Genomic DNA, 55,500 nt, shown 5'->3' with positions numbered 1-55,500 from the left:
CAAATCCATCATCGCCTGGTTAAACCGTTCCACGCCAACCGCGGGCGTCACCTGCTCGCTCAAACTCCATAGTTTATTCTCGACCTCTTTTTTCCCGGGCCAGCCGCTTACAGCATAGCAGCGCGCCAGCACGCGTTTGACGTTACCGTCGAGAATCGGAAAGTGCTTACCCAGAGAAAGCGAGAGAATCGCGCCTGCGGTGGAACGCCCGACGCCCGGCAGTACTGCAACTTCCTCAAAGGTTTCCGGGAATTTACCGCCGTGTAAGGCCGCCACTTGTTGTGCCGCTTTATGCAGATTGCGCGCTCGGGCGTAATAGCCAAGCCCGGTCCACAAGTGGAGAACTTCGTCGAGCGGCGCATTGGCGAGATCGGTCACCGTTGGGAAGCGCACCATAAAGCGTTCAAAATAGGGGATAACGGTCGCAACCTGAGTTTGTTGCAACATCACTTCTGAGAGCCATACTTTGTAGGGCGTCTTGTCAATTTGCCAGGGCAGCGTTTTCCGCCCGTATTTATCGTACCAGTCCAGAACCTGGGCTGAAAATTGCGACGCTTGCATGGTCACCGAATTCACTGTTGTTGGGGGCAAGATTGCAGCACAGCGACGGCAGGGTGTAAACCGGAACTTTCCGCAGCCACGGCCTTATCATGCTTGCATCCGGCAACTAACTTTGGATAATGCCCGTTTTCAGAACACTTTCACAAGCGACTAAATCTTTATGAAAAACGACGTCATCTCACCGGAATTTGATGAAAACGGCCGCCCGCTGCGCCGTATCCGTAGTTTTGTGCGCCGCCAGGGGCGACTGACCAAAGGCCAGGAACATGCGCTGGAAAACTACTGGCCGGTGATGGGCGTTGAGTTCAGCGAAGATATGCTGGATTTCCCTGCGCTTTTTGGCCGTGAAGCGCCGGTGACGCTTGAGATTGGTTTTGGCATGGGCGCGTCGTTGGTGGCAATGGCTAAAGATCGCCCCGAGCAGGACTTCCTCGGCATTGAAGTGCATTCACCGGGCGTTGGTGCGTGCCTGTCTTCTGCGCATGAAGAGGGCTTAAGCAACCTGCGCGTGATGTGTCACGATGCGGTTGAAGTGCTGCATAAAATGATTCCTGACAATTCATTGCGCATGGTGCAGCTCTTTTTCCCTGACCCGTGGCACAAAGCGCGCCATAATAAACGCCGTATCGTTCAGGTGCCGTTTGCCGAGCTGGTAAAAAGCAAACTGCAGCTGGGGGGCATATTCCATATGGCGACCGACTGGGAACCTTATGCGGAACATATGCTTGAAGTGATGTCTTCTATTGACGGTTATAAAAACCTGTCAGAGAGCAATGATTACGTACCGCGTCCGGCATCACGTCCGGTGACGAAATTTGAACAACGTGGTCATCGTCTTGGTCACGGAGTATGGGACTTAATGTTCGAGAGGGTGAAATAATGGCAAAGAACCGTAGCCGTCGTCTGCGTAAAAAAATGCACATCGACGAATTCCAGGAATTAGGATTTTCGGTGGCATGGCGATTCCCGGAAGGTACATCGGAAGAACAGATTGATAAAACCGTTGATGACTTTATTAACGAGGTTATCGAACCGAACAAACTGGCCTTTGACGGCAGCGGTTATCTGGCCTGGGAAGGTCTGATCTGCATGCAGGAAATCGGCAAATGCACCGAAGAACATCAGGCGATTGTGCGTAAGTGGCTGGAAGAACGCAAAATGGAAGAGGTACGCACCAGCGAACTTTTCGACGTTTGGTGGGACTAAGAAAGCATACGGGCGATGACAAATGCAAAACTGCCTGATGTGCTACGCTTATCAGGCCTACAAAGATGCACGATCGAGTAGGCCGGATAAGGCGTTTACGCCGCATCCGGCATGGAAAACGCGCACTTTGTTATCAATCTGGGGCCAGCAAATGCTGGCCTGATTTGTTCTTGAGGGAAGACTATGATGCGCAAAATGCTGCTGGCGGCAGCACTTTCAGTGACGGCAATGACCGCTCACGCCGACTACCAGTGCAGCGTCACGCCGCGTGACGATGTGATTGTCAGCCCGCAAACCGTGCAGGTGAAGGGCGAAAACGGCAATCTGGTGATCACGCCAGACGGCAACGTGATGTATAACGGTAAGCAATATTCCCTGAATGCCGCCCAGCGCGAGCAGGCGAAGGATTATCAGGCTGAACTCCGTAGCACCCTGCCGTGGATTGATGAAGGCGCGAAAAGCCGCGTCGAAAAAGCCCGTATTGCGCTGGATAAAATTATCGTTCAGGAGATGGGCGAAAGCAGCAAAATGCGCAGCCGTCTGACCAAACTTGATGCGCAGCTGAAAGAGCAGATGAACCGCATTATCGAAACGCGCAGCGATGGCCTGACGTTCCACTATAAAGCCATTGATCAGGTTCGCGCCGAAGGCCAGCAATTAGTGAATCAGGCAATGGGCGGAATTTTACAGGACAGCATTAATGAAATGGGCGCGAAAGCGGTGCTGAAAAGCGGCGGTAACCCATTACAGAACGTGCTGGGAAGCCTGGGCGGTCTGCAATCCTCAATCCAAACCGAGTGGAAAAAGCAGGAAAAAGATTTCCAGCAGTTTGGCAAAGATGTTTGTAGCCGCGTTGTGACTCTGGAAGATAGCCGCAAAGCCCTGGTCGGGAATTTAAAATAATCCTCTATTTTAAGACGGCATAATACTTTTTTATGCCGTTTAATTCTTCGTTTTGTTACCTGCCTCTAACTTTGTAGATCTCCAAAATATATTCACGTTGTAAATTGTTTAACGTCAAATTTCCCATGCAAAGCTAAGGGATAATGCGTAGCGTTCACGTAACTGGAGGAATGAAATGGAGTTTTTCAAAAAGACGGCACTTGCCGCACTGGTTATGGGTTTTAGTGGTGCAGCATTGGCATTACCCAATATCACCATTTTAGCAACCGGCGGGACCATTGCCGGTGGTGGTGACTCCGCAACCAAATCTAACTACACAGCGGGTAAAGTTGGCGTAGAAAATCTGGTTAATGCGGTGCCGCAACTGAAGGACATTGCGAACGTTAAAGGCGAGCAGGTAGTGAATATTGGCTCCCAGGACATGAACGATGATGTCTGGCTGACACTGGCGAAAAAAATTAACACCGACTGCGATAAAACTGACGGCTTCGTCATTACCCACGGTACCGACACGATGGAAGAAACCGCTTACTTCCTCGACCTGACGGTGAAATGCGACAAACCGGTGGTGATGGTCGGTGCAATGCGCCCGTCCACGTCTATGAGCGCAGACGGTCCATTCAACCTGTATAACGCGGTAGTGACCGCAGCTGATAAAGCCTCCGCTAATCGTGGCGTACTGGTAGTGATGAACGACACCGTACTTGATGGCCGTGATGTCACCAAAACCAACACCACCGACGTAGCGACCTTCAAGTCTGTTAACTACGGTCCTCTGGGTTACATTCACAACGGTAAGATTGACTACCAACGTACCCCGGCACGTAAGCACACCAGCGACACGCCGTTCGATGTCTCTAAGCTGAATGAACTGCCGAAAGTCGGCATTGTTTATAACTACGCTAACGCATCCGATCTTCCGGCTAAAGCACTGGTAGATGCGGGCTATGATGGCATCGTTAGCGCTGGCGTGGGTAACGGCAACCTGTATAAAACCGTATTTGACACCCTTGCAACCGCTGCGAAAAACGGCACTGCAGTAGTGCGTTCTTCCCGCGTACCGACGGGCGCTACCACTCAGGATGCCGAAGTGGATGATGCGAAATACGGCTTCGTCGCCTCTGGCACGTTGAACCCGCAAAAAGCGCGCGTTCTGCTGCAACTGGCTCTGACGCAAACTAAAGATCCGCAGCAGATCCAGCAGATCTTCAATCAGTACTAATCACTTCGCCCCGGTATCGTGCCGGGGCTTATTCACTTCAGACTCACGTCCATTGCCAATTTTTATTACTCTAATGATAATCACCGGAATAAATTATTCCGCGCGAGGGTTTTCGGGTGAAAAAGCAATGGATTGTTGGTACGGCGCTGCTTATGTTGATGACTGGTAATGTCCGGGCAGATGGTGAACCGCCAACTGAAAATATCTTAAAAGATCAATTCAAAAAGCAGTATCACGGCATTCTCAAGCTTGATGTCATCACCTTAAAAAATCTTGATGCTAAGGGTAATCAGGCCACCTGGTCAGCGGAAGGCGATGTCTCTTCCAGTGACGATCTCTATACCTGGGTCGGTCAGTTGGCAGATTACGAGCTGCTCGAACAGACCTGGACGAAAGATAAACCGGTGAAATTCTCGGCGATGTTAACCAGTAAAGGAACGCCCGCGTCTGGCTGGTCGGTGAACTTTTACTCTTTTCAGGCGGCAGCCAGCGATCGTGGGCGGGTGGTTGACGATATTAAAACGAATAATAAATATCTGATCGTGAATAGCGAAGATTTCAATTATCGCTTTAGTCAGCTTGAGTCTGCGTTGAATAACCAGAATAACTCGATTCCTGCACTGAAAAAGGATGTAAAAGCGCTTGATAAGCAAATGGTGGCGGCGCAGAAAGCAGCGGATGCATATTGGGGAAAAGATGCAAACGGTAAGCAAAGGACCCGCGAAGACGCCTTTAAAAAAATTCACCAACAGCGTGATGATTTTAATAAACAGAACGATAGCGAGGCGTTCGCGGTTAAATATGACAAAGAGGTTTATCAACCGGCGATTGCGGCATGTCATAAACAGAGTGAAGAGTGTTATGAAGTGCCAATTCAGCAGAAACGAGATTTTGATATCAACGAACAACGGCGACAGACTTTTCTACAATCACAAAAACTCAGCCGTAAATTGCAGGATGACTGGATAACGCTCGAGAAAGGGCAATATCCATTAACGATGAAGGTTTCAGAAATAAACAGTAAAAAAGTCGCGATTTTGATGAAAATTGACGATATCAACCAGGCTAATGAACGCTGGAAAAAAGATACCGAACAACTGCGGCGCAATGGGGTGATTAAGTAATTTTTGCGATGACGCAAGAGTTGTAGCCGGATGTTGCGTACACGCCGCATCCGGCAATACAAATTTACTCAGCCAGAAAAAGCTCCAGCAGCGAATTTAAAAACAACTTCCCATGTTCCGTTATCTGCCAGTAATCCGCACATTCTGTGAGATAACCCTGAGCGATAGCCTCGTCTAACTGAGAACGAATAACTGCTTCAGAAAGGCCTGTATACTGGCTAAACTCCACGCGCGGCGCAGGTTCCAGCAGACGGAAGCGATTCATAAAGAACTCAAATGGTTTATCTGCGGCTTCGACATCTCGCTGGCTTTCCAGATACCGCCCCTGCATAAAACCACGTGGATGACGCGTTTTGGTGGTACGCAGAATGCGCCCATCCGGGAAGGTCACTTTGCCATGCGCGCCGCAGCCAATACCGATGTAGTCACCAAAGCGCCAGTAGTTGAGATTGTGCTGGCACTGATAACCGGGTTTGGCGTAAGCGGAAGTTTCATATTGCTGATAACCCGCTGCGGTTAATAACTGATGCCCCTGTTCGAAAATATCCCACAGCGCGTCATCGTCCGGCAGTACAGGAGGGCGCGAGCCAAACAGCGTATTAGGTTCGATGGTCAGTTGATACCAGGAAAGATGCGGCGGATTCAGTTCAATGGCCTGGCGCAGATCGCCAAGCGCCTCTTCCAGTGATTGATCCGGCAGCCCATGCATCAAATCAAGGTTAAAACTACGCAGCCCCAGCCCGCTTGCCAGATTCGCAGCTCGTTTCGCTTCTTGCGGGCCATGAATGCGCCCAAGTCGTTTCAGCTTTTCTTCGCTAAAACTCTGTACGCCAATGGAGATGCGGTTCACACCAGCACGCTGATAATCAACAAAGCGATCGGCTTCAACCGTACCAGGATTCGCTTCCATCGTAATTTCTGCATCCGCTGCCAGCGGCAAACGCGCACGTACGCCGTCCAGCAGCGTTTGCATCGCCGGGCCGGAAAGCAGGCTCGGCGTACCACCGCCAATAAAGATTGTCTTTACTTCACGGCCCTGAGCGTAAGCCACATCGTTGTTCAGATCGTTAAGCAGATGCTGAACATAATCGTCGTGCGGCACTTCTCCTTTCAACGCGTGAGAGTTGAAATCGCAGTACGGGCATTTCTGCACGCACCACGGGATGTGAATGTAGAGACTCAGCGGCGGTAATTTAACCATTACGTAAAGCGTCCAGCAGCAGTTTCAACGCCTGACCACGGTGGGAAATGGCGCTCTTTTCTTCGCGGGTCAGTTCGGCAGCAGTTTTCCCTTCGGAAGGTACGAAGAAGATTGGATCATAACCAAAGCCACCAGTGCCCGCTGGTTCACGAGTAATCACGCCCGGCCAGCTACCGTGGCACACCAGCGGAGTGGGATCTTCCGCGTGACGCAGATATACCAGCACGCAGTGGAAACGCGCCTGACGTTGGTCGTCCGGTACGTCTTTCATTGTTTCCAGCAGTTTTTGCAGATTCTTTTGATCGGTCGCGTCTTCACCGGAATAACGCGCGGAGTAAATACCCGGCGCGCCACCCAGCGCATCTACCGCCAGACCGGAGTCGTCGGCAATTGCCGGTAAACCGGTCACTTTTGCCGCATGGCGCGCTTTCAGAATCGCGTTTTCGATAAAGGTCAGGCCGGTTTCTTCAGCGGAATCTACGCCGAGGTCTGTTTGGGCAACGATATCAAGACCGAAGTCGCTAAGCAGCGACGCCAGCTCACGCACTTTGCCGGCATTGCCGGTTGCGAGGACAACTTTTTGCATAGGATACCTAATTAATTAACGCCGCGATTTCTGGCGGGATTTGTTGCGGATTAATGATTTTAATTTGTTTGTGGCGGCCAAGTTCGCCTTTTTCAATCACCACCTGGCTTTTGGCAACCCGGAATTGCTTACCGAGAAACTTCACCAGATGGCTGTTGGCCTGGCCGTCAACCGGCGGCGCGGTAATGGCGACTTTTACCTCGTCGCCATGTAAACCGACAATAGAATCACGGCTGGCTTTCGGCTGAATATAGAGCCGTAAAACCAGACCGTCATCATTAACTGTTACGGCACTCATAACGCCATCCACAGCCCCGGCAGCAGCATATTTCCGGTCGCCTGCAAGACTTCTGCGACACCCATATTGATGACATACAGCAGCAGAACGAGGATCATCGGCGAGAAATCAATCCCACCCATTGCCGGTAGCAAGCGGCGAATCGGGCGCAGCAGCGGATCGGCCAGCTGAATCAGCACGTATTCAATCGGGCTACGACCCTGGCTTACCCAGCTCATAATCGCCATCACCAGCAGGACCCAGAATATCAGCAGGCCGATGGTTTTCAGCAGAATCAATAAACCGGCAATCCAAATGATTGGCAGGAAGGTCACCACTTTAAACAGCACGATGGCTTTAACGAAACTGAGAATATAGGCAACCAGCAGCGAGGCGCTATCAATGGGGCCCATTGCCGGAATAACGCGGCGCAGTGGCCCGATAATCGGCTGCGTTACCTTCACTACAAACTGTGAGAAGGGGTTGTAAAAATCACAATGAGCCCACTGCATCCAGATGCGTAATAACAGCACCATGGTATACAGCTCAATGACCGTTGAAAGCAGGAAAGTCAACGTATTCATGGCGTTCCTTTAATTCCTTATTTTTTAGAGTAATCACGCGCACCAAAAATTGCAGTGCCGATACGAACCATCGTGCTACCTGCCGCAATGGCGGCTTCCATATCGTCCGACATTCCCAGAGAGAGCGTGTCGATATGCGGGTAGCGCGTTTTCAGTCCGGCAAATGCTACAGCCATTTGGCGTGCAACTTCAAACTGCCTTACATATTCTGACTCAGGCGCAGGGATTGCCATCAGCCCGCGCAGACGTAAACGCGGTAGTTCAGCGACCGCAGCTGCCAGCTCGTCCAGTTCAGCCAGTTGAATCCCGGACTTACTGTTTTCATCACTAATGTTAATTTGAATCAGTACGTTAAGAGGGGGAAGTTCTGCCGGGCGCTGGTCGTTCAGACGGGTAGCGATGCGCAAACGGTCGATGGTATGACACCAGTCGAAATGCTCTGCCACCAGGCGGCTTTTATTAGACTGCAACGGGCCAATAAAATGCCATTCTAATCCTGTTACGCCCAGTTCCTGAAAGTAGCGAATTTTATCTACCCCTTCCTGAACGTAGTTTTCACCAAATTGACGCTGCCCGGCATCAATGGCTTCTGCGATGGCGCTCGCAGGTTTTGTTTTACTGACTGCAAGCAGCGTAATTTCTTCTGGAGAACGGCCGCAACGCGTTGCAGCCGCTGAGATTTTGTCCCGGACCTGTGCCAGGTTATGCGCAATATCGTTCATTTTCCGAGGATCTTAGTATGAATATGGAAGAAATTGTGGCCCTTAGTGTAAAGCATAACGTCTCGGATCTACACCTGTGCAGCGCCTGGCCCGCACGATGGCGTATTCGCGGGAGAATGGAAGCTGCGCCGTTTGACGCGCCGGACGTCGAAGAGCTACTGCGGGAGTGGCTGGATGACGATCAGCGGGCAATATTGCTGGAGAATGGTCAGCTGGATTTTGCTGTGTCGCTGGCGGAAAACCAGCGATTGCGCGGCAGTGCGTTCGCACAACGGCAAGGTATTTCTCTGGCGTTACGGCTGTTACCTTCGCACTGCCCGCAGCTCGAACAGCTTGGCGCACCACCGGTATTGCCGGAATTACTCAAGAGCGAGAATGGCCTGATTCTGGTGACGGGGGCGACGGGGAGCGGCAAATCTACCACGCTGGCGGCGATGGTTGGCTATCTCAATCAACATGCCGATGCGCATATTCTGACGCTGGAAGATCCTGTGGAATATCTCTATACCAGTCAGCGATGTTTGATCCAGCAGCGGGAGATTGGTTTGCACTGTATGACTTTCGCATCGGGATTGCGGGCTGCATTGCGGGAAGATCCTGATGTGATTTTGCTCGGAGAGCTGCGTGATAGCGAGACAATCCGTCTGGCGCTGACGGCGGCAGAAACCGGGCATCTGGTGCTGGCGACATTACACACGCGCGGCGCAGCGCAGGCAGTTGAGCGACTGGTGGATTCATTTCCTGCGCAGGAAAAAGATCCCGTGCGTAATCAACTGGCAGGTAGTTTACGGGCAGTGTTGTCACAAAAACTGGAAGTGGATAAACAGGAAGGACGCGTGGCGCTGTTTGAATTACTGATTAACACACCCGCGGTGGGGAATTTGATTCGTGAAGGGAAAACCCACCAGTTACCGCATGTTATTCAAACCGGGCAGCAGGTGGGGATGATAACGTTTCAGCAGAGTTATCAGCAGCGGGTGAAAGAAGGGCGCTTGTGACGTTGCTGTGTCTGATACGAATTGTAAATATGCCCGATGCGCAAGCTTATCGGGCCTACAAGGGAAGCGTAACTTTGAATTCGCACTCACTGTAGGTTGGATAAGGCGTTTACGCCGCATCCAACATGAAACAACGAGCACATTGTCAGAAATCTGTGCGCTAGTAAATCGCCTTAATATCCCTGCTCGAAATAGCTTTCGAGAATAATAACCGCAGAGGCAGAGTCGACTTTGCTTTTGTTGAGCGCCCGATAGCCGCCCTGTTCAAACAGACCGGAACGTGCCTCCACGGTGCTAAGACGCTCGTCATGGAGCTTTACTTCAACACCGAAACGACCATGAATACGGTTGGCAAATTTACGCGCTCTGGCGGTTAACGGCTGTTCGGTGCCGTCCATATTCAGCGGCAAACCGACGATGATTTCGTCCGGCTGCCACTCTTTCAGTAAACGCTCGATAATGTTCCAGTCCGGCGTACCGTCCTGCGCTTTAATTGCAGGCAAAGGGCGAGCGGTGCCGGTAATGCGTTGGCCGACCGCTACGCCAATGCTTTTGGTGCCGAAGTCGAAGGCGAGTAAGGTTCCACTCATCAGGCGTGTCCTGCCACACCAGGCATGGTGAGAATATCCACACCAATCAGTTTTGCCGCCTCGCGCCAGCGGTCCGCAATCGGCGTTTTGAACAGAATATTCAGATCTGCCGGGGCCGTTAGCCACGCGTTATCGAGAATTTCTTGTTCCAGTTGACCTTTCTCCCAGGAGGCATAACCCAGAGCCACCAATACGTCAGACGGTTGTTTATCGGTGCCGAGCGTTTCCAGCACATCGCGGGAAGTGGTCATCACTGTGTTGTCTGAAATGCGAATGCTGGAAGCAAAATTGGAGGGCGGAGTATGCAAAATAAACCCGCGATCTTCAGCCAGCGGACCGCCGAGCATAACCGGTTTATCCAGACGGATTGATTCATCACGCGGCTCCGGCGTGATCTTCAGTTTTTCCAGAATCCCTTCAATTTTGAGATTTTCCAGCGGCTTGTTGACGATGATCCCCATTGCACCATTGGTATTATGTTCGCAAATGTAGACCACGGAACGACGGAAAATCGGATCCTGGAGAGCAGGCATGGCAATAAGAAAGTGATGCTGTAAATTCATTGTCAGAGGTTCTGTTTCCTGGTTCAAAAAAGCAACAGCGCCCAGTATGCGTGGAAAGAAGGGCGCTGTCACTCAGAGTCTCAACGAGATCCTTCTCGCTAAGGTGGGTTACTGCTGCTGTAAACGTGCTTCGATGGCATCCATTAACATTCCGGTAATCGACACCGGAAATTCTGCTTCAATCTCACGAATACAGGTTGGGCTGGTGACGTTAATTTCAGTCAGACGGTCGCCGATGATATCCAGACCAACAAAAATCAGCCCTTTTTCTTTCAGCGTCGGCCCAATCTGACGGGCGATTTTCCAGTCACTTTCCGTCAGCGGACGAGGTTCACCGCGACCACCGGCAGCCAGATTGCCACGGGTTTCGCCCCCCTGCGGAATACGCGCCAGGCAATACGGCACCGGCTCGCCATCCACTACCAGCACGCGTTTGTCGCCATCTTTAATGGCTGGCAGGTAATTTTGCGCCATGCAGTAGCGAGTGCCATGCTCAGTCAGGGTTTCGGCAATCACGCCGAGGTTTGGATCACCTTCTTTCACGCGGAAAATCGACGCGCCGCCCATACCGTCCAGCGGCTTAAGAATGATGTCGCTGTGTTTTTCCCAGAAAGCTTTTAGCTGCGCTTTATTGCGTGTGACCAGCGTTTCTGGTGTTAAGTCAGAGAACCAGGCAGTGAACAGTTTTTCGTTACAATCGCGCAGGCTCTGCGGCTTGTTAACGATCAGCGTCCCTTTATCTTCGGCACGTTCCAGAATATAGGTCGCGTAGATAAACTCGGTATCAAACGGCGGGTCTTTACGCATCAGGATCACATCGAGATCGGCCAGCGGCAGATCCTGCTCACCCGTGAACTCGTACCATTTATCGTAGTTCTGTTCGACGCTCAAAGTATGGGTACGAGCGCGAGCCTCACCATTGATCAAATAGAGATCGGCCATCTCCATATAGTGAAGTTCGTAACCACGACGCTGTGCTTCCAGCAACATAGCGAAACTGGAATCTTTCTTGATGTTGATGTTTGCGATGGGGTCCATCACGATGCCGAGCTTGATCATTATTCTTCTCCGTTAGCCCAAATCGCCAAAACGCACTTGTAGCGCGGTAATGGCGGTGAGCGCAGTTGTCTCAGTACGCAAAACGCGAGGTCCCAACAGGATATCAGTAAATTGATAGCGGGCAGTCATGGCAATTTCATCTGCCGATAAACCGCCTTCCGGGCCAATCAGCAGGCGGACGCGTTCGACCGGTAACGGCAACGTATTGATGCTGTTACTGGCGCGCGGGTGAAGATTCAGTTTCAGTCCTTCATCCTGCTCTGCACACCAGGCTTCCAGATCCATCGCTGGACGGATTTCCGGCACCCGGTTACGGCCACACTGCTCACAGGCAGCAATTGCAATCTTCTGCCACTGCTGGAGCTTCTTGTTCAGACGTTCACTATCCAGTTTAACGCCGCAGCGCTCAGAAAAAAGTGGCGTAATGAGGCTTACACCGAGTTCGATCGATTTCTGGATAGTAAATTCCATTTTTTCACCACGCGACATCACCTGACCGAGGTGAATATGCAGCGGAGATTCGCGATCGTCGATCTGGCCTTCCAGCACCTTCACTTCCACGCTTTTTTTGCTGGCGCTGGTAATTTCGGCGTCAAAGACCTGGTTGCTGCCGTCAAACAATTGCAGCGCCTGTCCCGGCCCCATACGCAGTACGCGCCCGATATGGTTGGCGGCATCTTCGCAAAGCGCGATGTGAGAATGGCTGGTCAGTGGTTCAGGATGATAAATGCGGGGGATACGCATAGTTAAAAATCCGCGTCGTCTCCCCACGCGGTTGTACGCGTGGGGTAGGGGTTAACAAAAAGAATCCCGCTAGTGTAGGTTAGCTCTTTCGCGCCTGGCAAGCGCGTTGCACATACGGGTTATGATTGCCCTGCACCTTCGCGATGCGTTCATCACGCTCGCACTCCCAGTCGGTAACTGGATACATCTTGTCCCATGCGTTGAACAGCTGCGTTTGCTGACGAGAGAGTGTCAGGTTGTATTGGTCACGCATATAGAAGTAGGTGCGCGCAATGGCACCGCGTGCACGCGCTGGTGGCTCGGCAACTTTTTCTTTGAAATCGACCTTCATGGCGCATTGACCGTACTGGCCTTCACCGCCATTCCACTGGCTGTACATAAAGTTGCCGCGATCGCCATTCACCTCACCGACTGACGGCTGCAGGTTATGCATATCGCTTTCCATCTTGCGATAGACCGGATCTTTGGCGCAATTTTTACGTCCACCGTCCTGCCAGCACTGGCGCTGGTGACCGAATTGCCAGGCAGGAACGACGTGTTCCCACTCTACGCGGCTGGCACGGTTTTCATTTTTTCGCACCTGATAGCCGCACGATTGCAGATCAACAACGCCTTTTTTGCCCTGCCAGTTAATTTTACATCCGCAATAAAACGTACCGGGCGCGTCAGCGTGGACTTTTACCGCCGCGGCTTTCGCTTGAGAAAAACTATTGATACCTTCGGCCAATGCCGGGCCGGAAAATGCTGCGCTCAGTACCACCGCAGCAATAGACAAATAACGGTACATCACTTACTCCGTGTTAAAACGAGCCAGCAACGTAGCGAAAGTTGTTTTGGTATGCAATCAGCCAGATCAGGAAAGTTCCTGATAGTTCAGGTGGTTATTTCGCAACCAGCTGTTCGCCGCAGTGAACACAGCGATAGACGGCTTCGCCACGAACTACGCGATTATGACGGCGTACGGTAAGCTGATGCTCCTGGCACTTGCAGCGGTAGGGGAAGGTGTTGCGGCGCACGGATTGCAGTTCGAACTGATGCGTACGGCGGGCGGGAACGCCCAGCACGCTTTCCATCATCCACTTCCACTCTTTGCCATGTGGCGCTACGCGGCCGAAATGTTTCCATACCAGCAAATGTGCCAGTTCGTGCGGCACCACTTCTTCAATAAAGGCTTCACTGTTTTCCAACAGCAAAACGGGATTGAGACGAATTTCATAGCTTTCCAGCCAGGCTGTTCCGGCAGAGGTTCCGCGCTGGGTGTAAGAGAGTTTTGGCTCCGGGTAGTTACGCCCTAGCTTCAGGTTGGCCTGGGCGAGTTTTTCCCGCAGGCGACGCATAACGGCCTGTTGGATGGCGATAGGGAGACGGGATGTTTTCATAGCGGCAGAGGATAGAGCGAAGAAAAGATGACTGCAAGAGGTGGCTTCCTCCATGATGGGAGGAAGCCTGAGGAGATTAATCGTGAGCGCCGATTTCGCGCAGTTTACGACCTTTCATCAGATTACGTTCAATATGTTCCAGCGAAACGTGTTTGGTTTCCGGTACCAGCCACAATGTCAGCAGGATAAACAGTACGTTCAGAGCAGCATACACCCAGAAGGTGTTGGCGTTACCCAGCGTGTTGAGCATGGTCAGGAACGTTGCGCCAACGATCATGTTGGCAATCCAGTTGGTGGCAGTGGAGCTGGTGATGCCAAAATCGCGGCCTTTCAGCGGCTGAATTTCGGAGCACAGTACCCAAATCAGCGGACCGGCACTCATGGCAAAACCGACAATAAACATCAGCAGCATGGCGATGGCGAAATACTGCGCCGACGGAGAGTGGATACCGATATGCATCATTGTACCGAGTACGCCCATACCAGCAGCCATCACCAGGAAGCCCAGCGTTAGCGTTGGTTTACGTCCCCAGCGGTCAACAAGGCCGATTGCGATAAAGGTGGCAAGTACGTTGGTCAGGCCGACAATCACTGTCCCCCACATTTGCTCGGTGGTGTTGGTATAACCCGCCAGTTCGAAGATTTTCGGCGCGTAATACATGATGACGTTCATCCCGGTGAATTGCTGCATTACCTGCAATAGTACGCCAAGGAACACCGCGCGGCGGAAGTTGCTATTCTCTTTAAACAGCGCCCAGCCACTCTGTTTAACCTGCAAACTTTCACGGATTTCATCCAGTTCGCGTTTCGCTTCCGCGCTGGTGTCACGCAGGCGTAGCAGCACGCGTTCGGCATCAACAAAACGGCGTTTGGCGGCAAACCAACGTGGGCTGTCTGGCAGGAAGAAGACACCAATCAGCAGCAAAATTGCCGGGATGATAATCACACCCAGCATCCAGCGCCATGCACCGGTGTAGCTGAAGGCGGTATCAGAAAGATAAGCGCCGAGGATCCCGATAGTGATCATCAACTGATACATCGAGATCATACTGCCGCGAATTTTTTCCGGCGCAATTTCAGAGAGGTACAGCGGTGCGGTATAAGAGGCCACACCCACTGCCAGCCCCAGCAAAACGCGGGAAAGAATCAGTACTTCAACGTTTGGCGCAGCAGCAGAGAACAGTGAACCGGCAACAAACAAGATTGCGCCGATCATCAGGCTCTTTTTGCGCCCGAGTTTAAAGGAGAGCCAGCCGCTGCCCACCGCACCGACTGCCGCACCGAACATCATGGAGCTTACGACCCATTCTTGCGTGTGCGAAGTAATCTGGAATTCATCTGCAATAAACGGCAGTGCGCCAGCAATTACACCGATATCCAGGCCAAAGAGTAATCCCGCCAGAGCGGCAAGGAAGCAGACGAAAAACGTCATTGCCTTGTTTGACCGCCCCTGTTTTTTAGCGTCAGGCATGATGCCCTCCAATATGGTTATTTTTTATTGTGAATTAAGATAGGTGAGTACGACGTAAAAAGATGTGAAGCAAATCACATCAGTGTAATCGCTTACACTAACATTTATCTTAGTTATGATTTAAGTGCATGAAAATAATTGAGTTATATCATCATAGATTAAAGGTTGTTATCTGCAATTAAGACTTTACTGAAAAAAAATGTAACAACTGTGAAGGCTGAATAATAATATGAAAATATTACAAATATTTGGCTGGCGTGGTTGGTGTAATCGGTTTCAGTAGTGATGATAATTTGCGGTAAAACGTGTTGAGGAAGAATGATGTTATTGTGCGGGCGGTTTTTTTGCCGGATGCGGCGTGAATGCCTGTCCACCGCGGTGAGGTAAAAGAAAAAGGCCAGCGCGAGGCTGGCCTTTGAAAGCAGGTGAAGAAAGATTACTTCAGACCGGCAGCATCACGCAGCAGCTGCGCTTTGTCGGTTTTTTCCCACGGGAAATGTTCACGACCAAAGTGACCGTATGCTGCGGTTTCTTTGTAGATCGGGTGCAGCAGATCCAGCATCTGAATCAGACCGTATGGGCGCAGGTCGAAGAATTCACGTACCAGCAGAGTCAGTTGTTCAGAAGGCACTTTCTCAGTACCGAAAGTTTCTACCATGATGGAAGTCGGTTCAGCCACGCCGATTGCGTAGGAAACCTGAATTTCACAACGATCGGCCAGGCCAGCAGCAACAATGTTTTTCGCGACATAACGTGCTGCGTAGGCTGCGGAACGGTCCACTTTTGATGGATCTTTACCGGAGAATGCACCGCCACCATGACGCGCCATGCCGCCGTAGGTATCAACGATGATTTTACGACCAGTCAGACCGCAGTCACCCATCGGGCCACCGATAACGAAACGACCGGTCGGGTTGATGAAGAATTTGGTGGCAGAAGTCAGCCATTCAGCGGGCAGAATCGGCTTGATGATCTCTTCCATTACCGCTTCTTGCAGCGATTTCTGGTCGATCTCTTCAGAGTGCTGAGTGGAAAGCACGACAGCATCAATGCCAACGATTTTGCCGTCGTCATACTGGAAAGTCACCTGGCTTTTCGCGTCCGGGCGCAGCCACGGCAGAGTGCCGTTTTTACGCACTTCAGCCTGACGCTGTACCAGACGGTGTGCATAAGTGATAGGTGCTGGCATCAGCACGTCGGTTTCATTAGTTGCGTAGCCAAACATCAGACCCTGGTCGCCCGCGCCCTGTTCCAGCGGATCGGCACGGTCAACGCCCTGGTTGATGTCAGGAGACTGTTTACCGATGGCGCTCAGAACCGCACAGGAGTTAGCGTCAAAGCCCATGTCGGAATGCACATAGCCAATTTCGCGAACGGTATTACGGGTGATCTCTTCGATGTCTACCCAGGCGCTGGTGGTGATTTCGCCGCCAACTAAAACCATGCCGGTTTTTACGTAGGTTTCGCAAGCAACGCGTGCTTTCGGATCCTGTTCGAGGATCGCGTCTAAAACGGCATCAGAGATTTGGTCAGCAATTTTGTCAGGATGCCCTTCAGAGACGGACTCGGACGTAAAAAGGTGTTTTGCCATATTTAATATCACCTAAAGAGAATTTGGTTAGCTCAAACTGTTGTGTGGATTTTATGTGGTAGCGGATCCTACCACGACTCTGCAGGTTAAAAACACTGGCAGTCTGAGTGTTAATCGGTATGGATGGATTAACATCTGGATGGCTATTTTAGGTCAGTTCTTCACCCAATTTCCACTTTTTTTTGAATCGTGTCTCATTCTGTTAAAAACGTGGCTGGAAATTTTTCCTGACAATGCTGGCATTCTGCGTATTTATCTTTTGCAATTTTCTGCCATTGTGGGGTATAAAACGCGGCGCGCGGCTTAAATAAAAAGCACACGACGTTTCTTTCGTGTTGCCACTTCCAGCCGGGTTGAAAACAGAGTTTTGGCTTGTGGGTTCGTCTTAACAGGCGGCCGTGGAGGTGATACGAAATAATGAACCGTTGTCTGCTGCTTAACCTGTCTCACCGTTCTGGTGAAGATTCGTTCCCCGCACTCTGCATCTCTGCTTTGCATACCTGCCGATGTTATACCCATCTCGGCGCTTCTCAGGATTCAAGAGCTGGTTACAGCTACTGAGGACTGAACAAGGGCGCTCTTGTAAAAACAAGAGTTTTCTCGTGGTTTCGCCGAACTGTCACACTTACGTTCGGTTATGTGCTTAATAATGTTATGAAAAAGAAACCGGTTGCGCAGTTGGAGCGTCAGCATTCACTGCTGGAAAATCCATGTGCTTATGGGTTGTTATCGCAGTTCCAGGCTGCGATAGTCGTTAACTGTTTTACACTTAATAAAATAATTTGAGGTTCGCTATGTCTGACGACATGTCTATGGGTTTGCCTTCGTCAGCGGGCGAACACGGTGTACTACGCTCCATGCAGGAGGTTGCAATGAGCTCCCAGGAAGCCAGCAAGATGCTGCGTACTTACAATATTGCCTGGTGGGGCAATAACTACTATGACGTTAACGAGCTGGGCCACATCAGCGTGTGCCCGGACCCGGACGTCCCGGAAGCTCGCGTCGATCTCGCGCAGTTAGTGAAAACTCGCGAAGCACAGGGTCAGCGTCTGCCTGCACTGTTCTGTTTCCCACAGATCCTGCAGCACCGTTTGCGTTCCATTAACGCCGCGTTCAAACGAGCGCGGGAATCCTACGGCTATAACGGCGATTACTTCCTCGTTTATCCGATCAAAGTTAACCAGCACCGCCGCGTGATTGAGTCCCTGATTCATTCGGGCGAACCGCTGGGCCTGGAAGCCGGTTCCAAAGCTGAGTTGATGGCGGTGCTGGCACATGCTGGCATGACCCGTAGCGTCATCGTCTGCAACGGTTATAAGGACCGCGAATATATCCGCCTGGCATTAATTGGCGAGAAGATGGGCCACAAGGTCTATCTGGTCATTGAGAAGATGTCAGAAATTGCCATTGTGCTGGATGAAGCAGAACGTCTGAATGTCGTTCCTCGTCTGGGCGTGCGTGCACGTCTGGCGTCGCAAGGCTCGGGTAAATGGCAGTCCTCCGGCGGGGAAAAATCGAAGTTTGGCCTGGCGGCGACTCAAGTACTGCAACTGGTTGAAACGCTGCGTGAAGCCGGGCGTCTCGACAGCCTGCAACTGCTGCACTTCCACCTCGGTTCGCAGATGGCGAATATTCGCGATATCGCGACAGGCGTTCGTGAATCCGCGCGTTTCTATGTGGAACTGCACAAGCTGGGCGTCAATATTCAGTGCTTCGACGTCGGCGGCGGTCTGGGCGTGGACTATGAAGGCACCCGTTCTCAGTCTGACTGCTCCGTAAACTACGGCCTCAATGAATACGCCAACAACATCATCTGGGCGATTGGTGATGCGTGTGAAGAAAATGGTCTGCCACATCCGACGGTAATCACCGAATCGGGTCGTGCGGTGACTGCGCATCACACCGTGCTGGTGTCGAATATCATCGGCGTGGAACGTAACGAATACACGGTGCCGACCGCGCCTGCAGAAGACGCACCGCGCGCCCTGCAAAGCATGTGGGAAACCTGGCAGGAAATGCACGAACCGGGAACTCGCCGTTCTCTGCGTGAATGGTTACACGACAGCCAGATGGATCTGCACGACATTCATATCGGCTACTCTTCCGGTACCTTTAGCCTGCAAGAACGCGCATGGGCTGAGCAGCTTTATTTGAGCATGTGCCATGAAGTGCAAAAGCAGCTGGATCCGCAAAACCGTGCTCATCGTCCGATTATCGACGAGCTGCAGGAACGTATGGCGGACAAAATGTACGTCAACTTCTCGCTGTTCCAGTCGATGCCGGATGCGTGGGGGATCGACCAGTTGTTCCCGGTTCTGCCGCTGGAAGGGCTGGATCAAGTGCCGGAACGCCGCGCTGTGCTGCTGGATATTACCTGTGACTCAGACGGTGCTATCGACCACTATATTGATGGTGACGGTATTGCCACGACAATGCCTATGCCGGAGTACGATCCGGAGAATCCGCCGATGCTCGGTTTCTTCATGGTCGGCGCATATCAGGAGATCCTCGGCAACATGCACAACCTGTTCGGTGATACCGAAGCGGTTGACGTGTTCGTCTTCCCTGACGGCAGCGTAGAAGTAGAACTGTCTGACGAAGGCGATACCGTGGCGGATATGCTGCAATATGTACAGCTCGATCCTAAAACGTTGTTAACCCAGTTCCGTGATCAAGTGAAGAAAACCGATCTTGATGCTGAACTGCAACAACAGTTCCTTGAAGAGTTCGAGGCAGGTTTGTACGGTTATACCTATCTTGAAGATGAATAATTAAGATTATTCCGCTGGCGGGTCGATTTATTTACGTAAATCGGCCCGCTTTCTTTTTATATATTCTTAAAAATAATTTAGCTGCTTTTCTTATTAAATAATCCCCCTACAATCGCTGCATTAATTAAATGCAGAGGGAACGGTTATGAAAAAATGGAAAGTACGTAGCGCGTTGATAGCATTAGCCGTGCTGCTGGCCGGTTGTTCCAGTAATGCGCAGTATAATAGCAGTGCATCAGGCAATGTCGGCACCGCCTGGGGTGGGGATGTGCACTCAACGGTTCAGGGCGTATCTGCTGAACGAGCCTGGCGCGATCCGGCAGAGATGATCGTTATTAGTTATTCGACTAATGTTCCTTCCGGCTACGACCGCGTTTATAGCATTCGTATTAACGAACTGGAATATGCTATTCGCGATGGTAATTTTAATTCTCTACCTATTACGCGGGTTTATGATTCATCCAATAATGAACCACGCTATATTGTCCATGCCAGAGTCGGAATGAATTATCAATTATATGTCCGTAATTACAGTCGTAACACCAACTACGAGATCGTTGCTACGGTTGATGGCCTGGATGTGCTGAACGGCAAGCAAGGTTCGCTGAATAACAACGGTTATATTGTGAATGCCGGAGATTCGTTAGCGATTAAAGGATTCCGCAAAGATAAACATACCGAAGCGGCTTTTCAGTTCGCCAACGTTGCTGATTCCTACGCAGCCAATTCGGCGCAAGGCGATGTGCGTAATACCGGTGTAATCGGCTTTGCCGCCTTTGAATTACAAGGCCCGGCGCAAAACGCGCTGCCGCCGTGCTCTGGACAAGCGTTTCCGGCAGATAACAATGGCTATGCGCCGCCACCGTGTCGGAAATAGTAACCTTGCTTGATGCCTTGCCCATTTAGGGCGATAATTAGCACAAACTTGTGTTTCGCAAATCCAACCCTTCCTCGTCGGGCCTAACGACGCGGAGGGGTTTTTTTATATCGACTTTGTAATAGGAGTCCATCCATGAGCACCTTAGGTCATCAATACGATAACTCACTGGTTTCCAACGCCTTTGGTTTTTTACGCCTGCCGATGAACTTCCAGCCGTATGACAGCGATGCTGACTGGGTGATTACTGGCGTGCCGTTCGATATGGCCACTTCTGGTCGTGCCGGTGGACGCCACGGTCCGGCAGCTATCCGTCAGGTTTCGACGAATCTGGCCTGGGAACACAACCGCTTCCCGTGGAATTTCGACATGCGTGAGCGCCTGAACGTCGTGGACTGCGGTGATCTGGTATATGCCTTCGGCGATGCCCGTGAGATGAGCGAGAAGCTGCAGGCGCACGCCGAGAAGCTGCTGGCTGCCGGTAAGCGTATGCTCTCCTTCGGTGGTGACCACTTTGTTACGCTGCCGCTGCTGCGCGCTCATGCGAAGCATTTCGGCAAAATGGCGTTGGTACACTTTGATGCCCACACCGATACCTACGCTAACGGTTGTGAATTTGACCACGGCACCATGTTCTATACCGCGCCGAAAGAAGGTCTGATCGACCCGAATCATTCCGTGCAGATTGGTATTCGTACCGAGTTTGATAAAGACAACGGCTTTACCGTGCTGGACGCCTGCCAGGTGAACGATCGCAGCGTGGATGACATTATCGCCCAGGTGAAACAGATTGTGGGTGATATGCCGGTTTACCTGACCTTTGATATCGACTGCCTGGATCCTGCTTTTGCACCAGGCACCGGTACGCCGGTAATTGGCGGCCTGACCTCCGATCGCGCCATTAAACTGGTACGCGGCTTGAAAGATCTCAACATCGTTGGGATGGACGTAGTGGAAGTGGCTCCGGCATACGATCAGTCGGAAATCACCGCTCTGGCTGCGGCGACGCTGGCGCTGGAGATGCTGTATATTCAGGCGGCGAAAAAGGGCGAGTAAGCGCCAGATAAGAGGCGCACGGGTGATGTGTCATTAATGTCGGATGCGGCGTGAACGCCTTATCCGACCTACGTTCGGCACTACCTGGCTTTACTTAACTCCATCCGCGCTCATACGATCGTGAATATGCTGGGCGCGTTCGGCGGATGCAGGATGGTCGTCAAACATTGAGCTTTGGCGGCCTTCTTCCAGTTTCGCCAGTTTTTCAAAGCTGGTGGCAAGACCTGCCGGGCTGATACCGCGTTGGCGCAGCAAGTCGTAGGAGTAATCATCGGCCTCTGATTCCTGACGTTGGGTAAATTGCGAATTGACTAGCTTTTCGCCCAGGTCTCCCAGTTGTGATTGTGACAAACTGCCGACAATTCCGCCTGCAGAGGCCGCCGCAACGCGAATTGCGTTTGTACCAAGTGCTACCTGCATTCCTTTCTTCACATGGCCTAATGCCACGTGCCCCATTTCGTGACCGAGCACCGCTTCGACTTCGTTATCCGTCATCATATCCATCAGCCCGCTATAGACGCGGATACAGCCGTTAGCCATTGCAAAGGCGTTCACATCCTTCGCCATATACACTTTGTAATTCACCGGCTGACCGTTGATATTGTTGCCTAGCGCATTGGCAATAGTTGTCAGACGTTTAGCGTATTCGCTATTGGCTGGCGCAATCGTCGCTTTGCTGTCCATCTCCTGGCATGCCTGATCGCTCAGTTTTTTCACCTGCGCATCACTCAAACTGTAAGCCTGAAAAGCTTCCGCTCCTGATGAGAGCAGTCCACTGGAGTCCATATTCTGGCAACCGGTCAGCACCGTAGCCACGCTCATTGCTACCAATAAGGCGCGAATTTTCATGTTTTCTCTTCCGCACAAGGTCAGGATTATTCTAAAAATGCGCCGTTTGCAGGTGAATCGACGCTCAGTCTCAGTATAAGGAAAAGCGCAGCGGACGGGCGAGTGGATTGCGCAACATGCGAGCATGATCCAGAGATTTCTGAAGCGGCAAAAGGATGTTCCATGTACATGACGCGCGGCTTGCGGTAAATTGTTGGCAAATTTTCCGGCGTAGCCCAAAACGCGCTGTCGTCAAGTCGTTAAGGGCGTGCCCTTCATCATCCGATCTGGAGTCAAAATGTCCTCACGTAAAGAGCTTGCCAATGCTATTCGTGCGCTGAGCATGGACGCAGTACAGAAAGCCAAATCCGGTCACCCGGGTGCCCCTATGGGTATGGCTGACATTGCCGAAGTCCTGTGGCGTGATTTCCTGAAACACAACCCGCAGAATCCGTCCTGGGCTGACCGTGACCGCTTCGTGCTGTCCAACGGCCACGGCTCCATGCTGATCTACAGCCTGCTGCACCTCACCGGTTACGATCTGCCGATGGAAGAACTGAAAAACTTCCGTCAGCTGCACTCTAAAACTCCGGGTCACCCGGAAGTGGGTTACACCGCAGGTGTAGAAACCACCACCGGTCCGCTGGGTCAGGGTATTGCCAACGCAGTCGGTATGGCGATTGCAGAAAAAACGCTGGCGGCGCAGTTTAACCGTCCGGGCCACGACATCGTCGACCACTACACCTACGCCTTCATGGGCGACGGCTGCATGATGGAAGGCATCTCCCACGAAGTTTGCTCTCTGGCGGGTACGCTGAAGCTGGGTAAACTGATTGCGTTCTACGATGACAACGGTATTTCTATCGATGGTCACGTTGAAGGCTGGTTTACCGACGACACCGCAATGCGTTTCGAAGCTTACGGCTGGCACGTTATTCGCGATATCGACGGTCATGACGCGGCATCCATCAAACGCGCAGTAGAAGAAGCGCGCGCAGTGACTGACAAACCGTCCCTGCTGATGTGCAAAACCATCATCGGTTTCGGTTCCCCGAACAAAGCCGGTACCCACGACTCCCACGGTGCGCCGCTGGGCGACGCTGAAATTGCCCTGACCCGCGAACAGCTGGGCTGGAAATACGCGCCGTTCGAAATCCCGTCTGAAATCTATGCTCAGTGGGATGCGAAAGAAGCAGGCCAGGCGAAAGAGTCCGCATGGAACGAGAAATTCGCTGCTTACGCGAAAGCTTATCCGCAGGAAGCCGCTGAATTTACCCGCCGTATGAAAGGCGAAATGCCGTCTGACTTCGACGCGAAAGCGAAAGAGTTCATTGCTAAACTTCAGGCTAATCCGGCGAAAATCGCCAGCCGTAAAGCGTCTCAGAATGCTATCGAAGCGTTCGGTCCGCTGTTGCCGGAATTCCTCGGCGGCTCCGCTGACCTTGCTCCGTCTAACCTGACCCTGTGGTCTGGTTCTAAAGCAATCAACGAAGATGCTGCAGGTAACTACATCCACTACGGTGTTCGCGAGTTCGGTATGACCGCGATTGCTAACGGTATCTCCCTGCACGGTGGTTTCCTGCCGTATACCTCAACCTTCCTGATGTTCGTGGAATACGCACGTAATGCCGTACGTATGGCTGCGCTGATGAAACAGCGTCAGGTGATGGTTTACACCCACGACTCCATCGGTCTGGGCGAAGATGGCCCGACTCACCAGCCGGTAGAACAGATCGCTTCTCTGCGCGTGACCCCGAACATGTCTACATGGCGTCCGTGTGACCAGGTTGAATCCGCAGTAGCGTGGAAATACGGCGTTGAGCGTCAGGACGGCCCGACTGCGCTTATCCTCTCCCGTCAGAACCTGGCGCAGCAGGAACGTACTGAAGAGCAGCTGGCAAACATCGCGCGCGGTGGTTATGTGCTGAAAGACTGTGCTGGTCAGCCGGAACTGATCTTCATCGCGACCGGTTCTGAAGTTGAACTGGCTGTTGCCGCCTACGAAAAACTGACTGCCGAAGGCGTGAAAGCGCGCGTGGTTTCCATGCCGTCTACCGACGCATTCGACAAGCAGGACGCGGCTTACCGTGAATCCGTACTGCCGAAAGCGGTTACCGCTCGTGTTGCGGTGGAAGCTGGCATTGCTGACTACTGGTACAAGTATGTTGGCCTGAACGGTGCTATCGTCGGCATGACCACCTTCGGTGAATCTGCTCCGGCAGAGCAGCTGTTTGAAGAGTTCGGCTTCACCGTTGACAACGTTGTTGCGAAAGCAAAAGCGCTGCTGTAATCGGTAAGATGTTTTGTGAGAAGGGCCGCAAATGCGGCCCTTCAGATTGTTGGCAAAGTGCGCGTTGTTTATGCCGGATGCGGCGTGAACGCCTTATCCGTCCTACAAGATTTTGCAAATTCAACATATTGCAGGAAGTATGTAGGCCTGATAAGCGTAGCGCATCAGGCAGTTTTGTCTTTGCTATCAGTCTCAAGGGCCGCGAAAGCGGCCCTTTTTTTACTTAGTAGAGATAAACGGAACTGTGCTGCCGGGGATCATGGTATCGGGCAGTTTACCGTCCCAACGCTCAGCAGTGGTGAGGGCAACAAGTCCGGGATTCTCCCGCAGAGCTTCACCGCGCAGGCGGATAGCTTCTGCTTCAGCCGCACTTTTTAAACGAATAGTTTCAGCCTCTGCCGCGCCTCTTACGCGAATAGTTTCCGCTTCTGCTTTGGCTGCCGCTAGTTTACTGTCTGCTTCCGCCTGGGCCTGAGTTACCGCTATTTGCGCCTGGATTTTCTCCGTTTCCAGATTTTGCTTACGCGTGGCAATGGCGACTTCTGCTTTCATTCGGTCTTCAATCGACTTTTCATAAGCGTCAGAAAAATCAATATTTTCAATCTGGACCCCGTCAATTACCACTGGCCCAACAACGGCTTTGCGCATGGCATTTTGCAGATCCTGAACCAGTTTTGTGCGATCCTGTACGGCGCTGATGGCGGTATATTGTCCGAAAACGTTCTCCAGTTGAGTTGGCAACTGACGGACAATCAGACGATCTTTTAATGCTTCAATGGTGTTGTAGGTGGTATAAACCGCGCCTGCTTCTGAAGGTTTAATGTGGAAGCTGACTGATACTGTCATTTGTGCCGGTTGCTGGTCGCGGCTGTAGGCCTGTAATCCCTGATAGACCACAGCCTGATTACGCGTGGAAATTTTCTCTACGCTTTCCATAAAAGGGATCTTAAAACCCAGCCCCGGCTCGGCAACTTTTACGATTTTTCCGTAGCGCAGCAAAATGCCGCGTTCACCTTCATTAACGGTGTAATACGAGAGAAATGGCAGCACAACCACGGCAAGCACGCCAATGGCGATAGCAAGAGATTTTTGTGGGCGAAATGAGGTTAATGAAACAGGTGCTTTCATATGAATCTTCCTTGAGTAAAGTGGGGAATATGTCACATGAGGTAAGGAGAAAATAGCCGACAGGTGAGAATTCAGAATCTATAAAGGGGTATAGCGAAAAAACGTTGCATTAAAAAAGTATGTTTTCGGACATTCAATAAATAAATGGCGATATGCATCACAAATACAACAACAATCAAAATGTTGATTTTGTGATAAACGTAACAAATACAAAGTTGACTTTAAAAATATCAATTTCATGTTGTTGTTATTTAAGGTTTTATTATTTTTGTTCATGGGGTTTTTCTTCTCGCGTACCCAATTGCTTTCATTAAACCGCACGCGTATTTTATTTTTACCGCCGGACGGTACCCTAAAAATAAATAAGGATAATTTATGCGGCTTATTGATTATTTTCCAGAATTATCAATCTCAGTTATACATTCAACAAAAGACTGGCAGGAAGCTATCAATTTCTCGATGGCATCACTGTTAGCAAAAAACTATATCAGCGAGAATTACATTCAGGCTATTAAAGATTCCACCATCAGCAATGGTCCTTATTATATTCTCGCACCAGGCGTGGCAATGCCTCATGCGCGACCGGAATGTGGAGCGCTTAAAACCGGGATGTCTTTGACGTTACTTAAACAAGGCGTTTATTTTCCGGGGAATGACGAACCGATTAAATTACTCATCGGACTTTCTGCTGCCGATGCCGATTCGCACATTGGTGCTATTCAGGCGTTAAGTGAATTACTGTGCGAAGAAGAAATACTCGAACAACTCTTAACCGCATCATCAGAAAAACAATTAGCGGACATTATCAGCCGCGGATAATTACTCTCTCCTCTACAGGATAATATTATGGAAAACAAGTCTGCTCGTGCAAAGGTCCAGGCTTTTGGGGGATTTTTGACTGCAATGGTCATCCCCAATATCGGTGCTTTTATTGCCTGGGGATTTATAACGGCATTATTTATTCCCACCGGCTGGCTGCCGAATGAACATTTCGCCAAAATTGTTGGTCCGATGATTACCTATTTATTGCCCGTGATGATTGGTTCTACCGGTGGTCATCTGGTCGGCGGTAAACGCGGGGCGGTCATGGGCGGAATAGGTACTATTGGTGTGATCGTCGGCGCAGAGATCCCGATGTTCCTTGGCTCAATGATCATGGGACCGTTAGGTGGGCTGGTCATAAAATATGTCGATAAGGCACTGGAAAAACGCATACCTGCCGGTTTTGAGATGGTTATCAATAACTTCTCATTAGGTATCGCGGGGATGCTCCTTTGTCTGCTGGGTTTTGAAGTTATCGGCCCGGCGGTGTTAATTGCTAATACTTTCGTCAAAGAGTGTATTGAGGCGCTGGTACATGCGGGTTATCTACCTTTGCTGTCAGTCATCAATGAACCGGCGAAAGTGCTTTTCCTTAATAATGCGATCGATCAGGGCGTCTATTATCCGCTGGGAATGCAACAGGCTTCGGTTAACGGTAAATCCATCTTCTTCATGGTGGCCTCCAATCCAGGTCCTGGTCTGGGGCTGCTGCTGGCGTTTACCTTGTTTGGTAAAGGGATGAGTAAACGTTCTGCGCCCGGGGCGATGATTATTCACTTCCTCGGTGGGATCCACGAACTGTATTTCCCGTATGTGCTGATGAAGCCGCTGACCATTATTGCCATGATTGCGGGCGGTATGTCTGGCACCTGGATGTTTAACTTACTGGACGGTGGTCTGGTGGCTGGCCCAAGTCCGGGGTCTATCTTTGCTTACCTGGCACTGACGCCGAAAGGCTCGTTCCTGGCGACAATTGCCGGTGTTACGGTAGGTACCCTGGTGTCCTTTGCTATTACTTCGCTGATACTGAAGATGGAAAAAACGGTGGAAACGAAGAGCGAAGATGAGTTTGCTCAGTCAGCCAATGCGGTTAAGGCGATGAAACAAGAAGGTGCATTCTCGTTAAGCCGTGTTAAGCGTATTGCCTTTGTTTGCGATGCAGGGATGGGCTCCAGTGCGATGGGCGCAACCACCTTCCGTAAACGCCTGGAAAAAGCGGGGCTGGCAATAGAAGTAAAACATTACGCCATAGAAAACGTGCCTGCGGATGCGGATATCGTCGTTACTCACGCCAGTCTGGAAGGGCGCGTGAAACGTGTGACGGATAAACCACTGATATTGATTAATAACTATATTGGCGATCCAAAACTCGACACTTTATTTAATCAATTAACCGCTGAACATAAACACTGATTACAGAGGTAAAAATGAAAACCAAAGTTGCTGCTATTTATGGCAAGCGGGATGTCCGTCTGCGCGAATTTGAGCTGCCAGAAATTACCGATAATGAACTGTTAGTGAATGTAATTTCTGACAGCGTTTGTTTATCCACCTGGAAAGCGGCGTTACTCGGTAGTGAACATAAACGCGTCCCCGACGATTTAGAAAATCATCCGGTCATTACCGGGCATGAATGTGCCGGGGTTATTGTCGAAGTGGGTAAAAATCTCACTGGCAAATATAAAAAAGGCCAGCGTTTTGTATTGCAACCGGCGATGGGGTTACCAGGCGGATATTCAGCGGGCTACAGCTACGAATATTTTGGCGGTAACGCCACCTATATGATTATTCCCGAAATCGCCATTAACCTGGGCTGCGTATTACCGTATCACGGCTCTTATTTTGCTGCGGCCTCGCTGGCGGAACCGATGTGCTGCATTATTGGCGCTTATCATGCCAATTATCACACCACGCAATATGTTTATGAGCATCGCATGGGCGTCAAACCTGGTGGCAATATTGCGCTACTGGCGTGTGCAGGCCCGATGGGAATTGGCGCTATTGATTACGCCATTAACGGCGGCATACAACCGGCGCGGGTGGTGGTAGTCGATATCGACGACAAACGCCTGACGCAGGTACAAAAGCTGCTGCCGGTGGAACTGGCGGCCAGTAAAGGCATTGAGCTGGTGTATATGAATACCAAAGGGATGAGCGATCCGGTCCAGACGCTGCGGGCGCTGACGGATGATGCCGGATTTGATGACGTATTTGTCTATGCAGCGGTGCCTTCAGTCGTCGAGATGGCTGATGAATTACTGGCGGAAGATGGCTGCCTGAACTTCTTTGCCGGGCCGACGGATAAAAACTTCAAAGTGCCGTTTAATTTCTACAACGTCCATTACAACAGTACGCACATTGTCGGCACGTCCGGCGGTTCCACGGACGACATGAAAGAGGCGATTGCCCTTAGCGCCACGGGGCAGTTACAGCCGTCGTTTATGGTGACCCATATCGGTGGCCTGGATGCGGTGCCAGAAACCGTGCTCAATCTGCCGGATATCCCTGGCGGTAAAAAACTCATTTATAACGGCGTGACCATGCCGCTGACCGCCATTGCCGATTTTGCCGAAAAAGGCAAAACCGATCCGCTGTTTAAAGAGCTGGCGTGGCTGGTTGAGAAAACGCACGGTATCTGGAATGAACAGGCCGAGAAATATCTGCTGGCACAATTTGGCGTTTATATTGGGGAGGCCGCGCAATGATGTCCCTGGCGTGGCCATTATTTCGCGTTACGGAACAGGCAGCGTTGGCTGCCTGGCCGCAAACCGGCTGCGGCGACAAAAATAAAATTGATGGCCTTGCGGTCACCGCGATGCGCCAGGCATTAAACGACGTTGCTTTTCGTGGGCGAGTGGTTATCGGCGAGGGGGAACGATATCCTCTTTAGCGCTACGGGCGTGACGGGCGGCGAGTTGGTGAACGGTATCCAACAGACGGCGAATGGGGTGCGGACGCAGACATTACTGATCGGCGGCGCGGACCAAACGTGTAATATAATAGACTCCCTGCATTGATGGTGATCTATCGGAAGACCAATGGCGACGCTGACAGAAGATGATGTGCTTGAGCAACTGAATGCACAGGACAATTTATTTTCATTTATGAAAACTGCGCATTCTATTTTGCTCCAGGGGATACGCCAGTTTCTGCCGTCGCTGTTTGTCGATAACGATGAAGAGATCGTCGAATATGCAGTGAAGCCGTTACTCGCCCAAAGCGGCCCGCTTGACGATATTGATGTTGCGCTGCGTTTGATTTATGCGCTGGGGAAAATGGATAAATGGCTGTACGCCGATATCACGCATTTTTCCCAGTTTTGGCATTACCTGAACGAACAGAATGAAATGCCCGGATTTGCCGATGACATGGCCTGGGATTTTATCAGCAACGTCAATAGCATAACCCGCAATGCGACGCTCTATGACGCGTTGAAAGCGATGAAGTTCGCCGATTTCGCCGTCTGGTCAGAGGCGCGTTTTAGCGGGATGGTCAAAACGGCGCTGACGCTGGCAGTAACGACAACCTTAAAGGAATTAACGCCGTGAAAATTGAATTAACGGTGAATGGGCTGAAGATACAGGCACAGTACCAGAACGAAGAGATTGAAAATGTACATAAACCGTTGCTGCGTATGCTGGCGGCCTTACAGACAGTAAATCCGCAGCGGCGTACGGTGGTTTTTCTTTGCGCTCCGCCGGGGACGGGTAAATCTACCCTAACCACCTTCTGGGAATATCTCGCACAACAAGACCCGGAACTGCCCGCTATTCAGACACTGCCGATGGATGGTTTTCACCATTACAATAGCTGGCTGGATGCGCATCAATTGCGCCCCTTCAAAGGCGCACCAGAGACATTCAACGTTGCGAAACTGGCGGAAAATCTGTGCCGGGTTGTGGAAGGGGATTGTACGTGGCCGCAGTACGATCGACAAAAGCATGATCCTGTTGAAGATGCGCTGCACGTTACCGCACCACTCGTCATCGTCGAAGGAAACTGGTTGTTGCTGGACGACGAGAAGTGGTGCCAGCTTGCGCAATTTTGTGATTTCTCGATCTTTATCAAAGCTCCCGCATCTGCGTTGCGGGAGCGTCTGGTGGGGCGCAAGCTGGCGGGAGGGTTATCGCTGGCAGACGCAGAAGCCTTTTATGACCGTACCGACGGGCCGAATGTTCGCCGGGTGCTGGAAGAGAGTCTGCCTGCAAATTTGACCTTAATGATGACCGCTACGGGTGAATATCGTCTGATGGATTAACGTTCCTGATTACACCATCTTCCAGTCGCACCACACGAGAGAAATGACGCCGGGTAAATGCGGCGTCATGACTGATTGCTACGACGCTCGTGCCTCGCTGGCGGCACTTTTCCAGCCAGCTTTCAAACACGCTCAACCAATTTTCGTCAAAATCCCGACTCGGCTCGTCCAGTAGCAATAGGGGTGGAGAGAGTGCTTCCAGGCTGGCGACGGCGACCATCCGTCGCTGCGCACTATGCAGATCTAACGGATGCGCGCTGGCAGTGTCTGCTAACTGGCAGCATTGCAGGGCAGCATTGGTACGTTGAGTGATTTCATCCGCCGGGCATTTTTGCAGTTTCAAACCAAATGCGATCTCGTCAGCAACAGTGCTGTGAAAAAGCTGGTTTTCCGCGTCCTGAAACAGTACGCCAATCTTTGCCGCGCGCTGGCGGTTTTTCAGGTTTTTCATCGCTTGTTGTTGCAGCATAACCGTACCGGCTGTGGGCGTAAGAAGACCTGCCATTACTCGTAACAGCGTCGATTTTCCCGCGCCATTGTCGCCGGTCAGCGCCAACCATTCACCTTGTTTGAGTTGCAGAGAAATGTCGCAAAGACAATCCGTTGCCGCGCCAGGCCAGCGATAAGATATCTGATTTAACGTTAACATAGTGGCTGGAGCGCTCCGTTTTGCAATTGCCACGCTTGCTGGCAGTGGTTCAGGAAAGGTGTGTGATGACGTTCAAAAAGAATAATCAGCGAACCACGTTCAAGCGCCCAGTGTTGTAAGCGCTGCAACAGCATTTCGCGGGCCTGCGGCGTCAGGCGGCTAAAGGCTTCATCAAGAATTAAGAGCTTTGGCTGCATCGCGATGGCGCAGGCGATGACCACACGCTGTGTCTCTCCACCGGAGAGTGTTGCCGGGTGACGATGGCGCAACGGCTGGCACTCGGTCAGGGCCAGGGCGGCGTCAATCCGCGCCATAATCTCTTTTTCAGCAAGACACAGATTTTCTGGCCCAAAGGCAACTTCTTCTTCCACGCTAAAGGTACAGCCGGAGAGCTGCAAATAGGGCGATTGCTGGACGAGCTGGATGGTGGCGGATTGTTCATTAAGCGGGAGACGCCCAATGGGCGTACCGAGAAGCGTCCCCGTGCCGGTTATCTCTCCTGGTAGAAAGTCCGGATACCAGCCCGCCATCAGCTGCGCCAGCGTACTTTTGCCACTGCCGTTGTCACCAAAGATGGCGACCATCCCCGGTTTGACATAGTGAAAGTCATAACAGAACGGAGGATGCGTTGAGTGTGTCGGGCAATAGCGAAACTGTTCTAACGTAACCATATCCACGCTCCGAATTCAGCCAGCATTAGCAATATCATGGTGTAACGTGCTACGCGTTGTAGGGTGCTATCGGCTGGTGCCCATAACGTAGTGCGCCTATTGTTGATTCGAAATGCCCGCATATCCAGCGCCGCACCACGGACAGCAAGATCGTTTAGCGCATTGTGTGTTAGCGGAATAATTAACGCGGGCATCGCACGTAAACGCTGATACCAGCCCTCATCCAGCGGCACGCCGCGGGCGCGCTGCGCTTCATGAATAATCGCCAATTGCCGTTTTAACTGCTCAACGACCAATAACGGCCCGGCAAACAGATAAGCGACGCCCGGCGGCAGGCGAGAAGCAAACAAAGCGCGGATAAAACGTTGCACGGGGACGTACTGCATCCACAACTGTGAGGTTGAAACAATCGCCAGAATCCGCAACCAGAGCGTAATAGCATGCGCCCACCGTTCTGGAGAGCGTGGCGTGCCGCTTAGCCATTCTGTCAGCCAGCCACCGTGCACCAGCCACAATCCAGCCCCCAGCGAGAACATCAGCCAGACGACATATTTTGCCCGCCGCCGCGTGGCCTTTAGCGCAATAAGGCAGAAAAAGGTCGCCGCGCTATAGACTGGCAATATTGTCTGTGTGGGCAGGATAAGCGTGGTGCAGGCCGCCAGCGCCCACAGCGTTAAGGATGTAAACGGATGCATTTAGCGCACGGCAGCCATTGCCGGAAAATGGCGCGTGGTGCGAATCGGCAGCTGACGCAGTAAAAGCCAGACAATCACCGCTGTGAGAATTTTATCGACCAGGTTCGCGCCTATCACCGTAATCGCCACCGACTCCACCAGGTTTTGCCCCATCGAGTGCATCCAGGCAACGAACAAATCGGCTCCGCTTCCTGTCACGCCGCCGAACAGCGCAGTACGCAGCGGTACAGCGACGACCGTTACCGCAAGCGTAATAATCACGCCGCTAACAACGACTTTTGGCAGGGTGCGAAACCAACCCGCTCGCGCCAGCCAACCGGCGACCAGGCCGATGACCATCGCGACGGGCGCAAATGCGGCGGCGATCGGGTCGGTCAGCAATCCCCAGAGTAAATTGGTCAGTAAACCGGTTAGCATCCCGATCACCGGACCAAGCAGTACCGCGCTAATAAGTGTGCCGATGGAGTCGAGAAAAATAGGTAATTTGACCATGCTGGCCAGTTGCCCGCCGATCATATTGATGGCGATAGAGATAACGATCAACACCAATGCCTGACTGGAAAAGTGGCGACGCGCCATAAGAAAACCTCACTGAAAGTAGTTATTTAACGGGGGGAAATATGCAACTCGTCGTAACCAGAAAGCGCGCAAGACTGGCGGCTAAACGCCAGTTCCTCAAGGCAGCCGATCACCAGTTCAAGCGTGGTCCGCACGGTACAGCCGGGCATCATATGACCGCCAAGCATCGTGCCGTGTGGATCGGAAACGCAGAGATGAAGATGTTCACCACTCTGTTCCAGCGTGCCGTTCAATGCGATGACTTCGAACTTACCGCTTAGCAGGGCAGTGTTTTCTTGCCCGGCATAGCGTAAGGCGACGTCAGTCAGACTGCCGGTACAACCTGCAATCCACGCGGCGTGGAGTTGTTGTTGTTGCGCGAAGGCGCGTAATTGGGAGAGAACTTCCTGCCCGGGGAGCAGGCGCAGCGCGTAAAAACGTGCGGAGGAAGAATATGGGTAGGGCAATGTCATCATTGGAGTACTCCGAAACTCGGACGTATTGCGGATAATATCGACGCTGCATCAGTCATATTCTGATATAAGTCAGGGTTTGTGACGGCACAACGAAAAGATTTTGCTACGCTTATTCGTGATTCTGCAAAGTGGAATAAATTCCGCAGGGGCGGGGCTGAAAACGTGACGTAAGTCAGATAATTGTCTTATTTGACTGGACAATCATTCCTTTTATTCCACGTTTCGCTTATCCTAGCTGAAGCGTTTCAGTCGATTAAATGTTCGACAATTAACCAATCAGTCGCAGTTTGCGACAGGTAAGGTTTCCCCGAACGATTTGCTGGATTACTCTGTCTGGCAAATTTGCTCAGGGAAAACCTTGCAGGAGATCTATGACCGTACGCGTAGCGATAAATGGCTTCGGTCGCATCGGGCGTAATGTGGTTCGTGCTTTGTATGAATCCGGACGCCGTGCGGAAATTACCGTGGTGGCAATCAACGAACTGGCGGATGCTGCGGGTATGGCGCATTTGTTGAAATATGACACCAGCCATGGCCGTTTTGCATGGGAAGTACGACAGGAACGCGATCAACTTTTTGTTGGTGATGACGCCATCCGTGTATTGCATGAACGTTCACTGCAATCGCTCCCCTGGCGTGAACTCGGCGTTGATGTAGTCCTCGACTGCACCGGCGTATATGGCTCCCGCGAGCATGGTGAAGCACACATTGCCGCCGGGGCTAAAAAAGTGCTCTTTTCACATCCTGGCAGTAACGATCTCGACGCGACCGTTGTTTATGGCGTCAATCAGGATCAACTTCGTGCGGAACACCGCATCGTTTCTAACGCTTCCTGTACCACGAATTGCATAATTCCCGTCATCAAATTGTTAGATGATGCGTACGGTATTGAGTCCGGCACTGTGACCACAATTCACTCCGCCATGCACGATCAACAGGTTATTGATGCATACCATCCTGACCTGCGTCGCACTCGGGCAGCCAGTCAGTCGATCATTCCGGTCGATACTAAACTGGCCGCCGGTATCACACGATTTTTTCCGCAATTTAACGATCGCTTTGAGGCGATTGCGGTACGTGTGCCAACCATAAATGTGACGGCAATCGATTTAAGCGTGACGGTGAAGAAACCTGTAAAAGCCAATGAAGTCAACCTGTTGCTGCAAAAAGCAGCACAAGGTGCATTTCATGGTATAGTTGACTATACGGAATTGCCGTTGGTCTCTGTAGATTTTAACCACGATCCGCACAGTGCCATTGTCGATGGCACTCAAACCCGGGTCAGTGGCGCACACCTGATCAAAACGTTGGTCTGGTGCGATAACGAATGGGGCTTTGCTAACCGAATGCTCGACACGACGTTAGCTATGGCTACTGTTGCTTTCAGGTAAGACGCAAGCAGCGTCTGCAAAACTTTTAGAATCAACGAGAGGATTCACCATGTCTGTAATTAAGATGACCGATCTGGATCTTGCTGGGAAACGTGTATTTATCCGTGCGGATCTGAACGTACCAGTAAAAGACGGGAAAGTAACCAGCGACGCGCGTATCCGTGCTTCTCTGCCGACCATCGAACTGGCCCTGAAACAAGGCGCAAAAGTGATGGTAACTTCCCACCTGGGTCGTCCTACCGAAGGCGAGTACAACGAAGAATTCTCTCTGCTGCCGGTTGTTAACTACCTGAAAGACAAACTGTCTAACCCGGTTCGTCTGGTTAAAGATTACCTCGACGGCGTTGACGTTGCTGAAGGTGAACTGGTTGTTCTGGAAAACGTTCGCTTCAACAAAGGCGAGAAGAAAGATGACGAAACTCTGTCCAAAAAATACGCTGCACTGTGTGACGTGTTCGTAATGGACGCATTCGGTACTGCTCACCGCGCGCAGGCTTCTACTCACGGTATCGGTAAATTCGCTGACGTTGCGTGCGCAGGCCCGCTGCTGGCAGCTGAACTGGACGCGCTGGGTAAAGCACTGAAAGAACCTGCTCGCCCGATGGTGGCTATCGTTGGTGGTTCTAAAGTATCTACCAAACTGACCGTTCTGGACTCCCTGTCTAAAATCGCTGACCAGCTGATCGTTGGCGGTGGTATCGCTAACACCTTTATCGCGGCACAAGGCCACGATGTGGGTAAATCCCTGTACGAAGCTGACCTGGTTGACGAAGCTAAACGTCTGCTGACCACCTGCAACATCCCGGTTCCGTCTGATGTTCGCGTAGCAACCGAGTTCTCTGAAACTGCACCGGCTACCCTGAAATCTGTTAACGATGTGAAAGCTGACGAGCAGATCCTGGATATCGGTGATGCTTCCGCTCAGGAACTGGCTGAAATCCTGAAGAATGCGAAAACCATTCTGTGGAACGGTCCGGTTGGCGTGTTCGAATTCCCGAACTTCCGCAAAGGTACTGAAATCGTGGCTAACGCTATCGCAGACAGCGAAGCGTTCTCCATCGCTGGCGGCGGCGACACTCTGGCAGCAATCGACCTGTTCGGCATTGCTGACAAAATCTCCTACATCTCCACTGGCGGCGGCGCATTCCTCGAATTCGTGGAAGGTAAAGTACTGCCTGCAGTAGCGATGCTCGAAGAGCGCGCTAAGAAGTAAAAAATCACAGGGCAGGGAAACCTGCCCTTGTTTCAGCGCGCTTTTAGAGCACGCACTTTTTCATACTCTAAATAATTCGAGTTGCAGGAAGGCGACAAGAGAGTGAATCCCCAGGAGCTTACATAAATAAGTGATTGGGGTGAGCGAACGCAGACGCAGCACATGCAACTTGAAGTATGACGAGTATAAGGCCCGACGATACAGGACAAGAGACATGTCTAAGATTTTTGATTTCGTAAAACCTGGCGTAATTACTGGTGATGACGTACAGAAAGTTTTCCAGGTAGCAAAAGAAAACAACTTCGCACTGCCAGCAGTAAACTGCGTCGGTACTGACTCCATCAACGCCGTACTGGAAACCGCAGCTAAAGTTAAAGCGCCGGTTATCGTTCAGTTCTCCAACGGTGGTGCTTCTTTTATCGCTGGTAAAGGCGTGAAATCTGACGTTCCGCAGGGCGCTGCTATCCTGGGTGCGATCTCTGGTGCGCATCACGTTCACCAGATGGCTGAACATTATGGTGTTCCGGTTATCCTGCACACCGACCACTGCGCGAAGAAACTGCTGCCGTGGATCGACGGTCTGCTGGACGCGGGTGAAAAACACTTCGCTGCTACCGGTAAGCCGCTGTTCTCTTCTCACATGATTGACCTGTCTGAAGAATCTCTGCAAGAGAACATTGAAATCTGCTCTAAATACCTGGAGCGCATGTCCAAAATCGGCATGACTCTGGAAATCGAACTGGGTTGCACCGGTGGTGAAGAAGACGGCGTGGACAACAGCCACATGGACGCTTCTGCACTGTACACCCAGCCGGAAGACGTTGATTACGCATACACCGAGCTGAGCAAAATCAGCCCGCGTTTCACCATCGCTGCGTCCTTCGGTAACGTACACGGTGTTTACAAGCCGGGTAACGTTGTTCTGACTCCGACCATCCTGCGCGACTCTCAGGAATATGTTTCTAAGAAACACAACCTGCCGCACAACAGCCTGAACTTCGTCTTCCACGGTGGTTCCGGTTCTACTGCTCAGGAAATCAAAGACTCCGTAAGCTACGGCGTAGTGAAAATGAACATCGATACCGATACCCAATGGGCAACCTGGGAAGGTGTTCTGAACTACTACAAAGAAAACGAAGCTTACCTGCAAGGCCAGCTGGGCAACCCGAAAGGCGAAGATCAGCCGAACAAGAAATACTACGATCCGCGCGTATGGCTGCGTGCCGGTCAGACTTCGATGATCGCTCGTCTGGAAAAAGCATTCCAGGAACTGAACGCGATCGACGTTCTGTAAGATATTCCTTTCTGCTTATCTCAAGGCCCGCTCTGCGGGTCTTTTTTTCGCCAAAAGCAAGGTGATACAGATGAGAAATCTGTGATCTATTTGGCAAAATTATGCTTTATTGTTTACCCTTGTCAGACTGCCCGTCATAAGGCGGCGGAGTGTATTTCTCCATTTTGAGTCAGTTGAAAAGGAATATTGAATGGAAGATTTGAATGTTGTCGATAGCATAAACGGCGCGGGAAGCTGGCTGGTGGCTAACCAGGCGCTGCTGCTAAGTTATGCAGTAAACATCGTGGCGGCACTCGCGATCATCATCGTTGGTTTGATTATCGCGCGGATGATTTCCAACGCGGTGAATCGCCTGATGATCTCCCGTAAAATCGATGCCACTGTTGCTGATTTTCTTTCTGCATTAGTCCGTTACGGAATTATCGCCTTTACGCTAATCGCAGCACTGGGACGCGTGGGCGTACAAACAGCGTCAGTCATTGCTGTACTCGGTGCCGCAGGTTTAGCTGTTGGTCTGGCTTTGCAGGGGTCACTGTCTAACCTGGCCGCTGGCGTGTTACTTGTCATGTTCCGCCCGTTCCGTGCCGGAGAATATGTTGACCTCGGCGGCGTAGCCGGTACTGTGCTGAGTGTGCAGATTTTCTCCACCACCATGCGTACTGCAGACGGTAAAATTATCGTTATTCCGAACGGTAAAATTATTGCCGGGAATATTATTAATTTCTCCCGCGAGCCAGCTCGCCGTAACGAATTTATTATTGGCGTGGCGTATGATTCCGATATCGATCAGGTTAAGCAGATCCTGACCGATATTATCCAGTCTGAAGATCGCATTTTGAAAGATCGCGAAATGACTGTGCGTCTGAACGAACTTGGCGCATCGTCGATTAATTTCGTGGTCCGCGTCTGGAGCAACAGCGGCGATCTGCAAAACGTGTACTGGGATGTGCTGGAGCGTATTAAACGTGAATTTGATGCCGCCGGTATCAGCTTCCCGTACCCGCAAATGGATGTGAACTTTAAGCGGGTGAAAGAAGACAAAGCTGCGTAATCAACGCTGAGGCCAGATAATACTCTCTGGCCTCTCTCTTATTAGTTTTTCTGATTGCCAATTAATATTATCAATTTCCGCTAATAACAATCCCGCGATATAGTCTCTGCATCAGATACTTAATTCGGAATATCCAACGTGTTTTCTTATTACTTTCAAGGTCTTGCACTTGGCGCAGCTATGATCCTACCGCTCGGTCCACAAAATGCTTTTGTGATGAATCAGGGCATTCGTCGTCAGTACCACATTATGATTGCCTTACTTTGTGCTATCAGCGATTTGGTCCTGATTTGTGCGGGGATTTTTGGTGGCAGCGCGTTATTGATGCAGTCGCCGTGGTTGCTGGCGCTGGTCACCTGGGGCGGCGTAGCCTTCTTGCTGTGGTATGGTTTTGGCGCTTTTAAAACAGCAATGAGCAGTAACATTGAGTTAGCCAGTGCCGAAGTCCTGAAACAAGGCAGATGGAAAATTATCGCCACCATGTTGGCAGTGACCTGGCTGAATCCGCATGTTTACCTGGATACTTTTGTTGTGCTGGGCAGCCTTGGCGGGCAACTTGATGTGGAACCAAAACGTTGGTTTGCGCTCGGAACAATTAGCGCCTCTTTCCTGTGGTTCTTTGGTCTGGCTATTCTCGCAGCCTGGCTGGCACCGCGCCTGCGCACGGCAAAATCACAGCGCATTATCAATCTGGTAGTGGGATGTGTTATGTGGTTTATTGCCTTGCAGCTGGCGAGAGACGGTATTGCTCATGCACAAGCCTTGTTCAGTTAGGCGCTATCTGATGGAAAAATAAAACAGAGGCGCTAAGCTTGCCTCCAGAGGTCCTGAATTTTGGGCAAGTCAATTAACACGGAGAGACTAACGTGAAGTTCAAAGTTATCGCCCTGGCGGCATTAATGGGTATTAGCGGGATGGCAGCGCAGGCTAACGAATTGCCGGATGGACCGCATATTGTCACCTCCGGTACGGCAAGCGTGGATGCGGTGCCAGACATTGCCACTCTTGCGATTGAAGTTAACGTGGCCGCGAAGGATGCCGCTACTGCCAAGAAACAGGCAGATGAGCGCGTCGCACAATACATTTCCTTCCTTGAGCTCAATCAGATCGCGAAAAAAGATATCAGCTCAGCGAACTTACGCACTCAGCCAGATTATGATTATCAGGATGGTAAAAGTATCCTGAAAGGCTACCGCGCAGTGAGAACGGTGGAAGTCACGCTCCGTCAGTTAGACAAACTGAATTCCTTGCTGGACGGCGCGCTAAAGGCGGGTCTTAACGAAATTCGTTCTGTGTCGCTGGGCGTGGCGCAGCCGGATGCCTATAAAGACAAAGCGCGTAAGGCAGCGATTGATAACGCGATTCATCAGGCGCAGGAACTGGCGAATGGCTTTAATCGCAAACTGGGGCCGGTATATAGCGTGCGTTATCATGTTTCCAACTATCAGCCCAGCCCAATGGTGCGGATGATGAAAGCTGATGCTGCACCGGTGTCCGCACAGGAAACTTACGAGCAGGCCGCTATTCAGTTTGATGATCAGGTCGATGTAGTCTTCCAGTTAGAACCTGTGGATCAACCCCCCGCTAAAACACCTGCTGCACATTAATACTTGTAGCCCGACGTATTCGTCGGGCTAATGTCTTTACCCGATATTGTCTCCTTTTTCTGTAAAACCATGACGTAATCACCTATCTTTGCTCGCGGTTTCATCAAGGATAGGCTGACTGAAACGGTTAAGCGGACAAGGATGCGGGAGAGGGGGGATGGACATTTTTATTTCGAAAAAGATGCGCAATTTCATTTTATTAGCGCAAACCAATAATATTGCCCGGGCGGCAGAAAAAATCCATATGACGGCTTCGCGATTTGGCAAAAGCATTGCCGCGCTGGAAGAACAAATTGGCTATACGCTATTTACCCGCAAAGATAATAATATCAGCCTCAATAAAGCCGGACAGGAACTGTATCAAAAACTGTTCCCGGTTTATCAACGACTTTCTGCGATTGATAATGAAATCCATAACTCAGGACGTCGTTCACGAGAAATTGTGATAGGCATAGATAATACTTATCCGACCATTATTTTTGATCAGTTGATTAGTCTCGGAGATAAGTACGAAGGCGTGACCGCCCAGCCAGTTGAGTTCAGCGAAAATGGCGTTATCGATAATCTTTTTGACCGTCAGTTAGATTTTAATATCTCCCCACAGCATGTATCTGCACGAGTTCAGGAACTGGAAAACCTGACTATCAGTGAACTACCGCCGCTGCGATTGGGCTTTCTCGTTTCTCGCCGTTATGAAGAGCGACAAGAGCTGCTTCAGGAGCTGCCCTGGCTACAAATGCGCTTTCAGAATCGGGCCAATTTCGAAGCAATGATTGATGCGAATATGCGTCCTTGTGGGATCAATCCAACCATTATTTATCGTCCCTACAGTTTTATGGCCAAAATCAGCGCCGTGGAGCGGGAACATTTTCTGACGGTGATCCCGCATTTTGCCTGGCGACTGGTGAATCCGGCAACGCTGAAATATTTTGATGCGCCGCACAGACCGATGTATATGCAGGAATATCTTTATTCAATCAGAAATCATCGTTATACCGCCACGATGCTTCAGCATATTGCTGAAGATCGTGACGGAACAAACCATTAACCCAGCATCGATCCGGTTGCAATTAAATTACGGTGTAAGTCGAAGACGTGGCTAAGATCGTGGTGAATATGTCCGCCGGACGCATTTTCCAGATAGCGATGCAGATAATCCCGACACATAGGATGTGCACAATGATCAATGGTGGTGCGGATAACGTTGTTATACGGATCCTGTGCGCCAAATCCACTGACCGCTTCGCTCCATAAATAACGTGCCGCACGCAACATGGCGGCGTTCATAAACAGATCCATGCCAATGCCGAAGAAAAACGACAGGCGAGGGACGAAGCCATCAATTTTCAGCCCGGCGGAGATTGCTGCTTTGATGTACTCAATCCCATCGGCGAGCGTAAATGCTACCTGCTGCACGCAGTTGGCACCCGCTTCACCCATGTGGTAACCGCTGATACTGATGGTATTAAATCGCGGCATGTTGCCGGAACACCAGGCGATGATGTCTGCGATAATACGCATTGACGGTTTTGGCGGGTAAATATAGGTGTTGCGGCAAAGATACTCTTTGAGGATATCGTTTTGAATGGTGCCGGTCAGTTTATCGGGTGTAACACCTTGCTCTTCTGCGGCGACAATATAAAACGCCAGTACTGGTAGTACTGCGCCATTCATGGTCATCGAAACCGACATTTTATCCAGCGGGATCTGGTCGAACAGGACTTTCATATCTTCCACGGTGTCGATAGCGACGCCCGCTTTGCCGACGTCGCCCGCCACGCGTGGGTTATCGGAGTCGTAGCCTCGGTGGGCGGCCAGGTTACGGCGATAAAAAGCGTTGGACTCCTTTTGTTGTCGAGAAACCAGCATACTGACGGATGGTCCACGGTTGGGCGGTATACATAGTGGCACGCGGGCCACGAACGTAGGGTGGTAAACCGGGAAGGGTACCCGTCACCTCCAGATTATCGAGATCGGCTTCGGTATACAGCGGCTTGATAGCGATCCCTTCCGCGGTTTGCTGAACCAGCGAGTCGACAGTTTTCTCCCGACGGCTCAATTCCTTGTTGGCAAGCTGTTGCCACTCCTGCACGTTAGACATTATTTGCTCCGTAAAACGCAATCAAAATGAGGGTATTTGCGCTTACGGTGAGCTTTTTACGTGGGTTTGTCGCCAGCAAAAAAATGCATTCAGACGTCGTTTTTTGCCGCCTGAGATTTGTCTATTTTGTGATGTGATTCAAGGAATACAAAAAGAAGTGAGGATAACGCCTGATATGTGCTATCAGGCGTTATTTGATGGATTAATCCTGACGAAGAACTTTGTGACCATAATCGAGCAACGCATCAGTGACTTTACGCATCATGCGGCTTTCAGGAGCAAAGCGGTGCCAGTAGAGCATCCGGCGTTGAAATAGCCCTGGCGTTAAGTCAATCAGTTCGCCGCTGGCCAGCTCTTTCTCGATTTGCAGGTGCGGGATCATACAGCAGGTGGTGCCCTGACGAGCAAGTTGCACGAACGCTTCCGAAGAATTAACGATATGGCAGGGTACGCTGCCAGGAGGCAGATCGAAATTTTGCTGCAAAAAGGCCTGGTGCATATCGTCAAGATGGTCAAACGCGACCACTGGCGCTTTCAGTAATGCCGAACGCGTTACGCCGTTAGGGAAATATTTTTCGGCAAACGGTTTTGAGCTGACGAACAGATAGTCGAGCGCACCGAGTTTATCGACAAGACAACTCGGCAGCGCCTGATGTTGAATACTCACTGCGCCGACCACTTCGCCGCGACGCAAACGTTCCTGAGTGCGGGTTTCATCTTCTACCTGCAAGTTGAGGCGGATGGGCGAATCAGCCAACACAGGAGCCAGTGCCGGAAGCAACCACGTCGCCAGACTGTCGGCGTTGACCGCCAGTGAAAGCAGCAGCGGAGTCGAACCGGTTTGTTCATCGCCCAGCCACTCTTCTTCCAGCAGCTCCACCTGGCGTAGTAGCGCCAACAGTTTTTGCCCTTGTTCCGTCGGGCGCGGCGGTACGGTACGCACTAACAACGGCTGCCCGAACATATTTTCCAGTTGCTTAATGCGCTGTGAGACGGCTGATTGTGTAATGCACAGCTTTTGTGCCGCGCGCTCAAATCCTCGTTCACGTATCACCGCATCCAGTGCCTGTAATGTTCTGTAGTCCGGGCGTTTCATTGCTGTTGTCTGCTCCTGGTAAATGCTTTTTCCTGCACTATGACACAATTTTGTGTCGGGTTGCATATACCGAAGCCGTTGGCGGGTAACATTTGTATCAGTGGTTAACGCGCAGCTTAAAAGATCAGGGATTTGCGCTAATGCATTTCGCTCAGCGAGTTCGCGCCCTGGTTGTGTTGAATGGCGTGGCGTTATTGCCTCAGTTTGCCTGTAAACAGGGGCTTGCGAACGGGGAACTGGTGCGCCTGTTTGCACCGTGGAGCGGCATCCCCAGACCGTTGTATGCTTTATTTGCGGGGCGAAAGGGGATGCCCGCCATTGCGCGATATTTTATGGATGAGTTAACCACGCGGCTTGCCAACGGGGTCTGAATCACTTTTTTTGTATATAATGCGTGTGAAATTTCATACCACAGGCGAAACGATCATGACGCAGGATGAATTGAAAAAAGCAGTAGGATGGGCGGCACTTCAGTATGTTCAGCCCGGCACCATTGTTGGTGTAGGTACAGGTTCCACCGCCGCACACTTTATTGACGCACTCGGTACAATGAAAGGCCAGATTGAAGGGGCCGTTTCCAGTTCAGATGCTTCCACTGAAAAACTGAAAAGCCTCGGCATTCACGTTTTTGATCTCAACGAAGTCGACAGCCTTGGCATCTACGTTGATGGCGCAGATGAAATCAACGGCCACATGCAAATGATCAAAGGCGGCGGCGCGGCGCTGACCCGTGAAAAAATCATTGCTTCGGTTGCGGAAAAATTTATCTGTATTGCAGACGCTTCCAAGCAGGTTGATATTCTGGGCAAATTCCCGCTGCCAGTAGAAGTTATCCCGATGGCACGTAGTGCAGTGGCGCGCCAGCTGGTGAAACTGGGCGGTCGTCCGGAATACCGTCAGGGCGTAGTGACCGATAACGGCAACGTGATCCTCGACGTCCACGGCATGGAAATCCTTGACCCGATAGCGATGGAAAACGCCATAAATGCGATTCCTGGTGTGGTGACTGTTGGTTTGTTTGCTAACCGTGGCGCGGACGTTGCGCTGATTGGCACACCTGACGGTGTCAAAACTATTGTGAAATGATCTGACGGGGGAACCTCCCCCGTTAAAAAAATTCTCTTCATTAAATTTGGTGACATGTGTCACGTTTTTACCTGGCAATTGTCGATTGCTCTAAATAAATCTTCTAAACCAGCATATTCATCCAAGAAATACTTTTGCGTGATATTTCCTCAACATCGCGACGCAAACGTTCATATTGCCGCAATATTATTTTTTGATATGTTGAAAGGCGGATGCAAATCCGCACACAACATTTCAAAAGACAGGATTGGGTAAATGGCAAAGGTATCGCTGGAGAAAGACAAGATTAAGTTTCTGCTGGTAGAAGGCGTGCACCAAAAGGCGCTGGAAAGCCTTCGTGCAGCTGGTTACACCAACATCGAATTTCACAAAGGCGCGCTGGATGATGAACAATTAAAAGAATCCATCCGCGATGCCCACTTCATCGGCCTGCGATCCCGTACCCATCTGACTGAAGACGTGATCAACGCCGCAGAAAAACTGGTCGCTATTGGCTGTTTCTGTATCGGAACAAACCAGGTTGATCTGGATGCGGCGGCAAAGCGCGGGATCCCGGTATTTAACGCACCGTTCTCAAATACGCGCTCTGTTGCGGAGCTGGTGATTGGCGAACTGCTGCTGCTATTGCGCGGCGTGCCGGAAGCCAATGCTAAAGCGCATCGTGGCGTGTGGAACAAACTGGCGGCGGGTTCTTTTGAAGCGCGCGGCAAAAAGCTGGGTATCATCGGCTACGGTCATATTGGTACGCAATTGGGCATTCTGGCTGAATCGCTGGGAATGTATGTTTACTTTTATGATATTGAAAACAAACTGCCGCTGGGCAACGCCACTCAGGTACAGCATCTTTCTGACCTGCTGAATATGAGCGATGTGGTGAGTCTGCATGTACCAGAGAATCCGTCCACCAAAAATATGATGGGCGCGAAAGAGATTTCGCTAATGAAACCCGGCTCGCTGCTGATTAATGCTTCGCGCGGTACTGTGGTGGATATTCCAGCGCTGTGTGACGCGCTGGCGAGCAAACATCTGGCGGGGGCGGCAATCGACGTATTCCCGACTGAACCGGCGACCAATAGCGATCCATTTACCTCTCCGCTGTGTGAATTTGACAACGTCCTTCTGACGCCACACATTGGCGGTTCGACTCAGGAAGCGCAGGAGAATATCGGCTTGGAAGTTGCGGGTAAATTGATCAAGTATTCTGACAATGGCTCAACGCTCTCTGCGGTGAACTTCCCGGAAGTCTCGCTGCCACTGCACGGTGGGCGTCGTCTGATGCACATCCACGAAAACCGTCCGGGCGTGCTAACTGCGCTCAACAAAATTTTTGCCGAGCAGGGCGTCAACATCGCCGCGCAATATCTACAAACTTCCGCCCAGATGGGTTATGTAGTTATTGATATTGAAGCCGACGAAGACGTTGCCGAAAAAGCGCTGCAGGCAATGAAAGCTATTCCGGGTACCATTCGCGCCCGTCTGCTGTACTAATTCCCCTTCTCTGAAAATTAACGGGCAGGTCACTGACTTGCCCGTTTTTTTATCCCTTCTCCACACCGTTGCCGCATTGCGCATTCTACTTTGCGAGTCTGCTCCAGAAAATAAATCAAAGTCAGATCAATGCGTTGTGTTTATTTAATGGGGATTTACGATGGCAGGGCAGCATGGGGCTGTAACGGTAAAGCCCTCACCGAAGCGAGGGCTTGAAGGAGAAGGGTTATGATGCGACTTGTCATCATACTGATTGTACTGTTACTCATAAGTTTCCCAGCTTATTAACAGTCAGTCACAGGGGAGGAACAATCCTCCCTTACCCTTACTCACTAAATTAGGTCAAAGAATCAACGATGTCAATCAGGGCGATGCGGGATGTATCGCCCTTACCATTCCCAGACTTTCGACGGTGTAACCACCGCAGGCAGTGGAATATCCCATTTCTCCACTGGGAGTTTTTCTACTAACTGGCAATCATGCGCATAACCCACCGGTTGCATTTTATAGTGCTGCCAGTTTTGTAAGGTCCGATCATAAAAACCACCGCCCATTCCCAAGCGTTGACCGTATTCATCAAAAGCCACCAGCGGCGTGATCAATACATCTAACCGGGAAAGGGGAAGCACATCGCGCACGTCCAGTTTTGGCTCGTGGATCTTCAACCTGTTCATCACCAGTTCGCTTTGCGGATGGTAATTCAGGAACAGCAAGTTACCGGCACTAAAGGGATGCAAAACTGGAAGATATACGCGCTTACCGGCGCGCCAGAGTTGTTCTATGAGTGGCTGGGTGTCGAGTTCGCCATCAAAAGAGAGGAATACAGCGACCGTATGCGCCATCACCACTGGGGGATACGTCATCATCCGGGTAGCGGCTTGTTGACCCATTTCCTGCTGTTGTTCCGGCGTTAACGTACGACGACGTTGCCGAATCATTTTGCGGATTTCTTGTCGGGATAATGTCAGTGGGAGTTCTGGTAGTTGCGTCATGGCTGGTGCCAGGTAAGAAGGGAATCTCCGAGATGCCGCCGCAGGCTGTAACCCTTGAACCCTTGGTTCAAGGTGAATGTGTCGTCGCAGTTTTAAGGCTTCTCGGACGGACCGAGCATGCTCACCAACCGCGGAGCGCCACATTCTTGTGGTATGAAATATCGGCTCAGGGGACTGGCCCGCTTGCGAACATCTCAGAGAAATTTTGTCTTCACGGTTACTCTACCACAGTAAACCGAAAAGTGTCATTCAAAGTTTTGGTTAGTTTTTTCGGTGATGCGACCTTGTTCAAGTAACGCTTGTTCTATGGTCTGCTGCAGCATCCGAATACGCTGTTCCATACTTGCCGCGTAGTCACGAGTCTTCGCTTTTTCTTGCGCTAACTCATAGCTGATATTCAATGCGGCAATGAAGACCAACTGTTCAGTATTTGTGACTCTAGTGCGTTCTTTCAGATCTTGCAACCGTTGGTTCAGATCGTCCGCTGCCTGATTCAACGCATCCCTTTGGTCAGGCGGGCAGTTCACACGCAGTGAACGGCCAAAAATTTGGATATCGACGGGTTGTGCAGACATGCCACCTTCCTGCTGATTGACTGCGCTGCCTTCGTCTTTAGACCCATGGTCTGCGAAGGGGCGACACTATAGCTACCCTGATGAGAAGAGACAAGCCCTTTTCTGGTCCACCAGGGCCCAAAGTGGTAGCATATCATGAATATTCCTCCCTTTGACGACGAATGCTTATGTCTATACAGAACGAAATGCCTGGTTACAACGAAATGAACCAGTATCTGAACCAACAAGGGACGGGTCTGACCCCTGCTGAGATGCATGGTTTAATCAGTGGGATGATATGTGGCGGTAACGATGATAGCTCATGGCTGCCGCTACTTCACGACCTGACGAACGAAGGCATGGCTTTCGGTCATGAGCTGGCACAGGCACTGCGTAAAATGCACTCTGCCACCAGCGATGCCCTGCAGGATGACGGCTTCCTTTTTCAGCTTTATCTGCCTGATGGCGATGATGTCAGCGTTTTCGATCGGGCTGATGCGCTGGCAGGTTGGGTCAATCACTTCCTGCTTGGTCTTGGCGTTACGCAACCGAAGCTGGACAAAGTGACCGGAGAAACCGGTGAAGCCATCGACGATCTGCGTAACATCGCGCAGTTGGGTTACGACGAAGACGAAGATCAGGAAGAGCTTGAAATGTCGCTTGAAGAGATCATCGAATACGTTCGTGTTGCCGCGCTGTTATGCCACGACACCTTTACTCATCCGCAACCGACCGCGCCAGAAGTACAAAAACCGACTCTACACTAAAAACAAAAAACGTAAGGAGAGTGTTATGAGTGAGATATCCCGGCAAGAGTTTCAGCGTCGCCGTCAGGCCCTGGTAGAGCAAATGCAACCCGGCAGCGCCGCGCTGATTTTTGCTGCACCAGAAGTAACACGTAGCGCCGACAGCGAATACCCCTATCGTCAGAACAGTGACTTCTGGTACTTCACCGGCTTTAACGAACCGGAAGCGGTGCTGGTGCTGATTAAAAGCGATGACACTCATAACCACAGCGTTTTGTTTAACCGCGTTCGCGACCTGACGGCAGAGATCTGGTTTGGTCGTCGCTTAGGCCAGGATGCCGCGCCAGAGAAACTGGGCGTTGACCGCGCACTGGCATTCAGCGAAATCAATCAGCAACTTTATCAACTACTTAATGGTCTGGATGTGGTTTACCACGCTCAGGGCGAACATGCATATGCTGATGAAATCGTGAACAGCGCGCTTGAGAAACTGCGTAAAGGTTCGCGGCAAAATCTCACCGCACCGGCAACGATGATCGACTGGCGTCCTGTTGTTCATGAAATGCGCCTGTTCAAATCACCAGAAGAGATTGCCGTACTTCGCCGCGCGGGTGAAATCACCGCACTGGCGCATACACGGGCGATGGAAAAATGCCGTCCGGGGATGTTCGAGTACCATCTGGAAGGCGAAATTCACCACGAATTTAACCGCCACGGTGCGCGTTACCCTTCCTATAACACCATTGTTGGCAGCGGTGAAAACGGCTGCATTTTGCACTACACCGAAAACGAGTGTGAACTGCGTGACGGTGACCTGGTGTTGATTGACGCGGGTTGTGAATACAAAGGTTACGCTGGCGACATTACCCGCACCTTCCCGGTCAACGGCAAATTCACTCAGGCTCAGCGTGAAATCTATGACATTGTGCTGGAGTCTCTTGAAACCAGCCTGCGCCTGTATCGTCCGGGAACTTCCATTCAGGAAGTCACTGGTGAAGTGGTGCGCATCATGGTTAGCGGTCTGGTAAAACTCGGCATCCTGAAAGGTGATGTTGATGAACTGATCGCTCAGAACGCCCATCGTCCTTTCTTTATGCATGGCCTTAGCCACTGGTTAGGACTGGATGTTCATGACGTTGGTGTTTATGGTCAGGATCGCTCGCGTATTCTGGAACCGGGTATGGTACTGACCGTAGAACCAGGGCTGTATATTGCGCCGGATGCAGAAGTGCCAGAACAGTATCGCGGTATCGGCATTCGTATTGAAGACGATATTGTGATTACCGAAACCGGTAATGAAAACCTCACCGCCAGCGTGGTGAAAAAGCCGGAAGAAATCGAAGCGTTGATGGCAGCTGCGAGAAAGCAATGAGCGTAATCATCGTCGGTGGCGGCATGGCGGGCGCGACGCTGGCGCTGGCTATTTCCCGGTTAAGTCACGGGGCGCTGCCAGTACATTTGATTGAAGCGACCGCGCCAGAGTCACATGCTCATCCGGGCTTTGATGGACGAGCTATTGCGCTGGCGGCGGGTACCTGTCAGCAACTGGCGCGCATCGGCGTCTGGCAATCTCTGGCTGATTGCGCAACTGCCATCACCACCGTGCATGTCAGCGATCGTGGTCACGCTGGATTTGTCACCCTCGCCGCAGAAGATTACCAACTGGCGGCGCTGGGGCAGGTTGTCGAATTGCACAATGTCGGGCAACGGCTGTTTGCATTGCTGCGCAAAGCACCTGGCGTAACGCTGCATTGCCCTGATCGCGTGGCTAACGTTGCCCGTACTCAGAGCCACGTTGAAGTGACGCTGGAGAGTGGTGAGACGCTGACGGGCCGCGTGCTGGTAGCCGCTGATGGCACCCATTCAGCGTTAGCCACCGTGTGCGGCGTTGACTGGCAGCAGGATCCTTACGAACAACTGGCTGTGATTGCGAACGTTGCGACTTCCGTTGCGCATGAAGGGCGCGCTTTTGAACGCTTTACGCAACATGGCCCGCTGGCGATGTTGCCGATGTCTGACGGACGCTGTTCGCTGGTCTGGTGTCATCCACTGGAGCGGCGCGAAGAGGTGCTGTCGTGGAGCGACGAGAAGTTTTGCCGTGAACTCCAGTCGGCCTTTGGCTGGCGACTTGGGAAAATTACTCACGCCGGTAAACGCAGTGCTTATCCGCTGGCGTTAACCCGCGCCGCCAAACCTATTACCCATCGTACCGTGCTGGTGGGGAATGCGGCGCAAACTCTGCACCCCATCGCCGGGCAAGGATTTAACCTCGGTATGCGTGATGTCATGAGCCTTGCAGAAACCCTGACTCAGGCGCAGGAGCGCGGAGAAGACATGGGTGATTACGGCGTATTGTGCCGTTATCAGCAGCGTCGACAGAGCGATCGCGAAGCAACCATCGGCGTCACGGACAGCCTTGTACATCTTTTTGCCAACCGTTGGACGCCGCTGGTTGTCGGGCGCAACATCGGGCTGATGACGATGGAATTATTTACCCCAGCACGCGATGTGCTGGCGCAGCGCACTCTTGGTTGGGTGGCGCGTTGAAGGCGGTTTTAAGGAATAAACAATGCAAAGTGTTGATGTAGCCATTGTTGGCGGCGGCATGGTCGGGCTGGCGGTTGCCTGCGGATTACAGGGTAGCGGCTTACGCGTTGCCGTACTGGAGCAGCGCGTACCGGAACCTCTGGCGGCGGATGCACCACCACAACTGCGCGTTTCGGCTATCAATGCCGCCAGCGAAAAATTACTCACCCGTCTTGGCGTCTGGCAGGACATTCTCTCTCGTAGGGCCTGTTGCTATCACGGTATGGAAGTGTGGGATAAAGACAGTTTTGGTCACATCTCGTTTGACGATCAAAGCATGGGCTATAGCCATCTTGGGCATATCGTTGAAAACTCAGTGATTCACTACGCGCTGTGGAACAAAGCGCAGCAGTCGTCAGATATCACTCTGTTGGCCCCCGCAGAATTACAGCAGGTCGCCTGGGGAGAAAATGAAACCTTCCTGACGTTGAAAGATGGCAGCATGTTAACGGCGCGTCTGGTGATTGGCGCAGACGGCGCTAATTCCTGGTTGCGCAACAAAGCCGATATTCCGCTGACTTTCTGGGATTATCAGCATCACGCGCTGGTGGCGACCATTCGCACGGAAGAACCGCATGATGCGGTGGCGCGGCAGGTTTTCCATGGCGAAGGCATTCTGGCCTTTTTACCGCTTAGCGATCCGCATCTTTGCTCGATTGTCTGGTCACTGTCGCCAGAGGAAGCGCAGTGGATGCAGCAGGCAGGCGAAGACGAATTTAATCGCGCGTTAAATATCGCTTTTGATAATCGCCTGGGCTTATGCAAGGTCGAAAGTGAGCGCCTGGTGTTCTCGCTAACGGGGCGTTATGCGCGCCAGTTTGCCGCACACCGTCTGGCGCTGGTGGGCGACGCCGCGCATACTATTCACCCGCTGGCGGGGCAGGGGGTAAATCTCGGCTTTATGGATGCTGCAGAGCTGATTGCTGAACTGAAACGGTTGCATCGTCAGGGTAAAGACATCGGGCAGTACATTTACCTGCGTCGCTATGAGCGTAGCCGTAAGCACAGTGCGGCGCTGATGCTGGCTGGTATGCAGGGATTCCGCGATCTGTTTTCCGGTACCAATCCGGCGAAAAAATTGCTGCGTGATATTGGTCTGAAACTGGCTGATACGCTTCCTGGCGTTAAGCCACAACTTATTCGTCAGGCAATGGGATTAAACGATTTGCCTGAATGGCTGCGTTAAATATTTCTCTTCTGCTGTTTATTTGATACCCATCACACTTTCATCTCCCGGTTTTTTCGCCGGGAGATTTTCCTCATTTGAAATAAACTAATTTAACCTCCGTTTTCGCATTATATTTTCTAATGTTATGGATTTTTGATTTAGTGTTTTTTGACATTTTTTTAGCGCTTAATATTGTCTTATTCAAATTAACTTTCTCATCACATCATCTTTGTATAGAAACTGATGTGTTTTTTGGTTTTTTATTCTGTTGCGATTTTTGCATTTTTTAACCATAAGCTAATGTGATGATCAATTTTACCTTATGGTTAACAGTCTGTTTCGGTGGTAAGTTCAGGCAAAAGAGAACGATTGCGTTGGGGACCGGGAGTGGCTCCGATGCTGGGTTTCGTGGTGATAATTTCGCCATGGAAAAGTTGTCAGCCCCGCTTATTCAATGAGGACAAGATGGCACAACAGACTCCTTTGTACGAACAACACACGCTTTGCGGCGCTCGCATGGTGGATTTCCACGGCTGGATGATGCCGCTGCATTACGGTTCGCAAATCGACGAACATCATGCGGTACGTACCGATGCCGGAATGTTTGATGTGTCACATATGACCATCGTCGATCTTCGCGGCAGCCGCACCCGGGAGTTTCTACGTTATCTGCTGGCGAACGATGTGGCGAAGCTCACCAAAAGCGGCAAAGCCCTTTACTCGGGGATGTTGAATGCCTCTGGCGGTGTGATAGATGATCTCATCGTCTACTACTTTACTGAAGATTTCTTCCGCCTCGTTGTTAACTCCGCTACCCGCGAAAAAGACCTCTCCTGGATTACCCAACACGCTGAACCTTTCGGCATCGAAATTACTGTTCGTGATGACCTTTCCATGATCGCCGTACAAGGGCCGAATGCGCAGGCAAAAGCTGCCACACTGTTTAATGACGCCCAGCGTCAGGCGGTGGAAGGGATGAAACCGTTCTTTGGCGTGCAGGCGGGCGATCTGTTTATTGCCACCACCGGTTACACCGGTGAAGCGGGCTACGAAATTGCGCTGCCCAATGAAAAAGCGGCCGATTTCTGGCGCGCGCTGGTGGAAGCTGGCGTTAAGCCATGTGGCCTGGGCGCGCGTGACACGCTGCGTCTGGAAGCGGGCATGAATTTGTATAGCCAGGAGATGGACGAAACTATTTCTCCTTTAGCCGCCAATATGGGCTGGACTATCGCCTGGGAACCGGCAGATCGTGACTTTATCGGTCGTGAAGCTCTGGAAGCGCAGCGTGAACATGGCACAGAAAAACTGGTTGGTCTGGTGATGACCGAAAAAGGCGTGCTGCGTAATGAACTGCCGGTACGTTTTACTGATGCGCAGGGCAACCAGCATGAAGGCATTATCACCAGCGGTACTTTCTCCCCAACGCTGGGTTATAGCATTGCGCTGGCGCGCGTGCCGGAAGGTATTGGTGAAACGGCGATTGTGCAAATTCGCAACCGTGAAATGCCGGTTAAAGTGACGAAACCTGTTTTTGTGCGTAACGGCAAAGCCGTCGCGTGATTTACTTTTTTGGAGATTGATTGATGAGCAACATACCAGCAGAACTGAAATACAGCAAAGAACACGAATGGTTGCGTAAAGAAGCCGACGGCACTTACACCGTTGGCATCACCGAACACGCTCAGGAGCTGTTAGGCGATATGGTGTTTGTTGACCTACCGGAAGTGGGCGCAACGGTTAGCGCGGGCGATGACTGCGCGGTTGCCGAATCGGTAAAAGCGGCGTCAGACATTTATGCGCCAGTAAGCGGTGAAATCGTGGCGGTAAACGATGCACTGAGCGATTCCCCGGAACTGGTGAACAGCGAACCGTATGCAGGCGGCTGGATTTTCAAAATCAAAGCCAGCGATGAAAGCGAACTGGAATCACTGCTGGATGCAACCGCATACGAAGCATTGTTAGAAGACGAGTAACGGCTTTATTCCTCTTCTGCGGGAGAGGATCAGGGTGAGGAAATTTACGCCTCACCCTCACTCTCTTCGCAAGGAGAGAGGTTCACAATTCACTGCACGTTTCAGGAACCATCGCTCATGACACAGACGTTAAGCCAGCTTGAAAACAGCGGCGCTTTTATTGAACGCCATATCGGACCGGACGCCGCGCAACAGCAAGAAATGCTGAATGCCGTTGGCGCACAATCGTTAAACGCGCTGACCGGCCAGATTGTGCCGAAAGATATTCAGCTTGCGACTCCGCCGCAGGTTGGCGCACCGGCGACCGAATACGCCGCACTGGCAGAACTCAAGGCTATTGCCAGTCGCAATAAACGCTTCACGTCTTACATCGGCATGGGTTACACCGCCGTGCAGCTACCGCCGGTTATCCTGCGTAACATGCTGGAAAATCCGGGCTGGTATACCGCGTATACTCCGTATCAACCTGAAGTCTCCCAGGGCCGCCTTGAAGCACTGCTCAACTTCCAGCAGGTAACGCTGGATTTAACCGGGCTGGATATGGCCTCTGCTTCTCTTCTTGACGAAGCCACCGCTGCCGCCGAAGCAATGGCGATGGCGAAACGCGTCAGCAAACTGAAAAATGCCAACCGCTTCTTTGTTGCTTCTGACGTTCATCCGCAAACGCTGGATGTGGTCCGTACTCGTGCCGAAACCTTTGGTTTTGAAGTGATTGTCGATGACGCGCAAAAAGTGCTCGACCATCAGGACGTTTTCGGCGTGCTGTTACAGCAGGTCGGCACTACTGGTGAAATTCACGACTACACCGCGCTTATTAGCGAACTGAAATCACGCAAAATTGTGGTCAGCGTTGCCGCCGATATTATGGCGCTGGTGCTGTTAACTGCGCCAGGTAAACAGGGCGCGGATATTGTTTTTGGTTCGGCGCAACGCTTTGGCGTACCGATGGGCTACGGTGGCCCACACGCGGCATTCTTTGCGGCGAAAGACGAATACAAACGCTCAATGCCGGGCCGTATTATCGGTGTATCGAAAGATGCAGCTGGCAACACCGCTCTGCGCATGGCGATGCAGACTCGCGAGCAACATATTCGTCGTGAGAAAGCGAACTCCAACATTTGTACTTCCCAGGTACTGCTGGCAAACATCGCCAGCCTGTATGCCGTTTATCACGGCCCGGTTGGCCTGAAACGTATCGCTAACCGCATCCACCGTCTGACCGATATCCTGGCGGCGGGCCTGCAACAAAAAGGTCTGAAGCTGCGCCATGCGCACTATTTCGATACTTTGTGTG

General features: G+C 51.4%; 62 protein-coding genes, 1 other RNA gene and 3 pseudogenes (2 of these 66 running past the window's edge). 38 read left to right on the top strand and 28 right to left on the bottom strand.

What is annotated here, in order from left to right:
- On the bottom strand, positions 1-561 hold the 5' portion of the coding sequence (gene mutY / locus C4F37_RS15135; protein WP_001305316.1) for an A/G-specific adenine glycosylase. It extends 492 nt beyond the left edge of the window; the window shows 561 of its 1,053 coding nt (coding positions 1-561); its start codon is at positions 559-561; its stop codon lies off the left edge, out of view.
- Between the two features lie 160 nt (positions 562-721).
- On the opposite strand from mutY, the gene trmB reads away from it, so the two are divergent.
- From trmB to C4F37_RS15105, 5 genes are all read left to right on the top strand, one after another.
- Complete coding sequence (gene trmB / locus C4F37_RS15125) at positions 722-1,441, top strand: tRNA (guanosine(46)-N7)-methyltransferase TrmB (RefSeq protein ID WP_000786915.1); 720 nt, start codon at positions 722-724, stop codon at positions 1,439-1,441.
- Positions 1,441-1,767, top strand: coding sequence for a YggL family protein (locus C4F37_RS15120; protein WP_001107567.1), 327 nt, complete (start codon positions 1,441-1,443; stop codon positions 1,765-1,767). The genes trmB and C4F37_RS15120 overlap by 1 nt, the downstream gene beginning before the upstream one ends.
- A gap of 183 nt (positions 1,768-1,950) precedes the next feature.
- Positions 1,951-2,670, top strand: a complete 720-nt coding sequence (locus C4F37_RS15115; RefSeq protein ID WP_000984796.1) for a DUF2884 domain-containing protein — start codon at positions 1,951-1,953, stop codon at positions 2,668-2,670.
- 175 nt (positions 2,671-2,845) lie between these two features.
- Positions 2,846-3,892, top strand: a complete 1,047-nt coding sequence (ansB, locus tag C4F37_RS15110) for an L-asparaginase 2 (protein ID WP_000394107.1) — start codon at positions 2,846-2,848, stop codon at positions 3,890-3,892.
- Between the two features lie 116 nt (positions 3,893-4,008).
- A complete protein-coding gene (locus C4F37_RS15105) occupies positions 4,009-5,016 on the top strand; it encodes a DUF1202 family protein (protein ID WP_000745234.1) in 1,008 nt (335 codons plus the stop codon).
- Positions 5,017-5,080: 64 nt separating this feature from the next.
- On the opposite strand, the gene hemW is transcribed toward C4F37_RS15105, so the two are convergent.
- The 5 genes from hemW to yggS are packed head-to-tail and all read right to left on the bottom strand — an operon-like array spanning position 5,081 to position 8,386.
- Positions 5,081-6,217: a radical SAM family heme chaperone HemW gene (gene hemW / locus C4F37_RS15100; RefSeq protein ID WP_000239983.1), complete on the bottom strand. Its 1,137-nt coding sequence runs from the start codon at positions 6,215-6,217 to the stop codon at positions 5,081-5,083.
- Positions 6,210-6,803, bottom strand: coding sequence for an XTP/dITP diphosphatase (locus C4F37_RS15095; protein ID WP_001174738.1), 594 nt, complete (start codon positions 6,801-6,803; stop codon positions 6,210-6,212). The genes hemW and C4F37_RS15095 overlap by 8 nt, the downstream gene beginning before the upstream one ends.
- 7 nt (positions 6,804-6,810) lie before the next feature.
- A complete protein-coding gene (yggU, locus tag C4F37_RS15090; RefSeq protein ID WP_001277222.1) occupies positions 6,811-7,101 on the bottom strand; it encodes a DUF167 family protein YggU in 291 nt (96 codons plus the stop codon).
- Positions 7,098-7,664, bottom strand: a complete 567-nt coding sequence (gene yggT, locus C4F37_RS15085) for an osmotic shock tolerance protein YggT (RefSeq protein WP_001094838.1) — start codon at positions 7,662-7,664, stop codon at positions 7,098-7,100. The genes yggU and yggT overlap by 4 nt, the downstream gene beginning before the upstream one ends.
- Before the next feature lie 17 nt (positions 7,665-7,681).
- On the bottom strand, positions 7,682-8,386 hold the full coding sequence (gene yggS, locus C4F37_RS15080; RefSeq protein WP_000997805.1) for a pyridoxal phosphate homeostasis protein: 705 nt from the start codon (positions 8,384-8,386) through the stop codon (positions 7,682-7,684).
- Between the two features lie 17 nt (positions 8,387-8,403).
- Here yggS and C4F37_RS15075 point away from each other — a divergent pair, with 17 nt between their 5' ends.
- Positions 8,404-9,384: a PilT/PilU family type 4a pilus ATPase gene (locus C4F37_RS15075; RefSeq protein ID WP_001305314.1), complete on the top strand. Its 981-nt coding sequence runs from the start codon at positions 8,404-8,406 to the stop codon at positions 9,382-9,384.
- Between the two features lie 173 nt (positions 9,385-9,557).
- On the opposite strand, the gene ruvX is transcribed toward C4F37_RS15075, so the two are convergent.
- From ruvX to metK, 8 genes are all read right to left on the bottom strand, one after another.
- Positions 9,558-9,974 (bottom strand): Holliday junction resolvase RuvX, encoded by a 417-nt coding sequence (gene ruvX / locus C4F37_RS15070; RefSeq protein ID WP_000017107.1) that lies wholly within the window; start codon positions 9,972-9,974, stop codon positions 9,558-9,560.
- Positions 9,974-10,537, bottom strand: coding sequence for a YqgE/AlgH family protein (locus C4F37_RS15065; RefSeq protein ID WP_001053178.1), 564 nt, complete (start codon positions 10,535-10,537; stop codon positions 9,974-9,976). Before C4F37_RS15065 ends, ruvX begins: the two co-directional genes overlap by 1 nt.
- A 108-nt stretch (positions 10,538-10,645) precedes the next feature.
- Entirely contained in the window at positions 10,646-11,596 is a 951-nt protein-coding gene (gshB, locus tag C4F37_RS15060) for a glutathione synthase (protein WP_000593255.1), read from the bottom strand.
- Positions 11,597-11,608: 12 nt separating this feature from the next.
- On the bottom strand, positions 11,609-12,340 hold the full coding sequence (rsmE, locus tag C4F37_RS15055; RefSeq protein ID WP_001222509.1) for a 16S rRNA (uracil(1498)-N(3))-methyltransferase: 732 nt from the start codon (positions 12,338-12,340) through the stop codon (positions 11,609-11,611).
- A gap of 79 nt (positions 12,341-12,419) precedes the next feature.
- The gene (gene endA / locus C4F37_RS15050) at positions 12,420-13,127 is read right to left on the bottom strand and encodes a deoxyribonuclease I (RefSeq protein WP_001305312.1); all 708 of its coding nucleotides are present in this window, start codon (positions 13,125-13,127) and stop codon (positions 12,420-12,422) included.
- A gap of 94 nt (positions 13,128-13,221) precedes the next feature.
- Positions 13,222-13,719 (bottom strand): SprT family zinc-dependent metalloprotease, encoded by a 498-nt coding sequence (locus C4F37_RS15045; protein ID WP_000858396.1) that lies wholly within the window; start codon positions 13,717-13,719, stop codon positions 13,222-13,224.
- A 76-nt stretch (positions 13,720-13,795) separates the two neighbouring features.
- Complete coding sequence (gene galP / locus C4F37_RS15040; protein WP_001305311.1) at positions 13,796-15,190, bottom strand: galactose/proton symporter; 1,395 nt, start codon at positions 15,188-15,190, stop codon at positions 13,796-13,798.
- 436 nt (positions 15,191-15,626) lie between these two features.
- On the bottom strand, positions 15,627-16,781 hold the full coding sequence (metK, locus tag C4F37_RS15035; RefSeq protein ID WP_001062128.1) for a methionine adenosyltransferase: 1,155 nt from the start codon (positions 16,779-16,781) through the stop codon (positions 15,627-15,629).
- Between the two features lie 55 nt (positions 16,782-16,836).
- On the opposite strand from metK, the gene yqgD reads away from it, so the two are divergent.
- From yqgD to speB, 6 genes are all read left to right on the top strand, one after another.
- Complete coding sequence (yqgD, locus tag C4F37_RS28275) at positions 16,837-17,088, top strand: protein YqgD (RefSeq protein ID WP_001305310.1); 252 nt, start codon at positions 16,837-16,839, stop codon at positions 17,086-17,088.
- A 110-nt stretch (positions 17,089-17,198) separates the two neighbouring features.
- Positions 17,199-17,342 carry a protein YqgG gene (yqgG, locus tag C4F37_RS28270; protein ID WP_001297404.1) on the top strand — a complete coding sequence of 48 codons (144 nt, stop codon included), beginning with the start codon at positions 17,199-17,201 and terminating at the stop codon, positions 17,340-17,342.
- 93 nt (positions 17,343-17,435) lie between these two features.
- A complete protein-coding gene (yqgB, locus tag C4F37_RS15020; RefSeq protein WP_001297406.1) occupies positions 17,436-17,567 on the top strand; it encodes an acid stress response protein YqgB in 132 nt (43 codons plus the stop codon).
- A gap of 8 nt (positions 17,568-17,575) precedes the next feature.
- Positions 17,576-19,552: a biosynthetic arginine decarboxylase gene (gene speA / locus C4F37_RS15015; protein WP_001295380.1), complete on the top strand. Its 1,977-nt coding sequence runs from the start codon at positions 17,576-17,578 to the stop codon at positions 19,550-19,552.
- A gap of 145 nt (positions 19,553-19,697) precedes the next feature.
- The gene (locus C4F37_RS15010; RefSeq protein ID WP_000758891.1) at positions 19,698-20,429 is read left to right on the top strand and encodes a hypothetical protein; all 732 of its coding nucleotides are present in this window, start codon (positions 19,698-19,700) and stop codon (positions 20,427-20,429) included.
- Positions 20,430-20,564: 135 nt separating this feature from the next.
- Positions 20,565-21,485 carry an agmatinase gene (speB, locus tag C4F37_RS15005; RefSeq protein ID WP_000105562.1) on the top strand — a complete coding sequence of 307 codons (921 nt, stop codon included), beginning with the start codon at positions 20,565-20,567 and terminating at the stop codon, positions 21,483-21,485.
- Between the two features lie 90 nt (positions 21,486-21,575).
- Here the strand turns inward: speB and loiP are convergent, their stop codons facing one another.
- Positions 21,576-22,334 carry a metalloprotease LoiP gene (loiP, locus tag C4F37_RS15000; RefSeq protein ID WP_001298254.1) on the bottom strand — a complete coding sequence of 253 codons (759 nt, stop codon included), beginning with the start codon at positions 22,332-22,334 and terminating at the stop codon, positions 21,576-21,578.
- A gap of 277 nt (positions 22,335-22,611) precedes the next feature.
- On the opposite strand from loiP, the gene tkt reads away from it, so the two are divergent.
- Positions 22,612-24,603: a transketolase gene (gene tkt, locus C4F37_RS14995; RefSeq protein ID WP_000098601.1), complete on the top strand. Its 1,992-nt coding sequence runs from the start codon at positions 22,612-22,614 to the stop codon at positions 24,601-24,603.
- A gap of 219 nt (positions 24,604-24,822) precedes the next feature.
- On the opposite strand, the gene C4F37_RS14990 is transcribed toward tkt, so the two are convergent.
- Positions 24,823-25,731: a prohibitin family protein gene (locus C4F37_RS14990; RefSeq protein ID WP_000646942.1), complete on the bottom strand. Its 909-nt coding sequence runs from the start codon at positions 25,729-25,731 to the stop codon at positions 24,823-24,825.
- Between the two features lie 375 nt (positions 25,732-26,106).
- Here C4F37_RS14990 and cmtB point away from each other — a divergent pair, with 375 nt between their 5' ends.
- The 7 genes and pseudogenes from cmtB (at position 26,107) to C4F37_RS14950 (ending at position 30,811) form a co-directional block, all read left to right on the top strand.
- Complete coding sequence (cmtB, locus tag C4F37_RS14975) at positions 26,107-26,550, top strand: PTS mannitol transporter subunit IIA (protein WP_001236688.1); 444 nt, start codon at positions 26,107-26,109, stop codon at positions 26,548-26,550.
- Positions 26,551-26,577: 27 nt separating this feature from the next.
- Complete coding sequence (cmtA, locus tag C4F37_RS14970; RefSeq protein WP_000428818.1) at positions 26,578-27,966, top strand: PTS mannitol transporter subunit IICB; 1,389 nt, start codon at positions 26,578-26,580, stop codon at positions 27,964-27,966.
- A 14-nt stretch (positions 27,967-27,980) separates the two neighbouring features.
- Entirely contained in the window at positions 27,981-29,258 is a 1,278-nt protein-coding gene (locus C4F37_RS14965) for a zinc-binding dehydrogenase (RefSeq protein ID WP_000853184.1), read from the top strand.
- A pseudogene (locus C4F37_RS28410) lies at positions 29,255-29,428 on the top strand (fructose-bisphosphatase class II); the annotation flags it as partial. The gene C4F37_RS14965 and the pseudogene C4F37_RS28410, both read left to right, overlap by 4 nt.
- Positions 29,400-29,570, top strand: a complete 171-nt coding sequence (locus tag C4F37_RS28405; RefSeq protein WP_369808866.1) for a fructose-bisphosphatase class II — start codon at positions 29,400-29,402, stop codon at positions 29,568-29,570. The pseudogene C4F37_RS28410 and the gene C4F37_RS28405, both read left to right, overlap by 29 nt.
- A 21-nt stretch (positions 29,571-29,591) precedes the next feature.
- Entirely contained in the window at positions 29,592-30,101 is a 510-nt protein-coding gene (gene fumE, locus C4F37_RS14955) for a fumarase E (RefSeq protein ID WP_000224169.1), read from the top strand.
- A complete protein-coding gene (locus C4F37_RS14950; RefSeq protein ID WP_000687713.1) occupies positions 30,098-30,811 on the top strand; it encodes a nucleoside/nucleotide kinase family protein in 714 nt (237 codons plus the stop codon). Before fumE ends, C4F37_RS14950 begins: the two co-directional genes overlap by 4 nt.
- Here C4F37_RS14950 and C4F37_RS14945 read toward each other — a convergent pair.
- From C4F37_RS14945 to C4F37_RS14925, 5 genes are read right to left on the bottom strand one after another with little or no spacing between them, the layout of a single operon-like run.
- Entirely contained in the window at positions 30,783-31,460 is a 678-nt protein-coding gene (locus C4F37_RS14945; RefSeq protein WP_000956878.1) for an ABC transporter ATP-binding protein, read from the bottom strand. The two genes, C4F37_RS14950 and C4F37_RS14945, sit on opposite strands and share 29 nt — an antisense overlap.
- Positions 31,454-32,131 carry an ABC transporter ATP-binding protein gene (locus C4F37_RS14940; RefSeq protein WP_000256973.1) on the bottom strand — a complete coding sequence of 226 codons (678 nt, stop codon included), beginning with the start codon at positions 32,129-32,131 and terminating at the stop codon, positions 31,454-31,456. The genes C4F37_RS14945 and C4F37_RS14940 overlap by 7 nt, the downstream gene beginning before the upstream one ends.
- Positions 32,119-32,826: an energy-coupling factor transporter transmembrane component T gene (locus C4F37_RS14935; RefSeq protein ID WP_000553241.1), complete on the bottom strand. Its 708-nt coding sequence runs from the start codon at positions 32,824-32,826 to the stop codon at positions 32,119-32,121. The genes C4F37_RS14940 and C4F37_RS14935 overlap by 13 nt, the downstream gene beginning before the upstream one ends.
- On the bottom strand, positions 32,827-33,405 hold the full coding sequence (locus C4F37_RS14930; RefSeq protein ID WP_000113903.1) for an ECF transporter S component: 579 nt from the start codon (positions 33,403-33,405) through the stop codon (positions 32,827-32,829).
- A 26-nt stretch (positions 33,406-33,431) separates the two neighbouring features.
- A complete protein-coding gene (locus tag C4F37_RS14925; protein WP_000988709.1) occupies positions 33,432-33,860 on the bottom strand; it encodes a PPC domain-containing DNA-binding protein in 429 nt (142 codons plus the stop codon).
- A 371-nt stretch (positions 33,861-34,231) separates the two neighbouring features.
- On the opposite strand from C4F37_RS14925, the gene epd reads away from it, so the two are divergent.
- The 7 genes from epd (at position 34,232) to srsR (ending at position 41,464) form a co-directional block, all read left to right on the top strand.
- Positions 34,232-35,251 carry an erythrose-4-phosphate dehydrogenase gene (gene epd, locus C4F37_RS14915; RefSeq protein ID WP_000218480.1) on the top strand — a complete coding sequence of 340 codons (1,020 nt, stop codon included), beginning with the start codon at positions 34,232-34,234 and terminating at the stop codon, positions 35,249-35,251.
- A gap of 49 nt (positions 35,252-35,300) precedes the next feature.
- Positions 35,301-36,464, top strand: a complete 1,164-nt coding sequence (gene pgk, locus C4F37_RS14910; protein ID WP_000111269.1) for a phosphoglycerate kinase — start codon at positions 35,301-35,303, stop codon at positions 36,462-36,464.
- 214 nt (positions 36,465-36,678) lie between these two features.
- A complete protein-coding gene (fbaA, locus tag C4F37_RS14905) occupies positions 36,679-37,758 on the top strand; it encodes a class II fructose-bisphosphate aldolase (protein ID WP_000034375.1) in 1,080 nt (359 codons plus the stop codon).
- 190 nt (positions 37,759-37,948) lie between these two features.
- Positions 37,949-38,809, top strand: a complete 861-nt coding sequence (mscS, locus tag C4F37_RS14900; protein WP_000389811.1) for a small-conductance mechanosensitive channel MscS — start codon at positions 37,949-37,951, stop codon at positions 38,807-38,809.
- A 138-nt stretch (positions 38,810-38,947) separates the two neighbouring features.
- Positions 38,948-39,583, top strand: a complete 636-nt coding sequence (gene argO / locus C4F37_RS14895) for an arginine exporter ArgO (protein ID WP_000493346.1) — start codon at positions 38,948-38,950, stop codon at positions 39,581-39,583.
- A 92-nt stretch (positions 39,584-39,675) separates the two neighbouring features.
- Positions 39,676-40,416: an oxidative stress defense protein gene (locus C4F37_RS14890; RefSeq protein ID WP_000669837.1), complete on the top strand. Its 741-nt coding sequence runs from the start codon at positions 39,676-39,678 to the stop codon at positions 40,414-40,416.
- Positions 40,417-40,573: 157 nt separating this feature from the next.
- Entirely contained in the window at positions 40,574-41,464 is an 891-nt protein-coding gene (srsR, locus tag C4F37_RS14885; RefSeq protein WP_000350824.1) for a LysR family transcriptional regulator SrsR, read from the top strand.
- Here the strand turns inward: srsR and C4F37_RS27860 are convergent.
- The 3 genes and pseudogenes from C4F37_RS27860 to argP all read right to left on the bottom strand — a co-directional run.
- A pseudogene (locus tag C4F37_RS27860) lies at positions 41,461-41,613 on the bottom strand (acetyl-CoA hydrolase); the annotation flags it as partial. The gene srsR and the pseudogene C4F37_RS27860 overlap by 4 nt on opposite strands.
- Positions 41,590-42,517 (bottom strand): annotated as a pseudogene (locus C4F37_RS14880) (methylmalonyl-CoA mutase family protein); the annotation flags it as partial. The pseudogenes C4F37_RS14880 and C4F37_RS27860, both read right to left, overlap by 24 nt.
- A gap of 202 nt (positions 42,518-42,719) precedes the next feature.
- Positions 42,720-43,613, bottom strand: coding sequence for a DNA-binding transcriptional regulator ArgP (argP, locus tag C4F37_RS14870; RefSeq protein WP_000828351.1), 894 nt, complete (start codon positions 43,611-43,613; stop codon positions 42,720-42,722).
- 140 nt (positions 43,614-43,753) lie between these two features.
- Between argP and C4F37_RS14865 the strand changes: the two genes are divergently transcribed.
- The 4 genes from C4F37_RS14865 (at position 43,754) to ibsC (ending at position 46,475) form a co-directional block, all read left to right on the top strand.
- The gene (locus C4F37_RS14865) at positions 43,754-43,984 is read left to right on the top strand and encodes a LysR substrate-binding domain-containing protein (protein WP_000545308.1); all 231 of its coding nucleotides are present in this window, start codon (positions 43,754-43,756) and stop codon (positions 43,982-43,984) included.
- Positions 43,985-44,039: 55 nt separating this feature from the next.
- A complete protein-coding gene (rpiA, locus tag C4F37_RS14860) occupies positions 44,040-44,699 on the top strand; it encodes a ribose-5-phosphate isomerase RpiA (protein WP_000189743.1) in 660 nt (219 codons plus the stop codon).
- 255 nt (positions 44,700-44,954) lie between these two features.
- Positions 44,955-46,187, top strand: a complete 1,233-nt coding sequence (gene serA, locus C4F37_RS14855) for a phosphoglycerate dehydrogenase (protein ID WP_001151604.1) — start codon at positions 44,955-44,957, stop codon at positions 46,185-46,187.
- A 228-nt stretch (positions 46,188-46,415) separates the two neighbouring features.
- Positions 46,416-46,475 (top strand): type I toxin-antitoxin system toxin IbsC, encoded by a 60-nt coding sequence (gene ibsC, locus C4F37_RS14850; protein WP_071525914.1) that lies wholly within the window; start codon positions 46,416-46,418, stop codon positions 46,473-46,475.
- Between the two features lie 101 nt (positions 46,476-46,576).
- Here the strand turns inward: ibsC and C4F37_RS14845 are convergent, their stop codons facing one another.
- From C4F37_RS14845 to zapA, 3 genes are all read right to left on the bottom strand, one after another.
- A complete protein-coding gene (locus C4F37_RS14845) occupies positions 46,577-47,179 on the bottom strand; it encodes a 5-formyltetrahydrofolate cyclo-ligase (RefSeq protein ID WP_000192752.1) in 603 nt (200 codons plus the stop codon).
- A gap of 20 nt (positions 47,180-47,199) precedes the next feature.
- A non-coding RNA gene (gene ssrS, locus C4F37_RS14840) (6S RNA) lies at positions 47,200-47,383 on the bottom strand.
- A gap of 41 nt (positions 47,384-47,424) precedes the next feature.
- Positions 47,425-47,754, bottom strand: a complete 330-nt coding sequence (zapA, locus tag C4F37_RS14835) for a cell division protein ZapA (protein WP_001276008.1) — start codon at positions 47,752-47,754, stop codon at positions 47,425-47,427.
- Between the two features lie 167 nt (positions 47,755-47,921).
- Here zapA and ygfB point away from each other — a divergent pair, with 167 nt between their 5' ends.
- The 4 genes from ygfB to ubiI are packed head-to-tail and all read left to right on the top strand — an operon-like array spanning position 47,922 to position 52,251.
- Entirely contained in the window at positions 47,922-48,500 is a 579-nt protein-coding gene (gene ygfB, locus C4F37_RS14825) for a UPF0149 family protein YgfB (protein ID WP_001295378.1), read from the top strand.
- 25 nt (positions 48,501-48,525) lie between these two features.
- Positions 48,526-49,851: a Xaa-Pro aminopeptidase gene (gene pepP, locus C4F37_RS14820; RefSeq protein WP_001539555.1), complete on the top strand. Its 1,326-nt coding sequence runs from the start codon at positions 48,526-48,528 to the stop codon at positions 49,849-49,851.
- Positions 49,848-51,026, top strand: coding sequence for a 2-octaprenyl-6-methoxyphenyl hydroxylase (gene ubiH, locus C4F37_RS14815; protein ID WP_001539554.1), 1,179 nt, complete (start codon positions 49,848-49,850; stop codon positions 51,024-51,026). Before pepP ends, ubiH begins: the two co-directional genes overlap by 4 nt.
- A gap of 22 nt (positions 51,027-51,048) precedes the next feature.
- Entirely contained in the window at positions 51,049-52,251 is a 1,203-nt protein-coding gene (ubiI, locus tag C4F37_RS14810; protein ID WP_001539553.1) for an FAD-dependent 2-octaprenylphenol hydroxylase, read from the top strand.
- A 73-nt stretch (positions 52,252-52,324) separates the two neighbouring features.
- On the opposite strand, the gene C4F37_RS27360 is transcribed toward ubiI, so the two are convergent.
- A complete protein-coding gene (locus C4F37_RS27360) occupies positions 52,325-52,408 on the bottom strand; it encodes a hypothetical protein (RefSeq protein ID WP_122986687.1) in 84 nt (27 codons plus the stop codon).
- 290 nt (positions 52,409-52,698) lie between these two features.
- On the opposite strand from C4F37_RS27360, the gene gcvT reads away from it, so the two are divergent.
- The 3 genes from gcvT to gcvP form a co-directional block, all read left to right on the top strand.
- Positions 52,699-53,793, top strand: coding sequence for a glycine cleavage system aminomethyltransferase GcvT (gcvT, locus tag C4F37_RS14805; protein WP_000068706.1), 1,095 nt, complete (start codon positions 52,699-52,701; stop codon positions 53,791-53,793).
- Between the two features lie 23 nt (positions 53,794-53,816).
- Positions 53,817-54,206, top strand: a complete 390-nt coding sequence (gcvH, locus tag C4F37_RS14800; protein ID WP_001305302.1) for a glycine cleavage system protein GcvH — start codon at positions 53,817-53,819, stop codon at positions 54,204-54,206.
- A 117-nt stretch (positions 54,207-54,323) separates the two neighbouring features.
- Positions 54,324-55,500, top strand: partial view of an aminomethyl-transferring glycine dehydrogenase gene (gene gcvP, locus C4F37_RS14795; protein WP_000195072.1) — the 5' end (the start) only. The gene runs 1,697 nt beyond the window's last position; the window shows 1,177 of its 2,874 coding nt (coding positions 1-1,177); the start codon lies at positions 54,324-54,326; the stop codon falls past the right edge of the window.

The organism is Escherichia sp. R1 (genome assembly GCF_003000935.1).
GTDB classification, from domain to species: Bacteria; Pseudomonadota; Gammaproteobacteria; order Enterobacterales; family Enterobacteriaceae; genus Escherichia; species Escherichia coli.
Note: the sequence above shows the minus strand (reverse complement) of the source record. Positions and strands in the feature narration are given on the sequence as shown.

Bases quoted from the DNA above. Each gene is read 5' to 3' on its own strand.
- trmB (WP_000786915.1), top strand. From the start codon at position 722: ATGAAAAACGACGTCATCTCACCGGAATTTGATGAAAACGGCCGCCCG.
- C4F37_RS15120 (WP_001107567.1), top strand. From the start codon at position 1,441: ATGGCAAAGAACCGTAGCCGTCGTCTGCGTAAAAAAATGCACATCGAC.
- C4F37_RS15115 (WP_000984796.1), top strand. From the start codon at position 1,951: ATGATGCGCAAAATGCTGCTGGCGGCAGCACTTTCAGTGACGGCAATG.
- ansB (WP_000394107.1), top strand. From the start codon at position 2,846: ATGGAGTTTTTCAAAAAGACGGCACTTGCCGCACTGGTTATGGGTTTT.
- hemW (WP_000239983.1), bottom strand. From the start codon at position 6,217: ATGGTTAAATTACCGCCGCTGAGTCTCTACATTCACATCCCGTGGTGC.
- C4F37_RS15095 (WP_001174738.1), bottom strand. From the start codon at position 6,803: ATGCAAAAAGTTGTCCTCGCAACCGGCAATGCCGGCAAAGTGCGTGAG.
- yggU (WP_001277222.1), bottom strand. From the start codon at position 7,101: ATGAGTGCCGTAACAGTTAATGATGACGGTCTGGTTTTACGGCTCTAT.
- yggT (WP_001094838.1), bottom strand. From the start codon at position 7,664: ATGAATACGTTGACTTTCCTGCTTTCAACGGTCATTGAGCTGTATACC.
- yggS (WP_000997805.1), bottom strand. From the start codon at position 8,386: ATGAACGATATTGCGCATAACCTGGCACAGGTCCGGGACAAAATCTCA.
- C4F37_RS15075 (WP_001305314.1), top strand. From the start codon at position 8,404: ATGAATATGGAAGAAATTGTGGCCCTTAGTGTAAAGCATAACGTCTCG.
- ruvX (WP_000017107.1), bottom strand. From the start codon at position 9,974: ATGAGTGGAACCTTACTCGCCTTCGACTTCGGCACCAAAAGCATTGGC.
- C4F37_RS15065 (WP_001053178.1), bottom strand. From the start codon at position 10,537: ATGAATTTACAGCATCACTTTCTTATTGCCATGCCTGCTCTCCAGGAT.
- gshB (WP_000593255.1), bottom strand. From the start codon at position 11,596: ATGATCAAGCTCGGCATCGTGATGGACCCCATCGCAAACATCAACATC.
- rsmE (WP_001222509.1), bottom strand. From the start codon at position 12,340: ATGCGTATCCCCCGCATTTATCATCCTGAACCACTGACCAGCCATTCT.
- endA (WP_001305312.1), bottom strand. From the start codon at position 13,127: ATGTACCGTTATTTGTCTATTGCTGCGGTGGTACTGAGCGCAGCATTT.
- C4F37_RS15045 (WP_000858396.1), bottom strand. From the start codon at position 13,719: ATGAAAACATCCCGTCTCCCTATCGCCATCCAACAGGCCGTTATGCGT.
- galP (WP_001305311.1), bottom strand. From the start codon at position 15,190: ATGCCTGACGCTAAAAAACAGGGGCGGTCAAACAAGGCAATGACGTTT.
- metK (WP_001062128.1), bottom strand. From the start codon at position 16,781: ATGGCAAAACACCTTTTTACGTCCGAGTCCGTCTCTGAAGGGCATCCT.
- yqgG (WP_001297404.1), top strand. From the start codon at position 17,199: ATGAACCGTTGTCTGCTGCTTAACCTGTCTCACCGTTCTGGTGAAGAT.
- yqgB (WP_001297406.1), top strand. From the start codon at position 17,436: ATGAAAAAGAAACCGGTTGCGCAGTTGGAGCGTCAGCATTCACTGCTG.
- speA (WP_001295380.1), top strand. From the start codon at position 17,576: ATGTCTGACGACATGTCTATGGGTTTGCCTTCGTCAGCGGGCGAACAC.
- C4F37_RS15010 (WP_000758891.1), top strand. From the start codon at position 19,698: ATGAAAAAATGGAAAGTACGTAGCGCGTTGATAGCATTAGCCGTGCTG.
- speB (WP_000105562.1), top strand. From the start codon at position 20,565: ATGAGCACCTTAGGTCATCAATACGATAACTCACTGGTTTCCAACGCC.
- loiP (WP_001298254.1), bottom strand. From the start codon at position 22,334: ATGAAAATTCGCGCCTTATTGGTAGCAATGAGCGTGGCTACGGTGCTG.
- tkt (WP_000098601.1), top strand. From the start codon at position 22,612: ATGTCCTCACGTAAAGAGCTTGCCAATGCTATTCGTGCGCTGAGCATG.
- C4F37_RS14990 (WP_000646942.1), bottom strand. From the start codon at position 25,731: ATGAAAGCACCTGTTTCATTAACCTCATTTCGCCCACAAAAATCTCTT.
- cmtB (WP_001236688.1), top strand. From the start codon at position 26,107: ATGCGGCTTATTGATTATTTTCCAGAATTATCAATCTCAGTTATACAT.
- cmtA (WP_000428818.1), top strand. From the start codon at position 26,578: ATGGAAAACAAGTCTGCTCGTGCAAAGGTCCAGGCTTTTGGGGGATTT.
- C4F37_RS14965 (WP_000853184.1), top strand. From the start codon at position 27,981: ATGAAAACCAAAGTTGCTGCTATTTATGGCAAGCGGGATGTCCGTCTG.
- fumE (WP_000224169.1), top strand. From the start codon at position 29,592: ATGGCGACGCTGACAGAAGATGATGTGCTTGAGCAACTGAATGCACAG.
- C4F37_RS14945 (WP_000956878.1), bottom strand. From the start codon at position 31,460: ATGTTAACGTTAAATCAGATATCTTATCGCTGGCCTGGCGCGGCAACG.
- C4F37_RS14940 (WP_000256973.1), bottom strand. From the start codon at position 32,131: ATGGTTACGTTAGAACAGTTTCGCTATTGCCCGACACACTCAACGCAT.
- C4F37_RS14935 (WP_000553241.1), bottom strand. From the start codon at position 32,826: ATGCATCCGTTTACATCCTTAACGCTGTGGGCGCTGGCGGCCTGCACC.
- C4F37_RS14930 (WP_000113903.1), bottom strand. From the start codon at position 33,405: ATGGCGCGTCGCCACTTTTCCAGTCAGGCATTGGTGTTGATCGTTATC.
- C4F37_RS14925 (WP_000988709.1), bottom strand. From the start codon at position 33,860: ATGATGACATTGCCCTACCCATATTCTTCCTCCGCACGTTTTTACGCG.
- epd (WP_000218480.1), top strand. From the start codon at position 34,232: ATGACCGTACGCGTAGCGATAAATGGCTTCGGTCGCATCGGGCGTAAT.
- pgk (WP_000111269.1), top strand. From the start codon at position 35,301: ATGTCTGTAATTAAGATGACCGATCTGGATCTTGCTGGGAAACGTGTA.
- fbaA (WP_000034375.1), top strand. From the start codon at position 36,679: ATGTCTAAGATTTTTGATTTCGTAAAACCTGGCGTAATTACTGGTGAT.
- mscS (WP_000389811.1), top strand. From the start codon at position 37,949: ATGGAAGATTTGAATGTTGTCGATAGCATAAACGGCGCGGGAAGCTGG.
- srsR (WP_000350824.1), top strand. From the start codon at position 40,574: ATGGACATTTTTATTTCGAAAAAGATGCGCAATTTCATTTTATTAGCG.
- argP (WP_000828351.1), bottom strand. From the start codon at position 43,613: ATGAAACGCCCGGACTACAGAACATTACAGGCACTGGATGCGGTGATA.
- C4F37_RS14865 (WP_000545308.1), top strand. From the start codon at position 43,754: ATGCATTTCGCTCAGCGAGTTCGCGCCCTGGTTGTGTTGAATGGCGTG.
- rpiA (WP_000189743.1), top strand. From the start codon at position 44,040: ATGACGCAGGATGAATTGAAAAAAGCAGTAGGATGGGCGGCACTTCAG.
- serA (WP_001151604.1), top strand. From the start codon at position 44,955: ATGGCAAAGGTATCGCTGGAGAAAGACAAGATTAAGTTTCTGCTGGTA.
- C4F37_RS14845 (WP_000192752.1), bottom strand. From the start codon at position 47,179: ATGACGCAACTACCAGAACTCCCACTGACATTATCCCGACAAGAAATC.
- zapA (WP_001276008.1), bottom strand. From the start codon at position 47,754: ATGTCTGCACAACCCGTCGATATCCAAATTTTTGGCCGTTCACTGCGT.
- ygfB (WP_001295378.1), top strand. From the start codon at position 47,922: ATGTCTATACAGAACGAAATGCCTGGTTACAACGAAATGAACCAGTAT.
- pepP (WP_001539555.1), top strand. From the start codon at position 48,526: ATGAGTGAGATATCCCGGCAAGAGTTTCAGCGTCGCCGTCAGGCCCTG.
- ubiH (WP_001539554.1), top strand. From the start codon at position 49,848: ATGAGCGTAATCATCGTCGGTGGCGGCATGGCGGGCGCGACGCTGGCG.
- ubiI (WP_001539553.1), top strand. From the start codon at position 51,049: ATGCAAAGTGTTGATGTAGCCATTGTTGGCGGCGGCATGGTCGGGCTG.
- C4F37_RS27360 (WP_122986687.1), bottom strand. From the start codon at position 52,408: ATGTCAAAAAACACTAAATCAAAAATCCATAACATTAGAAAATATAAT.
- gcvT (WP_000068706.1), top strand. From the start codon at position 52,699: ATGGCACAACAGACTCCTTTGTACGAACAACACACGCTTTGCGGCGCT.
- gcvH (WP_001305302.1), top strand. From the start codon at position 53,817: ATGAGCAACATACCAGCAGAACTGAAATACAGCAAAGAACACGAATGG.